The sequence below is a fragment of the Mesorhizobium sp. ES1-3 genome, from assembly GCF_020164795.1.
Lineage (GTDB): Bacteria > Pseudomonadota > Alphaproteobacteria > Rhizobiales > Rhizobiaceae > Mesorhizobium.
The window spans coordinates 109750-165049 of the sequence record NZ_JAIUGW010000011.1 but is presented as its reverse complement, the minus strand read 5'-3'; the positions used below and the strand labels follow the sequence as shown (position 1 = coordinate 165049).

Sequence of the window (55300 nt, the reverse complement as noted above, 5' to 3'; positions counted from 1 at the left end):
TCCCTGCGGCTGATCAGCACCCGCGCCGCCAGCACGATGATCAGGATGGCGCCGTTGGCCGCCACCTGCCAGTCGGGCGGAATGTGCATGAAGGTGAGCAGCGGCGAGGCGGCCAGCGCCAGCGTCAGCGCGCCAATGACAGCGCCGATCGGCGAGACCCGGCCGCCGACGAACTCGCCGCCACCGAGGATGACGCCGGCGATGGCCAGCAGCGTGTAACCATTGCCGATATTGGCATCCGCGGAGGTGGTGATGCCGATCAGCGCCATGCCCGACAGCACGCCGAAGAGGCCGGCAAGCGCAAACAGCACGATCTTGGTCTTGAGCAGCGACCAGCCGGCCCGCCGCAGCGCCGCCGGATTGCCGCCGGAGCCGCGCAGGATCACGCCGTACGAGGTGCGCATCAGGCCGAAATGCACGACCGCCGCGATCAGCAGCGCGGCGATGATCGGAAACGGAATGAAAGGCGGCTTAAACGACATGATCGCCAGCAGCCAGTCCGGCGCCTTGCCGCCGGGCTTTGGCAGGACGAGGATGGCCAGCCCCTGCCAGACGAAACTCATGCCGAGCGTCACCACGATGGAAGGCAGGTTGCGCAGATGGATCAGCGCGCCGAGCAGCGCATAGATGCCGATCGACCCGAGCAGTATCGCGACGCCGACGAGCGGCGCGTCCTTCAACCATGTCGCGGTGACGCAGCCGACAAAGCCGACAAAGGTGCCGATCGAGAGGTCGAGCTCGTTGCCGGCGATGACGAACATCTGCGCGATTGTCGCCAGCGCGATCGGAATCGCCAGGTTCAGCATCAGGCTGAAGCCGAAATAGCTGATGGCGCGCGGGTTGAGCCAGGCGATTGCCGCCAACACCAGCGCCAGCGAAAGCGCCGGCAGCAGGCCGCGCAACAGCCGGGCCCGCGCCGCCGCGTTGCGTGCCGCCGATCCCTTGAAGCCATTGTCGATCGGCGTCGCCGTCATCTCAGGCCGCATCGCCGAAGGAGGACTGGATGATCTTCTCTTCCGTCAGCTCGTCGCGCGTCAGGTTGGCGACGATGCGGCCGTTCTTGAAGACATAGATGTGGTCGCAATTGTCGAGCTCTTCGGTTTCGGTCGTGTACCAGAGGAAGGTGCGGCCGCGGCCCGCCTCCTCGCGCACGAGGTCGTAGACCTCCAGCTTGGTGCCGATGTCGACGCCACGCATCGGATCGTCCATCAGCACGATTTCGGCATCGGAACCCAGTGCGCGGGCAAACAGGGCCTTCTGCTGGTTGCCGCCCGACAGCGAGAAGATGTTGTTGTTCATGTCGGGCGTGCGGATGCCGATCTTCTTCTTCCAGGCATCGGCGAGCTCCGCCTCGCGGCGCGGCGAGATCAGCAACCCGTTACGCAGACGCGCCAGCGAACGGATGCCGATATTCTGTGCAATCGACCATTGCGGGAAAATACCGTCCGACTGGCGGTCCCCCGCCACCAGCGCCACCGGCGCCGTGACCTCGATGCCGGCCTTGGCGCGTGCGGCGGCGTCGAAGATCCGCAGCAGCAAGTCGGTCTGTCCGTGGCCGGCCAGCCCGGCAAGGCCGATGATCTCGCCCCCGCAGGCGACAAGGTCCTTGCCGTCGGTCTGCCCGGCGGGCCGCGCCCGGACGCGCAGCGGTCTGGCGCCTGGCTTGGCGGCAGCGGCCTGTGCGGCGGTCTTCTCGCGCGCCGCCGCCCCACCCATCACCGTCACCAGCCGGTCGCGATCGAAGGCACCAGCCGCGTCCGACGCCACCATCTTGCCGTCGCGCATCACCACGATCCGGTCAGCGTTCCGCAACACTTCACCCAGCACGTGTGAGATCAGGATGCAGCTTTTCCCGCCGGCGACGAAGCGGCGCACGAAGGCCAGCAGCTGGCCGGCCGTGTGCGCGTCGAGCGACGAGGTCGGCTCGTCGAGGATGACCAGGTCGAGCCGGTCCTGCGTCACGGTAAAGGCGCGCGCCACCTCGACCATCTGCCGCCGGCCGATCGACAGATCGCCGACAATGTCCCAGGCCGAGATGCCATGGTCCGGGAAGATCTCATCGAGCTTGGCGGCGATCAGCTCGGCGGCCTTGCGCCGCCAGCCGAAGCCGGAGAGCGACGCATGGTTGATGCGCGTGTTCTCGGCGACGCTGAGATTGGGACACAGCGACAGTTCCTGGAACACGCAGCGTATGCCGAGCTGCTGTGCCCGCGATACGGAATAATTGTCCTCGATGCCGCCATGCACGCCGATCGTCCCGCTGTCGGGCTTCGAGGTGCCGGCCACCATGTGCATCAGCGTCGACTTGCCGGCGCCGTTATGGCCAACGAGGCCGACGCATTCGCCGGGTCCGACATGGAAATCCACCCCGCCCAGCGCGCGAACGGCGCCGAAATGTTTTTCGGCACCGTTCAGTCTTACGATGTCAATATTGGCGGCGCCGAAATGTTTTTCGGCGCCGCCAACTCTGATGTCCGTGTTGCCTGCGGCCATGCTCAACGATATCCGCTCAGTGATGCCCGGGCAACGCGTGTGCGACGTTCACTTGATGTTGGCTTTGATCGCCGCGATGGCATCTTCCTGCGTGTATTCGTGGGTGGCGACACCACCCTCCTTGATCTTCGGCAGGGCCGCCTCGAAATCGTCCTGGGTGAAGGCGAGATACGGCACCAGCAGGTCGTGCGGGATGTCCTTGCGGCCATCGAGCACCTGCTGCGCCACCCAGAAGGCGAGCGTCGACACGCCGGGCGCGATCGAGGCCGACCAGGTCTGGTAGCCCTCCTTCTCCTTCTGTTCCTTCCACCACTTCAATTCGTCCTGCCGGTTGCCCATAATGATGGTCGGCCGCGGCTTGTTGGCGGCGGCGAAGGCTTGCGCGGCGCCATAGCCGTCGCCGCCCTGGTCGACGACGCCGACGACGTCGGGCAGCGACGGCAGGATGGTCGCGACCGCTTTCTGCGCTGTGGTCTGGTCCCAGTCGCCGGTGACCGAGCCGACGATCTTGAACTCGGGATGCGCGGCCACACCCTCGAGGATGCCGGCATGGATGGCGTCGTCGATCGAGGTTCCGGCCAGGCCCCGGATTTCAAGCAGATTGCCGCCCTTGGGCTGGAACTTGGCCATATGCTCGACTTCCTGCTTGCCCATGTCCTTGAAGTCGACGACCACGCGGTAGGCGCAAGGCTCGGTCACCGTGCCGTCGAAGGAAACGACGGTGATGCCGGCGTCGCAGGCCTGCTTGATGGCGCCGTTGAGCGCATCCGGCGAGGCGGCGTTGATGACGATGGCGTCATAGCCCTGCAGGATCAGGTTTTGTACCTGCGCTGCCTGCGTCGGCACCTCCTTGTCGGCGGTGGTGAAGACATCGGCCGCGGCGACGATCTTGTCGTCGACCGCCTTCTTGGTGACGATGGCGTAGCTGTCGAGCATCGCCTGCCGCCACGAATTGCCGGCGTAATTGTTCGAGAATGCGATTTTCTTGCCGCTGGTGTCGGCGAGTGCCGTGCCGGCTGCGAGCACTGCTGCAAGGGTGCCCAGAACGAACAGTTTCTTCATGTCATACTCCTCCCGAGTGTTGCTGGTCTGCTAGTGATGAGCGTCGCGATTGCGTACCTGTTTTTTATCTATTATCAGACAAAAGTGCAGCAGGGCCGGCGGGCTGTCAACTGCAATCCGCGAAGGCCCGGCGATCAACTTGCGGTGCGATGATTGAAAGGGCTTCGCTGAATGGGCTAGGCATGGGCTCATGAGGCTGAAAAGCATGGCGGCGACGCCGATCGTTCCCCCTGGAGCCCCGGGAATTCCGGCGCGCTGGACGTCGAGCGCCAAAAGCGGCGTCGGAACTTCCCTCTCGTCGGCCGGCCCTGTCTGGTTCACGATCAGCCACGGCATCCTGAACGAGGTGTATTTTCCGCGTGTCGACAGCGCCTGCACGCGCGACCTCGGCCTGATCGTCACCGGCAAGGATGGATATTTCTCCGAGGAAAAACGCGATGCCACGCACGGCATCGAGCCGTTCGAGGACGGCGTGCCCGCCTACAGGCTGGCCAATACGGCTGATGACGGCGCCTACCGGATCGAGAAGCGCATTCTGGCCGATCCGGCTCGCCCGACCTTGCTGCAGGAGATCACCTTCACCCCGCTCGAGGGCGTTCCGGCCGATTACCGCGTCTACGCGCTTCTGGCGCCGCATCTGGTCAATGCCGGCATGGGCAACACCGCCTGGGTCGGCGAATACCAGGGAAAGCCCGTCCTTTTTGCCTCGGGGCGCGGCACCTGCCTGGCGCTGGCCTCGTCGCTGCCCTGGCGGGATTGTTCGGCCGGCTATGTCGGCGTCTCCGATGGTTGGCAGCAATTGAACCATGCCGGCAAGCTCGATCCGGCATGCTGTCGCGCCGAGGACGGCAATGTCGCGCTGACCGGCGAGATCGGCTTCACCGCCACCAACACAAAAGCCGTGCTGGCGCTGTGTTTTGGGACGACGCCGGACGAAGCAGCCGAAAACGCCTTCGCCAGCCTGAAGCGGGGATTTGAACCGGCGGCGAAATCCTATGTCGAAAAATGGCGCGAATGGCAGGCCGGGCTGCTGCCACTGGACCGCGACCGGACGCCCGGAGTGCCGGGAGTGAACGGCTACCGCGTCTCCACCGCGGTGCTGGCCACCCACCGGTCATCGGTCATGCCGGGCGCGGCGGTGGCCAGCCTGTCGATCCCGTGGGGGTTCGACAAGGGCGACGATGATCTCGGGGGCTATCACCTGGTCTGGCCACGCGACCTGGTCGAAACGGCGGGCGGCTTTCTCGCCGCCGGCGATGCCGCTTCGGCCCTTTGGATCCTGGAATACCTCCGCTCCATTCAGCAGCCGGACGGCCATTGGCCGCAGAACGCCTGGCTCGACGGCACGGCCTATTGGCCCGGCATCCAGATGGACGAATGCGCCTTCCCCATGCTGCTGGCCGATGCCCTGCATCGCGCTGGCCACTTGCCGAGTGCCAGGCTCAAGACCTTCCTGCAGATGATCGAGAGTGCCGCTTCTTATGTCGTGCGCAATGGACCCGTCACCGGCGAGGACCGCTGGGAAGAAGACGCCGGTTACAGCCCGTTCACGCTGGCCGTCGAGATAGCCGCACTGCTGGCCGCGGCCGACCTGCTCGATGCCTGCGGCAAGCAGGCCGCGGCAAGCTATCTGCGCGAGACCGCCGACTGCTGGAACGACCAGGTCGAGCGCTGGACCTATGTCACCGGCACCGCCATCTGCAAGGCCGCCGGCGTCGCCGGCTACTACGTCCGCATCGCGCCGCCGGACAGCGCCGATGCCAGCTCGCCGAAGGACGGCTACGTGCCGATCAAGAATCGCCCACCCGGCGACACGGACCGACCGGCCGAGGAAATCGTCAGCCCCGACGCGCTGGCGCTGGTGCGCTTTGGCCTGAGGGCCGCCGACGATCCGCGCATCGTCGACACGATCAAGGTCATCGACGCGCATTTGCGCTGCGAGCTGCCGCAAGGGCCGCTCTGGTACCGCTATGACAGCGACGGCTATGGCGAGCATGAGGATGGCGCGCCTTTCGACGGCACCGGTCAGGGCCGGCCCTGGCCCCTGCTCGCCGGCGAACGCGCCCATTACGAGCTCGCGGCCGGGCGCAAGGACAAGGCGGCCAGCCTGCTCGACACGCTGGAACGCTCGGCCGGAACCGGCGGCCTGCTGCCGGAACAGGTCTGGGACGGCGCCGATATTCCGGGCCGCGAGCTGCTGCATGGCAAGCCGTCGGGCAGCGCCATGCCGCTGGTCTGGGCGCATTCCGAACATGTCAAGCTGCTGCGCTCCCTGCGCGACGGCGCCGTCTTCGACATGCCGCCGCAAGGCGTGAAGCGCTACATCGAGGACAAGACCGTGTCGCCCTTCAGGACATGGCGCTTCAACAACAAGATCCGCACGCTGCCCGAGGGCAAGACATTGCGCGTCGAGCTTCTGGCGGCAGCCACAGTCCACTGGAGCGCCGACAACTGGGCAACCACCCACGATAGCCAGACGGCGGAAAACGCTTTCGGCATTCACCTTGTCGATCTGCCTACGGCCAACCTCCCCAGCGGACGCACGCTGATCTTCACTTTTTTCTGGCCCGGAACCGGCGATTGGGAGAATGTCGACTTCTCCGTCATGTCAGGCGCTCAGGACAGCCAGTAGATCCTTCCTCGACAAACCCAGCAAATCTCTAGGAAACAGGACGAAACCATGCAGATCGGAATGATGGGACTGGGCCGGATGGGCGCCAACATGGTGCGACGCCTGATGCGCGACGGCCACGAATGCGTCGTCTACGACATCAACCCGGCCAGCGTCGCCGCGCTGGTGAGCGACGGCGCGCTGGGGGCGGCTTCGATGGCGGAATTCGTCGGCAAGCTCGCCAAGCCGCGCTGCGTGTGGCTGATGCTGCCGGCGGCGATCACCGGCAAGATCATCGACCAGGTCGCGGCGCTGATGGAGCCTGGCGACATCGTCATCGACGGCGGCAATTCCTACTATCACGCCGCCGTCGACGAGGCCGCGAAACTGGCTGGCAAGGGCATCCATCTTGTCGATGTCGGCACCAGCGGCGGTGTCTGGGGGCTGGAACGCGGCTACTGCCTGATGATCGGCGGCCCCGACGTGGCGGTGCAGCACCTCGATTCGGTCTTTGCCACGCTGGCGCCTGGTCTCGATACCGGCGCGCCAACCCCGGACAAGACCGCGGGCACGGCGCCCTATGGCTACCTGCATTGCGGACCGAGCGGCGCCGGCCATTTCGTCAAGATGGTGCACAACGGCATCGAATACGGCGTCATGGCCGCCTATGCCGAAGGCATGAACATCCTGAAGTCGGCCAATGCCGGCAAGCGGCAACGGACGGCGGACGCCGAGACAAGCCCGCTTGAAAACCCGCAATACTACCAGTTCGATGTCGACCTTCCGCAGGTGGCCGAGGTGTGGCGGCACGGCAGCGTCATTGGCTCCTGGCTGCTCGATCTCACCGCCGGCGCGCTGAAGAGCGATCCGGGCCTGGCGCAATTCGGCGGCCGGGTCTCGGATTCCGGCGAGGGTCGCTGGACACTCAAGGCGGCGATCGACACCGGCGTGCCGGCGCCGGTCCTGTCCTCGGCCCTGTTCGACCGCTTCTCCTCGCAAGGCGAATCCGAATTCTCCGACAAGCTGTTGTCCGCCATGCGCTATGCCTTCGGCGGCCACATCGAAAAACCGAAGGACGGCAAGTGACGGCGACAGGGGAGACGCACGCATGAGCCAGGAACGGTCCGACACGCTGGTGCTCTTCGGAGCGACCGGCGACCTCGCCCACAAGAAGATATTTCCAGCCCTTTACCAGATGGTCGCCAAGGGCACGCTCACCGAACCGGTGATCGGCGTCGCCTTCGACGCCTGGGATTTGAAGCAATTGCAGGACCGCGCCCGCGACGGCATCGTCGACGCGCTCGGCAAGATCGACGAGAAGGTGTTCGCCAAGCTGGCGTCGCTGCTGCGCTATGTCAGCGGCGACTACCGCGATCCGGCCACTTTCGAGAAGCTGAAGACGGCACTTGGCAGCGCCCAGCGGCCGCTGCACTACATGGCGGTGCCGCCGACCATGTTCGAGACTGTCGTGCAAGGGCTGGAGCAGTCGGGCACCGCGCATGGCGCGCGGCTGATGGTGGAAAAGCCCTTCGGCCACGATCTGCAATCGGCGCGCTGGCTGAACCGGGTGCTACACCTGGTGTTCGACGAACAGTCGATCTTCCGCATCGACCACTATCTCGGCAAGGAAGCGATCCAGAACCTGCTTTATTTCCGCTTCGCCAATTCCCTGCTCGAGCCGATCTGGAACCGCAATTACGTCGAGAGCGTGCAGATCACCATGGCCGAGGATTTCGGCATCGAAGGGCGGGGGCGGTTCTACGACGATGTCGGTTGCATCCGGGACGTCATCGAGAACCATCTGCTCAACATCCTGCTGCTCCTGGCCATGGAGCCACCGGTCGGCCGCTCCGCCGACGACCTGATCGACGAGAAGGTGCAGGTGCTGCGCGCCATCCGCACCTTGACCAAGAACGATGTCGTGCGCGGCCAGTTCACAGGCTATCTGGCCGAGCCCGGTGTGGCGCCGAACTCGCCGGTCGAGACCTTCGCGGCGGTGCGCTTCTTCGTCGACACCTGGCGCTGGCAGGACGTGCCGTTCTTCATCCGCGCCGGCAAGAACATGCCGGTGCATGTCACCGAGGTGGTGGTGCGGCTGAAGCGTCCGCCGCTGGACGTCTTCGACCCGATCAAACCCGCCGACCAGAATTACGTCCGTTTCCGCATCGACCCGCAGGTGATGATCGCCATCGGCGCCCAGCGCAAGGCGCCCGGCGACGACATGATCGGCGAGCAGGTGGAACTCGCCGCGCTCGACGATTCGAAGGGCGACATGCCGCCCTATGAGCGGCTGATCGGCGACGCCATGAACGGCAATGGCCAGCTCTTCACCCGCCAGGACGCGGCCGAACTGGCCTGGCGCATCGTCGGTCCGGTGCTCGGCGATACCACGCCGCCGCATCTTTACGAGCCGAAGACATGGGGGCCGATGGACGCCATGGCCGGCTTCGGACCGCCCAATGGCTGGATCGGCCCGGTAACATGAGCGGAGGGGACCAGATGGCCAAGGTGAATAAGCAGGCTGCGTCGAACACTGGGCAGGTCGTCCTTTCGATCGACATCGGCGGGTCGCACGTTAAGATCCTGACCAGCGACGGTGGCACCGAGCGCCGGACGGATTCCGGGCCTGACCTGACGCCACGGCAGATGATCGACAAGGTGAAAAAGCTCGCCGAGGGACTGTCCTATGACGTCATCTCGATGGGTTATCCGGGCCCGGTGCGTCACAACAAGCCGGTGCTCGACCCGATGAATCTCGGCAAGGGCTGGGTCGGCTTCGATTTCACCGCTGAGTTCGGCAAGCCGGTCAAGGTGGTCAACGACGCGCTGATGCAGGCCCTCGGCAGCTATGAGGGCGGGCGCATGCTGTTCCTCGGCCTCGGAACCGGCCTCGGTGCGGCGATGATCCTCGATAATGTCGGCCAGCCGATGGAACTCGCCCATCTCCCCTATAGAAAAGGCCAGAGTTTCGAGGACTATGTCGGCGAACGCGGCCTGGAAAAGCGCGGCAAGAAGAAGTGGCGCGGCTATGTCTTCGACGTCGTCAACCGGCTGCGCGCCGCCCTGCAGCCAGACTATGTCGTCATCGGCGGCGGCAATGTCGACAAGCTCGACGAATTGCCCGCCAACTGCAGGCGCGGTGACAACACACGCGCTTTCGAAGGCGGATTTCGTCTGTGGCGCGACAAGGCCCTGATCGTCTGATATTATTACAGTTTAGTATAGTTGTTCAAAATGGCGTGTGATGTCGCGCCGATAGATTGCATTGTGCAGGTTTGCCGACTAGGAAGTCAGCCCCACTACATCGCGTCGCGCGCGACGCACAAAGACGACGCACTTTAATTTTGCGCATCATCCTTTTTGAAAACGGCCCCATTTTCGAGGTCATGCGCCATGGATGGAGGAAATAGATTGACCGACGAAAACAGCCACGCCAGCAAGACCCTCGACCTTCTCGAACTGACAGCCCACATCGTATCGGCCTATGTCGAGAAGAATCGCCTGCCCGCGTCCGGCCTTCCCGAGCTGATCGCCAGCGTCAGCGCCTCGATCAGTGGGCTCGGCCAGCCGGTCGCCCCGGTGGCGGCACCGCTGGTCCCGGCCGTCAACCCGAAGAAGTCGGTGACCCCGGATTTCATCATCTGCCTCGAGGATGGCAAGAAGTTCAAATCGCTGAAGCGTCACCTCGGCGTGCATTTCGGCCTGACGCCGGATGCCTACCGCGCCAAATGGGGCCTGCCCTCGGACTATCCGATGGTTGCCCCCAACTACGCCGCTTCGCGCTCGGAACTGGCGAAGTCGATCGGGCTCGGCCGCAAGGCCGTCGCCCCCCCGCCTGCCAAGGGCAAAGGCCGAAAGGCCAAAGTCCCGGCCTGAGCAACTCAGTCCTGAGCCAATACTTAGAACGACTGGAACAGAAGCCTGCCGGCGAAACCGCCTTGGCAGGCTTCATGTTTTTGTGGCTTGGATGAACCGGACAAGCTTTGAGCAATTCCAGGAAAAGTGTGAAACGGTTATCCGTCCGGAATTGCGTCTAGACAAAGGGGGTGGAGCTGTTTGCCGTTTCCGTGAAACGGTGAACCGCTCCGGGGGGGAAGCCATGAACTACACCAGGATGGTGATCGAGAAAGAGGCCCCGGAGGAATACGGCTACGACCGTATCCGCTACAATCTCTCCGAAAGCTCGATTGCCGACCAGAAGCTCTCCGACATCGGCCTCTCGCTGCCGGACCTGACGCTCTTTTACGGCGAACATCGCGGCGACAAGGCGCTGCGCGACCTGATCGCGGCACAGGATGCCGGCATCTCGCCCGACGATGTGCTGGTCACCGCCGGTGCGGCCGGTGCGCTGTTCATCATCTCGACCTCGCTGCTGTCGGCCAGCGATCACCTCGTCGTCATCAGGCCCAACTACGCCACCAACATCGAAACGCCGCGGGCGATCGGCTGCGCCATCAGCTTCGTCGACCTCGCCTTCGAGGAAGGCTTTGCCGTCGATATCGAGCGCGTCAAGGCAGCGATGCGGCTGAATACGAAGTTGATCAGCGTCACTTGCCCGCACAATCCAACCGGCACCATGATGAGCCGTGCCGAACTCGACGCGCTGGTGGCGCTCGCCGAGGCCAGCGGCTGCCATCTGCTGGTCGACGAAACCTATCGCGACCTCTCCTATGGCAGGCGCCTGCCTTCGGCGGCCTCGCTGAGCAAAAAGGCCATCAGCGTCTCGTCGCTGTCCAAGGCCTTCGGCATTCCCGGCATCCGCATCGGCTGGCTGACTGCAAGGGATGCCGCCCTCCAGGAAAAATTCCTCGCCGCCAAGGAGCAGATCGGCATCTGCGGCAGCGTCATCGACGAAGGCATTGCGCGCGGCGTGCTGGAGCGCCGGGACGTGTTTCTGGCAAAGCTGCTGCCCGAGATGGCCAAGCGCCGTGATATCGTCCAGGCTTGGATCGACCGCGAGCCGCTGGTCGACTGGGTGCGGCCTGAGGGCGGTGTCGTCGGTTTCCCGCGCCTCGATGTCGAGCCCGGCTTCGACCTCGACCGGTTCTATGTCAGGCTGCTGGAGGACCACGGCACCTATGTCGGGCCTGGCCACTGGTTCGAGATGGAGAAGCGCTTCTTCCGCGTCGGCTTCGGCTGGCCGACGGAGGCCGAATTGAAAGGCGGGCTGGACGCGATTTCGGCCGCGCTGCGGCAGTAACTTCCGCGTGCTACCGAGAGCGCGGCTCGAAAGTCCCTTGATCCAGACCTGATTTTGAAGCATATGCGCGCCGAACTTTACCAAGTTCCATTGGTCGGACCAGCGCCCATTCGGGAAGTGCCCCGCCGGCATAGCAACGGGGCCTCGCTCCATGATACCTGAGCAAAATTTACCGGAGCAGCGCTATGCGGCTTTCCGGCACAAAGCCTTCCTCAGCTACTGGACGGCGCGCTTTCTCACCACCTTCGCGACCATGATCGTTTCCGTCGCCGTCGGCTGGCAGATCTATGACCTGACGCGCGATCCGTTCGACCTTGGCATTGTCGGCATCGTCCAGTTCCTGCCTTCGCTGTTGCTGGTGCTGGTCACTGGCGTCGTCGCCGACCGCTTCGGCCGCCGCCTGATCATGGCGCTGGCAACGGTGGTCGAGGCAGGCTGTGCGCTCGTTCTCCTCTACTTCACGCTGCGCGGCCTCGTCAGCCCGCTGCCGATCTTCGCCGTTCTGGCGCTGTTCGGCATGGCGCGCGCCTTTTACGGACCGGCCTCGTCGTCACTGTTCGCCAATCTGGTGCCGCCGGAAGATTTCGGCAACGCGATTGCGTGGAACTCGTCCGCCTGGCAGACGGCGACGATCATCGGTCCGGTCGCGGGCGGCCTGCTCTATGGCGTCTCGGCCGAAGCCGCATACGCTGTCGCCTCTGTGCTGATGCTGGTGGCCGGTCTGCTGATCTTCACCATTCCCAAACCCGCCCAGCAAAGCGCCACCGACAAGCCGACGATGGAAACACTGTTTGCCGGCTTCCGTTACATCTGGAGCGAGAAGATCGTGCTCGGCGCCATCTCGCTCGATCTCTTCGCCGTGCTCTTGTCCGGCGCCTCGGCGCTGCTGCCGGTCTATGCGCGCGACATCTTGCAACTCGGTCCATGGGGCCTCGGCCTGCTGCGCTCGGCACCGGGCATCGGCGCCGTCTGCGTCGCGGTCTGGCTCGCCGGGCACCCGATCCGCGACCATGCCGGCAAGATCATGCTGAGCTTCGTCGCGGCGTTCGGCGCCTTCACCGTGCTGTTCGGTCTGTCGACCCTCACCTGGCTGTCGATCGTTGCTCTGGTCTTCCTCGGCGCCACCGACATGTTCAGCGTCTATATCAGGGAAACGCTGATCCAGTTGTGGACGCCGGACGAAGTGCGCGGCCGCGTCAACGCCGTCAACCAGGTCTTCGTCGGCGCCTCCAACGAAGTCGGCGAATTCCGCGCCGGCACCATGGCGGCGCTGATCGGCACGGTTCCGGCGGTCGTCATCGGTGGCGTCGGCGCCGTCGCGGTTGCCGGCCTGTGGGCCTATCTGTTCCCGCAACTGCGCAGGGTTCGCCACCTCAATGGGCGAAACTGACGGTCTCACCGGTATCGGCGGAGCCGCGAATCTGTGCTAAGCCGCCCGCCCAACCAACCAAAGGACAACACCTGTGAGCGAACCGACTGTGGCCGAGGCGACCGAAAATATCTATGCGTCGCTCCGGTCGGACAATGCCGATATCGACGCACATATCGCGGCGCTCAAGGCAGCGCTGGCGCGGGAGGGGATAAAACAGGCGGTGTTCGATCCTGCCAAATTGGCACAGAACAACCGCTCGGGCCGCAAGTTGATGCAGGCCTACTTTCGGCAGCGCGGCGTGAGCGTGAGCTTTTCGGACTGAGCAATTCCAGGAAAAGTGAGTAGCGGTTTACCCGGGAAAAGTGCGTAGCGCTTTCCCTAGGGAATTGCGTGAAAACAAAGAGTTAGAGCGGGTCGGCGATTCTATCAAACGCTGAACCGCTCTAGTTTCCACGCTCCGAAAGCCGACAGTCGGAAATCGGCAGATCGGCAGGCTCTGACCTACCGCGCCACCGGCCCGCCAAAGATCATCCGCAAGAACTCGTCGAGCCAGCGCTTCAGATGCATGTCCCAGATCAGCCGGCCCCCGAGATGGTCGCGGCCGGGCTGGGCGCCGGGCAGCTCGAAGCGGTGGGCGCCGCGCACCACCCAGCGCTGCATCATCACCCGGGTGAGTTCGCCGTGGAACTGGATGCCCCACGCATTGTCGCCATAGCGGAAAGCCTGGTTGGGATAAGTCTCGTTCGTGGCCAGCAGCATCGCGTCGCTCGGCAGCGAAAAGCCCTCGCGATGGAACTGGTAGACCATTTCGGGCCAGTGCATCAGTTTCTTGCCGGCCTCGGTCGCCTTCAGCGGATACCACCCGATCTCGACCAGCCCTTCACCGTGGCCCTCGACCTTGCCGCCGAGATGATTGGCCAGCATCTGCGCGCCAAGGCAGATGCCGAGCAGCGGCCGGTTTTCCCTGAGCGGGATTTCCAGCCAGTTGGTCTCGCGGCGGACGAACTCATCCTCGTCATTGGCGCTCATCGGCCCGCCGAACACCACCGCGCCGGCATGACCATCCAGCGTTTCCGGCAAGGCGTCGCCGAGCGGCGGGCGGCGGATGTCGAGATCGAAGCCTTCTTCCAGCAGCATGTGGCCGACGCGTCCGGGGCTCGAATTCTCCTGATGCAGAATGATCAGGATCTTTGGCTTCGGGCTCGTTCTGGGCGGCATGGAAAGGCGAAAATCCTACTCGTCGCTCGATGTTCCGGTGGCGCCGGGTGCCTGCGCCGCGGCCTTGCGGCGCGCCTCGACCCGGTCGCGGCGTTCGACGCCGATCAGCTCGGCGACCCGCCACACCGTGTTGTCCTCGAGCTCATGCAGCTCGCCATCGGCATAGACGATCTCCCACATCAGGCCGATGAAGGCCTTGCGCCCCTCCGCGTCGAGATGGCGCTTGAGCACGCTGGTGAAGGCGTAGAGGTCGATCGCCTCGTTGTCGGCGCGCTCGCCGGCGGCGGCGAGCGCTTCGAGTTCGGCACCGTTGATCGAATAGCTCTGCGCCAGCACCGCCTTGAACCGCTCCCATTCGACGTCCTGGCGCACGCCATCGGCATTCATCACATGGTAGAGCAGCGCCGAAGCCGCGACGCGCGGATCGTCCGTGCTGGTGTGGCTGCCGGAGCCGGCCGGCAAATCCCTGAGAAACGACAGAACGCGCTCGAACATCAATTCATTCCCAAAACGGCCCGATGGCCAAGTCAAATCACCCGATGGCCAAAATCAAAACAGCCGGAACCGGCGTGGCGACTTTTCCGCCTCGTCGTCCGGATCGACGCCTGGATCGTCCGGCAGGCGCGCCAGTTCTTCCGCCGGCTCGACGGCCTCGGCATCGGCCGGCACCGCGGCAAAGGCGGCGGCCGTGACCGGGGTGACATGATCCTCGCGGCTCTCGGCACCCCTGCTCGTCGCCTCGTTGCCCGGGGCGGCATGATCGATCACGTCGACCGGCTTTTCCGGCCTGCCCGGCGCCTCGATGGCCACTACCGGGGCATCCAGCTCATCGCGGCTGTCGATCAGTTGGCCAAGCCGCTCCATCGGCGCGCGCCATTCGAAGGCGTCGAGCCGGCCGGTGACCGGCGAGACCGGCGCCCAGCGCTCGGAGACGACGCCGTCGGCGACCCAGGCTGGATCGCGCGGCGCCCGCACCGCCTTGGAGAGCAGCTGCCGCACCTTGCCCTGGTCGCCGGTCTCGGCCTCCTCGATGTCGGCCAGGAGCAGATAGGCGCCCTCGCGGCGGTCAATGCGGATCGCGGCTTCGGCCTCGCGGCGAGCGGTCGACAAATCCTGTGCGTCGAGCGCGGCACGCGCCACCGTCATCGACGATTCGGCGTGGTTCTTCTTCATCTCCTGCAGCTTCTTTGCCCGGTTGAGCCGATCAAGCACGGCGTCACCCGGCCTTGCATGGGTGTAGAGCTCGGCAATTTCGGGATGCGGCTCGGCCTTCCATGCTGCTTCGAGGATCTTCGAGCCCTTGCGCACGTCGTTCTGCTTGAACAGCGCCGCCGCGGCGGCAATTGCGGCGGGGGCGAAGTCCGGCTGCAGTCTGTTGGCCTCGACCGCCGCTGTCCTGGCGGCCGCGGGATCGCTGTCGGCGAGCGACTGCGCCTTGGCGGTCAACAGCACCGCGCGGCGGCGGTTGGCGGCGTCGCGCTCGATCTGCCGCGTCGACTTCTGCGCGTCTACCAGCTTCAGCGCGCCGTCCCAGTCGCCGCGCGCGGTCAGCTCCTCCAGCGTCGATTCGGCCGCCCAGGCCAGTTGCGGCGCCACTGCGGCGGCGCGGCCGGCATAGTGCCGGGCGGCATTGCGGTCGCCCAGCCGCTCGGCTTCCAGATAAAGCCCGCGCAGGCCAAGCAGCCGCATTTCGGGGTCGTCGAGCATGCTCTCGAACTTTTGGCGCGCGCCGTCATGATCGCCTTCTAGCAGCGATGCCTGCGCTTCGAGCAGATGGATCAGCGGCTCCTGGTCGGAACGGATCAGCTTGGCCGCTTCCTTGGTTTTCTTACGGGCGAGCGCCCCGTCGCCGGCGCCGGCGGCGATCATGCCGGTCGACAGCGCCTGATAGCCCCGGTCGCGGCGGCGCACGCGGAAATAGCGCGAGATGGTGTAAGGGCTGTTCCACAGCGACTTGATGAGCCACCAGACGATCATCACCGCCGCGACGACGGCGACGACAGCCACCGCCGCCACCATCAGGCTGACCTGGTACTGGTAGCCATTGAAGGTGACGACCATGTCGCCGGGCCGGTCGGCCAGCCAGGCAAAGCCCAGCCCGAGCGCGAAGACGACGATGAGGAAGGCGAGCAGGCGGATCATCGTGTTGTCCTCATGCCTTCATCGCGCCGGAGATCAACGCGTCGACCTGGGTTTCGACCTCGATGCGCGCCTTCAGTTTGCCGGCAAAGTCGGCGCCCGCGGCCTTCACGGCTTGCGGCAGCCTGTCATATTCGCTGAGTGCCTTGGCATAGTCGCCCTGGGTGACCGCAACCTCCATGCGCGCCACGGTTTCTGGTGCCCCGGTGCCTTCGACGGCACCGATCGGCCGGACCTTGACCAGCGATTCGGCGCTCGACATCAGGTTCTGCAGAAAGCCGGCATTATGGTCGTCCGGCGTGGCCGCTGCCACCATGGCGTTCGCGGCGGCATCCATCTGCGAGGCAATCTCGGTGCGGGTCGGCACGCCCTTTTCGGCATAGGGGCGCAATGTCGCGAGCTGCGGCGCATCAGGCGAAATCGCGGCCAGCGTATCGAGTTCGGCCGAAAACGGCGCGCCACGGTCGAGCGCGGACTTCAGCGCCGAAGCCGCGATGGCGAGCGCGATCTTCGGCTGCGATGCCTGCGCATCGACCTTGCCGGAAAGCTGCGACACCGACTGCTCCAGCGCGGAGAGACGGCCCTCCTGCGCCTTCGCTGCCTCGCCTGTCGACTTCACCAGCGCATCGAGAGCCGCCATTTTTTCGTTGAGTGGACCGAGATCGACGGGCGCCGCGCTGCCGGCCTTGCCGAGGGCCGCCACCGTGGTTTCGATCTGCTTGACCTTGTCTCCCAGTGCGGCGAGCCCGGCATTGTCGCCGGCGCCGCCCTGTTCGACCGTCGATTTCAGCGCCGCGACATCGCTCTTGACCTGGTCCAGCTCCGACGACAGGCCATCGACCTTGGCCGATGCACCATTGTTGTTGCCGGCTTGCCTCATGTCCGCGATTTCGCTCTTCAGCGAGGCGATCTCGCCATTGACGCCATCGAGCGAGGCGCCGGGAGCGGAGCCCGGCGCGCCGAGCAGACCGGCAAATTGCAGGCCACCGGCGCCGACCAGCGCGATGACGCCGCCGATGATGCCGGCGGCGATGCCGTTGAGGCCGCCCCGCTTCGGCTGTGCTGTCATCGGTTCGCTCCTCGCGTCGGTTTTTCCGGGAGCCGCCTTGGTCTCGGCGGTTTTGGCGGTTGCATCCTCAAAATTGTAGTCGGAAGCCGTGGCGCGGTTGGGGGGTGTATCCGAACCGGGATAAGGCATTTCCGGCTCAGCGGATTTGGCCTCGGGCGCATCTGTCCCGGCCTGCCCCGCGGCGGCATCGTCATGCTCCCAGGGTTCTAGGTCGGTCTGATCGGCATGCACCGGCTCTTCCGGAGCCTCCGGCTGCGAGGCGTTCGCTGCTTCCTCGGCCTTCGCCTCGTCGGTCTGGGCGGTATCCTTGGCGGCATCCTCGTCGACGACGCGTGAGACGGCGCCCGGATCGAGATCGATGGTCACCGGCTCGCGGCGGCTCTTCGAGTGTCGCATCTTCGGCGTCTTGACCATGCATGGGCTCCGCAAAATTCGCTTCGTCTCAACGCCCGGCGGCGCGTGATGGTTCAGAAGGGTCTAGCACATCACCAAGCGGTGAAAAGGGGCGGTGTGATGACGCGGGTCAGGGCCGTTCCCGCAAAAGTGCCAGCAGCGCCTCCTCGTCGGGTCGTGCGGCGACGCGGATTGCCTTGCCGGCGCTGCCGCCGAAGGCGGCGGCGATGCGCGCGGAAAGGACAAAAACCCGTGTCTTTTCAAAGGCCTTTTGCAGGACAGGCCGGCTGGTCAGGACCCGCATCGCGGCAGCCGCCTTGGCCGAATAGAGCAGCACCACGTCGACGGCTTGGCCTGATATCAGCGAAAGGATCGCTTCGTCCGAATGGCTTACCGCAAGCGTGTCGTAAGTCTCGACGGCATGGACCCCGACATGAGCAGCTTCCAGCTTCTGTTCGAAGGCGGGAAACCGCACGCGCCCACAGAGGTAAACGATCGTTTTACCGGAAAACGCGATCGCCATGCGGTCGGCCAGCGCCTCGGCATCGCCGGGCCCCTCGACGACCGAGAGAAAGCCGGCTTTACGCGCGGCCGCGGCGGTCCTGTTGCCGACAGCATGGCAAGGCAGGTTGGAAAGCGCCGCTATCAGATCTCTCGGGGCATGGCGCACGGCATTGGCGCTGGTGATGGCGACGGCCGCCACGTCGTCCGGAACCGCCTTGGCATCGACCGGCAGTACCATCGTCTCCGTCAATGGCAGGAGAAGAGGCTCGAAACCCATCTCTTCCAGCTTTCGCGCCGTGCGCGACGCACCGGGCTCCGGTCTGGTGACCAGGACGCGGAGCATTTTCAGAGCCAGCCGTCGAAGAACTTTTCGCCGGCCCTGGCGCGAACTGTCCGCGCGGCGTTCGCGCCTATTTCCGCCGCGTCCGCGGCCTCGCCTTCCAGCCGGACGTCATGCCATTCCGTGCCGTCGGGCGAGATGATCAGTCCGGCAAAGGACAGTTTGCCGCCCGATACGGTCGCATGGCCGGCGATCGGTGTGCGGCACGAACCGTCGAGCGCGGCGAGAAACGCGCGCTCGCAGGCCAAGGCCTGGCCCGTCGGCACATGATGGATCGCCGCAAGCATGTTCTCGATTTCACGGTCGCCGACCCGCGTCTCGATGCCGATCGCGCCTTGTCCCGGCGCCGGTGGAAAATCCTCCAGCGGCATCAGGTCGGTGATTACGCCTTCGAGCCCGAGCCGCTTCAGCCCTGCATGGGCGAGGATGGTACCCTCGGCGATGCCTTCATCCAGCTTGCGCAGCCTCGTCTGCACATTGCCGCGGAACATCACCACCTCGAAATCCGGCCGCATCCGGCGGATCAGCGCCTGGCGGCGGAGCGATGAGGATCCGACCTTGGCGCCATGCGGCAGATCGGCGATCCGCTTGACCGCCTTGCCTATGAAAGCGTCGCGCGCGTCCTCGCGCGGCAGGAAAGTGGAGAGCTCCAGTCCATCGGGAAGCACCGTCGGCATGTCCTTCGACGAATGCACGGCGATGTCGATACGCCCGTCGAGCAGCGCTTCCTCGATTTCCTTGGTGAACAGGCCCTTGCCGCCGGCCTCCGACAGTGGCCGGTCCTGGATACGGTCGCCACTGGTCGAGATGGGCACCACTTCGAAAGCCTGCTCGGGAAGGCCATGCGCCTTCATCAGCCGCACACGCGTCTCATGCGCCTGGGCGAGCGCCAGCGGACTGCCGCGCGTTCCGATTTTCCGTGTTTCGATTTTCAAAGTTTGCATGGCGCGCGGTCCGTGATAACCCCCGAGCGAAATCGAGGTCTTGCCGGCCTTTTCCTAATGGGGAATAGCCCCATAGACAATCTCTTGGGATAGCGACGAATTGATCCGCGTTCTGGGCATCGAGACGAGTTGCGACGAGACCGCCGCCAGCGTCGTGGCGCTGGAGGGCAATGCCGCGCCGAAAATCCTGTCCAATATCGTGCTCTCCCAGATCGAGGAGCATGCCGCCTTCGGCGGTGTCGTGCCCGAGATCGCCGCGCGCGCCCATGTCGAAGCGCTGGACGGCATCGTCGAGGCGGCGCTCGCCGATTCAGGCGTGGCTCTGGGCGATATCGACGCGATCGCCGCCACTGCCGGGCCAGGCCTCGTCGGCGGCCTGATCGTCGGCCTGATGACGGCCAAGGCGATCGCGGCCGCGGCGAACAAGCCGCTGATCGCCGTCAATCACCTCGAAGGCCACGCCTTGACCGCGCGGCTGACCGACAGCCTGGAATTCCCCTATCTCTTGCTGCTGGTTTCCGGCGGCCACACGCAGATTCTCGCCGTGCGCGGCGTCGGCGACTACCAGCGCTGGGCCACAACCATCGACGACGCGCTCGGCGAAGCCTTCGACAAGACGGCCAAGATGCTCGGCCTGCCCTATCCTGGCGGTCCCAACGTCGAGAAGGCGGCGCTGTCGGGCGATGCCTCGCGCTTTGCCTTCCCGCGGCCGATGAAAGGCTCGGCGCAGCCCGATTTCTCCTTCTCCGGCCTGAAGACCGCCGTGCGCCAGGCGGCGACCGCGATCGAGCCCTTGAGCGACCAGGATGTCGCCGACATCTGCGCCTCGTTCCAGGCGGCCGTCGCCGATGCGCTGGCCGACCGCGTTTCCCGCGCGCTGGCACGATTCAGCCAAACATTCCCTGGCACGAAGAACCCGGCGCTGGTCGTCGCCGGCGGCGTCGCCGCCAACCGCGCCATCAAGGCGACGCTGGAGCGACTCTGTACTGAGGCCGGTTTCACCTTCGTCGCGCCGCCGCTGAAATTGTGCACCGACAATGCCGCGATGATTGCCTGGGCCGGCATCGAGCGGCTGCGCGAAGGCATGGCGCAGGAGAACGGCTTCGATTTCGTGCCGCGCTCGCGCTGGCCGCTGGACAGCGTCTCGACGCCAATGGTCGGCTCGGGCCGGCGCGGAGCCAAGGCATGACCGGTCGAGCCGCGAAGAGCGAGGGCCTGGGCAAAAGCGGTTGGCATGTCACCGTGCTCGGCGGTGGCGCCTGGGGCACGGCCCTGGCGCTGGCCATGCTGCGCGCAGGCCACTCGGTACGGCTGTTCGCGCGCGACCCTGAAACCGTGGCCTCGATCGGTCGTGGCGAGAACCCGCGCTATCTCCCGGGCATCGCAATCGAGCCCGGCATCGAGGCGACGAGCGACATCGAGGCAGCGCTCACTGGGGCCGATTGCGTGCTGGCGGTGACGCCGGCGCAGGCGTTGCGAGCGACACTGGCGGCCGCGAAAGATTATATGCCGGCCGGCATTCCGCTCGTGCTTTGCGCCAAGGGCATCGAGCGCGACACCGGCGCCTTGCTGTCGGCAATCGCTACGGAAATCCTGCCGCAAAACCCGGTCGCCGCCCTGTCCGGGCCGAGCTTCGCCAGCGATGTCGCCCGCGGCCTGCCGACGGCGGTGGTGGTGGCCGCCGGCGACGAGGCGCTTGCGGCCAACCTTGCCGCCCGTTTTTCGGCTGAAAACCTGCGCTGCTATTCGAGCGACGACCTGATCGGCGTCGAAATCGGCGGCGCCTTGAAGAACGTCTTCGCCATCGCCGCCGGTGCCGTCACCGGGGCCGGGCTCGGCGCCAGCGCCCAGGCCGCCATGGTCACGCGCGGCTTCGTCGAGTTGCGCCGCATCGGTGCCGCCTTCGGCGCCAGGCCCGAGACCCTCATGGGGCTTTCCGGCCTTGGCGACCTGCTGCTCACCTGCTCGTCGACGCAGTCGCGCAATTTCGCCTATGGGCTGGCGCTTGGGCAAGGCAAGGCGCTTTCCGGGCTACCGCTGGCCGAGGGCGTGCCGACCGCGGCCATCGCCGCCCGCATCGCCGCCGAGCGCAACATCGATGCGCCGATCATCGCCGCCGTGGCCGCCATACTGGACGGCACCATCACCATCGGCCAGGCCGTGACGGCCCTGATGACGCGGCCGCTGAAGACCGAAACCAACGATTGACGACCATCAGGAGAAAGCCACAATGCTGTTCGCGTTGATTTGCAAGGACAAGCCTGGAAGCCTGCAGGTGCGCGTCGATACGCGGCCCGCGCATGTCGCCTTTCTCGAGGCGCTGAATGGCGAGAAGAAGCTGGCCTTCGCCGGCCCGTTCCTCGATGCCGACGGCAAGCCGAACGGCACGCTCGCCGTGATCGAGGCGCCCGATATGGCCGGAGCACAGGCGCTGTCTGCCGCCGACCCCTACGCCAAGGCTGGGCTGTTCGAGAGCGTCGAAATCCGGCAGTGGAACTGGGTCTTCAACAAGCCGGCGGCCGGCTAATCGGCAGGAGAAAGAAAATGAACTACTGGCTGTTCAAATCCGAACCCTCGGTCTTCTCCTTCGAGGCGTTGAAGGCCAAGGGCAAGGCAGGCACGCAATGGGACGGCGTGCGCAACTACGCCGCCCGCAACAACATGAAGGCAATGCAGATCGGCGATCTCGGCTTCTTCTACCATTCCAACGAGGGGCTGAACGTGGTCGGCATCGCCGAGGTCTGCGCGCTCGCCCATCCCGACACCACGTCGGATGATCCGCGCTGGGAGTGCGTCGATATCCGCGCCGTCAGGGACATGCCGAACCCGCCGACGCTGGAAGAAGTCAAGGCCAACCCAAAACTGGCCGAGATGGCGCTGGTGCGGCTCGGACGGCTTTCCGTGCAGCCGGTGACCCCGGCCGAATGGGAGGAAGTCTGCCGCATGGGCGGCCTGACGCCTGCTCCGTGACGGCACTCACCCCCGACAGCGCCAGGCAGTTCATCCTCGACAACACGGCGCTGATGGCGCCGCCGCATGTACCTGAGATTCTTCTCCACCTCGCCGACGAAGCGCATGATCTTTGGCAGCGGACCGAGGACGAACTGGTCGAGATCGGCCTGCCGCCACCTTTCTGGGCTTTCGCCTGGGCCGGCGGCCAGGGCCTCGCCCGTCATGTCATCGACAATCCCGAAACGGTGCGGGGCAAGCGCGTGCTCGACTTCGCCTCGGGCTCCGGCCTCGTCGCCATCGCCGCCGCCAAGGCCGGTGCCGCGGACGTGACGGCGGCCGACATCGACCCGTTCTGCGCCACCGCGATCCGGCTCAACAGCGAGGCCAATGGCGTCGGGATCGAATTCCTCGGCGCGGACTGTATCGGCACCGATGCGGGTTGGGACGTGGTCCTGGCTGGCGACGTCTTTTACGACAAACCCTTCGCCGACCGGCTTATGCCATGGTTTTCGGCGCTCAAACGGAGTGGCGCCGACATCCTGATCGGCGATCCCGGCCGGTCCTATCTGCCGCGATCCGGGCTGGAGCCGCTTGGCATCTACCAGGTGCCGGTGACGAGGGCGCTCGAGGATGCCGAAGTCAAGCGTACGACCGTATGGCGGCTGCTTGACGCCATCGCCGAACAGGCGTTTCCATAAACCGCATCTGGAGGGGGAAGCTCATGGATTTTTCGGCAGTGAACTGGATCGCGGTGGTCGCCGCCGCCGTCGTCGCATGGCTGTTCGGTGCCGTCTGGTACATGGCGTTTAGCAAGCCCTGGCTGAAGGCCGTCAAGCTCGATCCGGCGACGATGAAGAAATCGCCGCTGCCCTTCGTCATCTCCTTCATCGCCGAGCTGCTGATGGCCACCATCATGGCCCTGGTCGTCGGCGCGATGACCGGAGGCGAGCCAACCTGGCTGGCCGGGCTGATCTTCGGTTTCGTGCTCTGGCTGGGTTTCGTCGCCACGACCCTGTCGGTCAACCATCGCTACGAGAATTTCGGCTGGGACCTGACCCTCATCGACGGCGGCCATTGGCTGGGCGTGCTGCTGATCATCGGCGCGGTGATCGGCTGGTTCGGCGCCGCGGCGAGCTGAGATAGCGATTTGACGATGACGGATGAATCCGCCTTTCCGCGCGACCTGGTGTTCAGCCGGGTCTGTCATGTCAAAAAAGGCTATGACGACCGGCGCCGGCATATCGTGCGCGAGTTCGAGCGGCGCGGCGTGCCGGTCACCTTCTACATCGATTGGGACCAGCCGGATATCACCCCGGAGATTCGTGCTGAACTGGTCGCTCCCGATTTTGTCCACCCGGCGCAGGTCTCGCTGGCGCTGAAGCATGTCGGGATCTGGCGCGATTTCCTCGAAACCGACCTGCCCTATTGCCTGGTGTTCGAGGATGACGTGTTCCTCGCGCGCGACTTCGTCGCCAAATTTCGGCAAGGGCTGGCCGAACTCGGCAGCCCGATGCGCAAGGCCGTCATCTATCTCGGCAATGGCAGCAACTACTACACGCCGAGCTGGAAATTGCGCAGGGGTCAGAGGCTCTACCCGGCACTCCATGCCAGGTGCGCGGATTCCTACCTCATCACCCGTCCGGTCGCCGAAGCCCGTTGTGCCTGGATCGATCAGCACAAGATATACACCGTGATCGATCACCAGATCGAGCAAATGGACGAAAAACTGGGCATTGAGATGCTGTGGTTCGAGCGACCAATTGTCGAGCAAGGCAGCGAAAACGGCGCTTTCCAGACTTCCGTCGCCGGCAAAAAGCAGCCGCTTCTGTACAAGAAGCTGAAATGGAACGTGAAGAAATACCGACGCATGATCTTCGGCCACAACGCCCGGTCCTGAGTGCAGAGCAATTCCAGGAAAAGTGCGTCGCGGTTTTCCCGGGAAAAGCGCGTAGCGCTTTCCCTAGGGAATTGCATGAAACAAGAGATCAGACCTTGTCCGTCGTCCGCGTCCTGGCAACTTCCTCCAGGATCCATTCGCGGAAGGCGACGATACGGGGATCGTCGCCCGTGGCCTGGGGATAGACCAGGAAATAGGCGAATTCCGGCGCAACCCTGATGCTGAACTCGAAGGGCCGCACCAGCCGGCCCTCGGACAGGTCGTTTGCCACCATGGCGAGATCGGCGAGCGCGACGGCATTGCCGTCCAGCGCTGCCTGGACAGCATCCGTGGACGTGCCGAAGACGACGGTGCGGCTGTCGTCGAAATCGTTGATGCCGGCCGCCGCCATCCACATGCGCCAGTTTGGCCATGTCACGCCCTGGCGGGCCCATTCGATATGGGCAAGCGTGTGGTTGAACAGGTCGCGCGGCTCGCGCAGGGGCGGCCCCGATGCCAGGAGGCCCGGGCTGCACACCGGAATGATGATGTTGTCGAACAGGCGATGCGCGCAGAGCCCTGGATATTTGCCGGCGCCGAAGCGGATGCCGACATCGACGTCGTCGAGATCGAAATCGCGCAAGCCGTAGGCGATGTCGAACCTGAGTTCGATGCCCGGCCGCTGTTGGCGGAAATTCTCGACGCGCCGCATCAGCCATTTCGCCGCGAACTGCGCGTCCAGCGTCACCTTCAGGAATTCCGTCCCGCGCGCCATCTTGCGCGCCCGCATCACGGCCCGGCCAAGCATTTCGAGCGTGTCGGTCGCCGCCTCGTACAGCACCGTGCCCGCCTCCGTCAGCCGGATGGTGCGGCTGGTGCGGGTGAAAAGCACGATGCCGAGCTGATCCTCGATTTCCTTGATCTGGTGGCTGACGGCGGCAGGTGTCAGGCCCAGCTCGTCGGCGGCTCGGGTGAAATTGAGGTGCCGGGCCGCCGCCTCCAGCGTCCTGAGCGCCCGCGTTCCCGGCAAGAGCGCTGCCATCAGCGCACGGCCCGATCGAAGTGATCCATGGAGCCCTCAATCCTCAAATAAAACTTGATGATGAGAAAAAAACTACTCGTTTCCCATTTGTTTTTCAATCCGGCATGATTTGCAGCATCAAAACACCATCAAACCGGATTTGATGTCCGGAGAATACGGATCACATCATGTCTCACATCGTTCTCCACCCTGCATATATCGCCCGGCCGAGCTGGCTGTCGGCTGTTCGTGACTGGCTGCGGCAGGCCAGGGTCGCGGTCAATCTTGGCCACCAGAACGTCGAGGACCTGTCCGATCGCCAGTTGCGCGATATCGGCGCCCACCGCAAGGATATCGCCCGCGCCATGGACCGCGAGACCGGCCGGCTGGGCCTTCTCGACATCGGCTGGCAGAGGAACAGGAAGGGATAGGGGAGTAGGGAATAGGGGAGTAGGATTGGTGATGCAGCCTGAACGTGTCTGCTACTGAAGCCTTCCCCTATTCCCCTATCTCACCACCCTCACCACCGTCCGGTCCGACAGCAGCGGCAAAAGCCGCGCCATCGTGCGCGCGGTGACCGCCACGCAACCTTCCGTCGGCGTGAAGCCGGGACGCGCCAGGTGGAAGAAGATGGCGCTGCCGCGCCCGCGACGGCGCGGCGCGATATTCCAGTCGAGCACCAGGCAGGCGTCATAGAGCCTGTCGTCGCGCCGCATGCGTTCATGGCTGGCGCCATAGGGTATCTTGACCGGCCTGTTGTAGTTGCGGTCGTCAGATACCTCGCACCAGCCGAGATCAGGCCCGATCAGCGCCATCCCCAGCCGCGTCCTGCGGCCGGCGGCAAACTGATCCCCGCGAAAATAGCCCGCCAGGATGCGCATCGAAGCGAGCGGCGTGGCGCCGTCACCCTCGCGCTTGCCGGAAGAGATGCCCCCGCGTCCCAGCGCGCACGCAAACACCGTTTTGCCGGCCTGCAACAAGCCCTGGCTTGGGTGGCCGGGCCTCGTCCGCACGGTCAGCACGCGCAGCTGTTTTGCCAAAATTGCGCCGGCTGCATTGCGATCGCGTTTTTTCTTGTATGATCGTGCCACGGAACAAATCACTGTGATCGGCTATTGTGCCGGCAAGCTTCCGCATAAATACGCAGCGGTCAACTGAATTCACTTTTCAAAACAACGGATTGATCCATGACTTCACGCACCATCCTGATCGTCGACGACGATGACGACCTGCGCGGCACACTGGTCGAGCAACTGTCCCTCTACGAGGAATTCGACGTGCTGCAGGAATCGACTGCGGCAAAAGGCGTCACGGCGGCGCGCGGCGGGCTCATCGATCTACTCATCATGGATGTCGGCTTGCCCGACATGGATGGCCGGGAAGCCGTGAAGATCCTGCGCAAGGGCGGCTACAAGGCGCCCATCATCATGCTGACCGGCCACGACACCGATTCGGACACGATTCTGGGTCTCGAGGCCGGCGCCAACGACTATGTGACCAAGCCGTTCCGTTTCGCGGTGCTGCTTGCCCGCATCCGGGCGCAGCTGCGCCAGCACGAGCAGAGCGAGGACGCGACCTTCTCGGTAGGCCCCTACACCTTCAAGCCCAGCCAGAAACTGCTCATCGACCCGCGCGGCGGCAAGGTGCGGCTGACGGAAAAGGAGGCCTCGATCATCAAGTATCTCTATCGCGCCGACCAGAAGGTGGTGACGCGTGACGTGCTGCTGGAGGAAGTGTGGGGATACAATTCCGGCGTCACCACGCACACGCTGGAAACCCATGTCTACCGTCTGCGCCAGAAGATCGAGCGCGATCCTTCCAATGCCGAAATTCTTGTGACAGAAAGCGGCGGCTACAAGCTGGTTCCTTAAACATTTCACTATCCAATGAGCGGTCTGGACGGGGCCGCTTTCGGGTACGATCCTGTTGGAGGGGGATTCAGGGCCGTACCGCAGAGGAGGGATTGGACTGACCGTTCGGGGACACAGCTAGATGGCGCTGGATGACGACATCCGCATCCTGTCCGCCGTGAGGCTTTTCGAAGGCTTCACGCAGGAACAGCTGCGCCTGCTCGCCTTCGGCGCCGAGACCACTCTCGTGCAGGCGGACCACAAGCTTTATCGCGAGGACGACGTGGCCGACTCGGCCTATGTCGTGGTCAGCGGGCGTATCGTGCTCTATCGCGAGCAGAATGGCGAGCGCGTCCCGATCGGCAAAGTCGGCCCCGGCACGATGCTCAGCGAACTGGCGCTGATCGCCGACACCAACCGGCTGACCAGCGCCTCGGCCGAAATCGACTCGGAAGTGATAAGGCTGAGCCGCAAGATGTTCCGGCGCATCCTGGAGGAGTATCCGGAACTGGCGGTGAAACTGCACCAGCGCATCTCCGAGGAATTCCACGAAATGATCCGCCGCATCGAGGAACTGGCCCCGCGGTTTTCGGGGTGAACCCTTTGCCGCGATAGAACTCGAAGCTTGGCGGGACAGCGCCCCCCTCTGTCCTGCCGGACATCTCCCCCACAAGGGGGGAGATCAGCGGCCTTGGCGCTCCGCTCGATCTTGCAACATCAGTGATTGGCGAAAGCTTCGAAACATGCAATCTCCCCCTCGGGGGGATGTCCGGCAGGACAGAGGGGGGCGCGAAGGATCGCGACAGAACGCCTTTTTATCGACGAATCTGTTAATCCAGATCGAACCTGGCAATCACCGGCACATGGTCCGACGGCCGGTCCCAACCGCGCGCCGCCTTCAGGATTTCGTAGCCGGCAAAATCAGGCACCAGGTTTGGCGACGACCAGACATGGTCGAGCCGCCGGCCGCGATTGGACGCCTCCCAATCCTGCGCCCGATAGCTCCACCAAGTGTAGAGCTTCTGTTCCGATGGCACGTTGAGCCGCATCAGGTCGACCCAGCCGCCGGCGAGCCGCATCGCCTCGAAGTTTTCGGTCTCGACCGGCGTGTGGCTGACCACGTTGAGCAGTTGCTTGTGCGACCAGACGTCATGCTCCAGCGGCGCGATGTTGAGGTCGCCGACCAGCACCGAGGCCGACACCTCGCCATGCTCCGCCCGGATGGCGTTCATCTCGGCGACGAAATCGAGCTTGTGCCTGAATTTCCTGTTGATCTCGGGATCCGGCTCGTCGCCGCCTGCGGGCACGTAGAAATTGTGCACCAGGATTGTCTTGCCGCCGGCCCGCACCGTCACCGACAGATGCCGGCTGTCCTCGATATCGCAGAAGCGTCGCCTTTCGACCACCTCGATCGGCCGCCGCGCCACCGTCGCCACGCCATGATAGCCCTTCTGGCCATGGAAGGCGATGTAGGGATAGCCGGCCTTGCGAAAGGCTTTTTCAGGAAAGAGCTCGTCCGGGACCTTGGTTTCCTGCAGGCAGAGCACATCGGGCGCGTACTCATCGAGCAGGCGTTCGATGATCGGCATGCGCAAACGCACGGAGTTGATATTCCAGGTGGCGATGGAAAAGGGCATGCGTCAAGGTCCGGCGACAGATCGCCGAACTACTGCCAGCCACACGCCGGAAAAACAAGCGAAGTGACGAAGACTACCGTGTCTTGGTGTTCAGTTCGCGGTTGGCCGTATAGTCGATGGCGAAGGTGTCGGGCGCGAAACTGACCCCTTCCTTGGTGTTGAAGATCATCACCGTCGTGTCCTTGCCCTGCGCGTCGGTAATCGTCCACTGCCGCAGATCATAGGTTTTCGGGTCGAACATCATGGTGATTCGCGCATTGCCGAAAACCGACTTGTCGGAGAGCTGGATGGTGGTGAGGTCGTCTTCTTCCTTGACACTCTTGACGCGGTCGCCGGAGAGGTCGATCCGGTCGTCGAGCAGCAGCTTCAGCGGCGTCTTCGACAGCGGATAGAGGTCCGACGTGTTCAGCTTCTTGTTGAGGATGACAACCGACCTGCCGTCGGAAATCACCCGGAAATCCGAAGCCCCGTCATAGTTGAAGCGGATCTTGCCCGGCCGTTCCAGGAAGAATTTGCCGCCGGTCTGCTCGCCCTTGGGACCGAACTGGACGAATTCGCCGCTCATCGATTTGACCGCTGAGAAATGGTCGGCGATCTTTTGCGCCGCCGCAGGCACGGCCGCCTGCGCCGAGGCCAGCAGCTCGAATCCGGGCGCCACGTTGAGCGCGGCGGCACCCGCGAACACCAGGCCGAGGCCAAGCAACTGGCGGCGGGTCGGGGCAAGATCGCTGAGTGCTGAAAGATCGTTTTTCATGTCGGTGACTCTCGTCTGATTCCTGATCTGGTCGCTGTCGTGAACCCCCAGTTGGGCTGAAGTTTGGCGAGGCGATGGCTGCTCAGCCGGTTGAACGCGCCAGAAGGTTCAAAGTTGCCGCAACTCCCCATCCGTCAGAATTTGTCGTCTTCGGTCGGCACCAGGATTTCGCGTTTTCCGGCATGGTTGGCCGGGCCGACAATGCCTTCCTTTTCCATCTTCTCGATGATCGAGGCGGCCCTGTTATAGCCGATGCCCAGACGCCGCTGGATGTAGCTGGTCGAGGCCTTGCCATCGCGCAGCACCACTGAGACCGCCTGATCGTAGGGATCGTCGGAATCCTCGAAATTGCCACCGCCTCCGCCACCGGAACCGCCCTTGCCGGACGGCTCGTCGTCGTCCTCGCCGTCATCCTCGGTAATGGCGTCGAGATATTCCGGCACGCCCTGCAGCTTCAGGTGCCCGACGATCTTCTCGACCTCGTCGTCGGAGACGAACGGCCCGTGCACGCGCTGGATGCGGCCGCCGCCGGCCATGTAGAGCATGTCGCCCATGCCGAGCAGCTGCTCGGCGCCCTGCTCGCCCAAAATGGTGCGGCTGTCGATCTTGGACGTCACCTGGAAGGAGATGCGGGTCGGGAAATTGGCCTTGATGGTGCCCGTGATGACGTCGACCGAAGGACGTTGCGTCGCCATGATGACATGGATGCCGGCGGCACGCGCCATCTGCGCCAGGCGCTGGACGGCGCCTTCGATGTCCTTGCCGGCGACCATCATCAGGTCTGCCATTTCGTCGATGATGACGACGATATAGGGCATCGGCTCGAGATCGAGATTCTCGGTCTCGTAGATCGCCTCGCCGGTCTGGCGGTCGAAGCCGGTCTGCACGGTGCGCGAGATCTTTTCGCCCTTCTTCTCGGCCTGTTGCACGCGCGCGTTGAAACCGTCGATGTTGCGCACGCCGACCTTGGACATCTTGCGGTAGCGGTCCTCCATCTCGCGCACGGTCCATTTCAGCGCCACCACCGCCTTCTTCGGGTCGGTCACGACCGGCGTCAAAAGATGCGGAATGCCGTCATAGACGGAAAGTTCGAGCATTTTCGGGTCGATCATGATCAGCCGGCATTCCTGCGGCGTCAGCCGGTAGAGCAGCGACAGGATCATGGTGTTGATGGCGACCGACTTGCCCGAACCGGTGGTGCCGGCGACCAGCACGTGCGGCATCTTGGCGATGTCGACGATGACGGCCTCGCCATTGATGGTCTTGCCCAGCGCCAGCGCCAGCTTGGCCTTGGTCGTCTCGAAATCGCGGCTGGCCATGATCTCTCTGAGATAAACCGTCTCGCGCTTGGCATTGGGCAGTTCGATGCCGATGGCGTTGCGGCCGGGTACGACGGCGACGCGGCAGGCAATCGCGCTCATCGAGCGCGCGATGTCGTCGGACAGGCCGATGACGCGCGACGACTTGATGCCCGGCGCGGGTTCGAGCTCGTAAAGGGTGACGACCGGACCCGGGCGAACGGCAATGATCTCGCCCTTGACCCCGAAATCCTCCAGCACGCCTTCGAGCAGGCGCGCGTTCTGTTCCAGCGCATCCTTCGAGAGACTTGGGTCGCGCGCGACGTTCTTCGGTTCGGACAGGAAATGCAGTGACGGCATTTCGAACGTGTCCGAGCCGATCAGCGAGGTCTGCGCCTCGCGCTGGACGCGGGCGCCCGGCACGGGTCGCGCCGCCGGCGCCTCGACCCGGGTGGCGGCATCGGAACGGAACTGCTGGACCTTGGCCGCGGGGGCACGCCGCTGCGCGACCGGCACGTCGTCGAAATCCATGTCGTCGTCGTCGCGGCCGAAGACATCGTCGTCGGCCGGATCGACGGAAACGCCGCGGTCGTTGACCATGGCGGCGAAGAATTCCGGTTCGACACGGGCGCGGCCGTCCTGGCTCATGCGGGATTCGGCGAACTCGGCCGACTCGACCCGTTCGGCGGCACGCCGCCAGGCGCTGGCGCGCGGCTCCATCTCCGGTTCGAACTCGTCGCGCTCCTGCCTGCGGCGCACCGCGCGGCGATGCATCCAGGCGCGGAACGAAAGCCACCAATGTGTAATTGCGCCGAGCGCCAGCATGCCCTCGTCGCCCTCGTCCTCGTCATTGTCGAACAGGAGCTCGTTCTCGCGCGGGTCCGCGGCGGCCGGTTCTTCCATCACGGCGAAGCCGTTCTTGCGTCCGATCAGAGCCGCGCCATAGGCGAACAGCCAGAGCGCGGGTGCCGCCAGCAATATGGCGAGCACGCTGGCAATCAGCCCGGTCGGATAGCCGCCGATGAGGACGCCGGGAATCTTGAGCACCATGTCGCCGAAGACGCCGCCGAGTCCGGTGGGCAGCGGCCAGGTCTTGGGCGGAACGATGCAGCCCGCGATCGCGGCTGCGAGCAGCGCGAAACCGAACCAGAACAGCCCGCGCTTGGGCAGCCTGTCGACGCCCCGCGCCGAAAACAGGAGATAGCCCCAGATGACGGCCGGAACCAGCGCGGCGACCGCGGCAAGGCCGAAGAACTGCATGGCGAGGTCGGAGAAGACCGCGCCGGCATAACCCATGGCGTTGGTGACGATGTTGGCGGTGGCGTGCGAGAAGCTTGGGTCGGCGACGTTCCAGGTCGCGAGGCTTGCGACGGCGAAGGCGGTGAACGCTAACAGGCCGGCGCCGACCAGACGGCCGACTTGGCGCCGCGCGAATGCCTGGATGCCGTGCCCCGTATCGGTCAGCGCGAGCGGTGCTGAAGCCCCTGAACGCATGCTCTTCCCCGTAAGTGATTGCCTGGCCCGAGCGCATGACGCACTCCGGCAGATTCGGATGCCAGACTAGGCGTGGGAAGGTTAAGGGCGCATTAACTATAAGGCTGCCGGCGACCGTCCTTTTGACGTCGAGACCTGCCAGTGCTCGCACCACATAAAAATGGCGGGCGCCCAGGCCCGCCATCCATTCGTTGGGTCAGGCAGCGTGTTACTTGGCGGCGCCGCCGAGCATCTTCACATTGGCGCAGAACTCGGCGTGCGGCTTGCTCATCGCCGCGTCCTGGCATTCCTTCATCATCGCGTCCTGCTTCTCCTTCGGCATGGCCATAAAGGCAGCCTTGAATTCCGCCATCGGCTTCATGGTTTTCATGCTGGAATCGGTGAAGAACGGCGCCATGTTGTCCGGCTCGTCCAATGCGCCGGCAAATGCAAAGCCGCTGACCATGGAAAGCGCGAGTGCCCCGAGGCAGATATTCTTGAGGTTCATGTGAAAATTCCTTCCCTGTGTTCAAAAACGCGAGCGTCAGACCGACGGTCGCCTCCACAGTTCGGAGACAGGGCGGTCGATGTTTCCTCGAGAATTTTTTTCACGCGAACGTGATTGCGCGAAGTTGATCTTCACCAGAACGAATTTCCAAAAAAAGAGGCCCGGAGCGATCCGGGCCTCAAGGCGTGAGGCCCTTTGGAGGACGTCACGACGGGATGCTTTTCAAAGCAATTCCAGGAAAAGTGCTTTGGCGGCTTTTCGTCCGGAATTGCGCAAGAACAAAGAAATCAAGCAATTCCAGGAAAGTGCCTTGGCGGTTTTCTGTCCGGAATTGCGTGGGAGATATGGGACCGGCGGGAGGAGGGTTCCGCCGGTCCCTTGGCAAGGATGCCTTACGGCACCACTTCGCCATGCTGAGAGATGTCGAGGCCTTCGACCTCTTCCTGGGTCGACGGACGCAGGCCGACCAGCGCCTTGACGACATAGAGGATGACGAAGGTGGCAACCGCCGTCCAAACAATGGTGACGGCGACACCGTAGATCTGCTTGCCGAGCGAAGCGCCCGACGAGAGGCTGTTGATCGCCGGGTCGGCAAGCACGCCGGTCAGCAGGGCGCCGACCACACCGCCGACGCCATGCACGCCGAAGGCATCGAGCGAGTCGTCATAGCCGAACATGTGCTTCACCTTGACCGCCGAGAGGTAACAGACGACGCCGGCGACGATGCCGACGATGAAGGCTCCGGTCGGGTTGACGAAACCGGAAGCCGGTGTCACCGCGACGAGGCCGGCGACGGCGCCCGAGATGATGCCGAGTACGGAAGGCTTCTTGGCGATGATCCATTCGGCGAACATCCAGGCCAGTGCCGCGGCGGCTGTGGCAACCTGGGTGTTGAGCATGGCGGCACCGGCAAGGCCGTCGGCCGCCAGTTCCGAACCGGCGTTGAAGCCGAACCAGCCGACCCACAGCAGCGATGCGCCGATGACCGAATAGACAAGGTTGTGTGGCGCCATGTTGGTGGTGCCGTAGCCTTCGCGCTTGCCAAGCACCAGCGCGCAGACGAGGCCCGCGACACCGGCATTGATGTGGACGACCGTGCCGCCGGCGAAGTCGAGAACGCCGGCCGTACCGAGGAAGCCGCCACCCCAGACCCAATGCGCGATCGGCACGTAGACGATCAGCAGCCACAGCGCCATGAAGATCAGCAGTGCCGAGAACTTGAAGCGTTCGGCGAAGGCGCCTGCAATCAGCGCCGGTGTAATGATGGCGAAGGTCATCTGGAACATCGAGAAGACGAATTCAGGGATGTTTGCCACACCCGGCAACCACAGGCTGGCGGTGGTGATGCCGTGGTGGAAGAATTTCGAGGCGCCGCCGAGATAGGCATTCATGCCACCGCCGTCGGAAAAGGCCAGCGAATAGCCGAACATGAACCACAGCACCGTCACCAGGCAGGTGATGGCGAAGCTCTGCATGATGGTGGCGAGCACGTTCTTCTTGCGCACCATGCCGCCGTAGAACAGCGCCAGGCCCGGGATGGTCATCATCAGCACCAGCGCCGTCGAGGTCAGCATCCAGGCGGTGTTGCCGGTGTCGAGCACCGGGGCCGGAGTGGCAGCCGGCGCGGCAGCCGCGGCAGCGGGTGCGGCTTCCTGCGCGAAGGCGGCGACGCTGCCCAATGCTGCGAGAGCGAGCGAGCCCAGAAGGGCCGCCCTTCCCGTCGTCTTCAAGGTGGAAGGAATATTCATTGAACTCTCCATTGGAATACGTGTTCGCCGCTCAGAGCGCGTCGGTGTCTGTTTCGCCGGTACGGATGCGCACCGCCTGGTCGATGCCGAAGACGAAGATCTTGCCGTCGCCGATCTGGCCGGTCTTGGCTGCGGCGGTGATGGCTTCGACGGCCTTGTCGACCATGTCCGCCGCGACCGCGACTTCGATCTTGATCTTCGGCAGGAAGGAGACCGCGTATTCCGCCCCGCGATAGATTTCCGTATGTCCCTTCTGACGCCCGTAGCCTTTGACTTCGGTGACGGTCAGGCCCTGGATGCCGACGGCGGTGAGCGCCTCGCGCACCTCGTCCAGCTTGAACGGCTTGATGATTGCCATCACGATTTTCATAAGGTTTCACCCTTTGCTGTTGCGGTCCCCCGCGTTTGCACACCTTCACCGATCCCAAAGAGCCCGGAGAGTGCCCCCAAGGATTCAAGCTCCGTGCCAAGTGTCGAAGCAGGGTGTTAACCTATTGTAAACAAAGGGAATGAAGCGACCAGCGCCGACAGGTGCCTGCGTCTGCGCCGCACCATGTGCTCAAAAAATAGGCATTTTTGCGAAATTGCCTACTTTGCCGGCTTTGAGCATGACCACAAAATATGGAACCGGCTTTCGGAAAGAATCTTGCTCAAACAAGACTCGCGATGCTCAACGCTTGAGCCGGATGAGGCCTTCCTGTGCCATCGAGGCGATCAGCGTGCCGTCACGGGCATAGAGCGTGCCACGGCTGAAACCGCGCGATCCCGAACTCGAGGGACTGTCCTGCGCATAGAGCAGCCAGCCGTCGAGCGGATGCGGCCGGTGGAACCACATCGAATGGTCGAGGCTGGCGGCCTGGATGTCTGGATCGAACAGGCCGCGCCCATGCGCGAAGGTCGAGGTGTCGAGCAGCGTCATGTCGGAGAGATAGGCGAGCAGCACCGACTGCAGCGCGCGATCGTCGGGAACGGGGCCGGCAAGGCGGATCCAGACATTCTGCCGGGGCGGCAGCTTGTCGCGGCTCTCATAGTGCTGGAGATTGACGGGCCGCAGTTCCAGCGGCCGTTCGCGGGCCCAGAAGCGGCGCACCGCCTCCGGCACCCGGTCGGCCGTTTCGAGCAGCTCGCGCTGCGTCTTCAGCCCTTCCGGCGGCGGCACGTCGTCGGGGAGCGCGAACTGGTGCTCGAGCCCCTTCTCGTCGACCTGGAACGAAGCCTCCAGCGAAAAGATCGCCTGTCCGTGCTGGATCGCCAGCACGCGCCGCGTGGTGAAGGAGCCGCCGTCTCGGATGCGGTCGACCTCGTAGATGATCGGCACCTTGATGTCGCCCGGGCGCATGAAATAGCCGTGCAGCGAATGCACGAAACGGTCCGGCTCCACCGTTCGCTGCGCAGCCACCAGCGCCTGGGCGATGGTCTGGCCGCCGAACACGCGCTGCCACTCCACCTGGGGGCTGCGACCACGATACAGATTGTGTTCCAGCCTCTCGAGGTCGAGAATGCGCAGAAGCTCGTCGATCGCCGCCGTCATGTTTTGTGACCCCGCCGCAAAATTGCTATGGCGGTTTCCGACAGGAAGAACGAGCCGTCAAGGGCGCAGGCCCCGGTGGGCGCGCAAGGAGCCAAGACAATGGAACGCAAGGCGGACGCCAAGACCAGAGCCGGGCTCGATGTCCTCGTCGCCGGCGCCGGCTATGTCGGGCTGGCCGCCGCGGTCTCGCTGAAGCAGGCCCGCCCGGGCCTCACCGTGGCGCTGGTCGACGCGGCGCCCGCCGGTTCCTGGCAAAGGGATGGCCGCGCCTCGGCCATCGCCGCGGCCGCCTGCCGCATGCTCGACCAGCTCGGCGTCTGGGCCGAGATCGCGCCGCGGGCGCAGGCGATCACCGAGATGATCATCACCGATTCACGCAGCGCCGATCCGGTGCGCCCGGTCTTCCTGACCTTCGGCGGCGAAGTGGCGCCGGGCGAACCCTTCGCGCATATGGTCGCCAACAGGGCGTTGAACGGCGCCCTGCGGTCCAAGGCCGAAAAGCTCGGCATCGACATCATCGAAGGGGTGGCGGTGCAAGGTTTTGAGACCAATGGCGCCGGCATCACGGTGCATCTTGCCGACGGCGCCACGTTGACGGCGCGGCTGCTGGTTGCCGCCGACGGTGTCAATTCGAAACTGCGCGACATGGCCGGCATCAAGACGGTCAAATGGGAATACGGCCAGTCCGGCATCGTCTGCACCGTGACGCATGAACGCCCGCACAATGGCCGCGCCGAAGAACATTTCCTTCCCCCCGGCCCCTTCGCCACGCTGCCGCTGAAACCCGACGAGGACGGCACAAACCGCTCGTCGATCGTCTGGGTCGAACGGGCGGAAGATGCGAAAACGCTCGTGGAAGGCGACGATCTCGTCTTCGAACATGAACTCGAACAGCGTTTTGGCCTGAAGCTCGGCGAGATTCGCGTTGCCGACAAGCCGCGCGCCTGGCCGCTCGGCCTGACCATCGCGCGCGCCTTCGTCGCACCGCGCATCGCGCTTGCCGGCGATGCCGCCCATGGCATCCATCCGATCGCCGGCCAGGGCCTCAATCTCGGCTTCAAGGATGTGGCCGCACTTGCCGAGGTGATCGTCGAGGCCGACCGGCTCGGCCAGGACATCGGCGCGCTCGACGTGCTGGAGCGCTACCAGCAATGGCGCCGTTTCGACACGGTGCAGATGGGCATCACGACCGATGTGCTGAACCGGCTGTTTTCCAACGACATCACCCCGCTGCGCACCGTCCGCGACATCGGCCTCGGCCTCGTCGAACGCATGCCACGGCTGAAGGAGTTCTTCATCCGCCAGGCGTCGGGGCTTTCGGCCGGCACGCCGCGACTGCTGAAGGGCGAGGCGATCTGATCGCCCTTCGCGGATTAGTTGACCTCGAAGCCGAGCTTCTGGCGCAGTCGTAGCATGCGCTGATCCGCAATCTTCAGGCGCTGCTCTCCGCTCTGGGCCACCCGGTTCAGCATCTGCAGCAGATCGTCCCGTTCGTTCGGGTCGAGACGTTCGCGCAAGAAGGGCGCCAACTTGTCGATGACGATGGTGGTGTCATCTATCTGCGAGGCAGCCCACTTGGCATAGACAACCGCCTCGTCGGTCTTCTTCTGGCCGTCCGCGATCTGCGAAATCACCTCCCGAATGACGGCCTCACGCCGCGGCAGAACCGGGCCACCTTCCGAAACCATCGCGGTGATCAGCGTCGCGGCGGCCACCACCGGATCGTCGATCGCGGTCAGCGGCGACAGTGCGGCCTGCTTGCGCAGCTTCTTGCGCCTGATGTTGCCTTGCACGCGCCCGACGACGTCGGCGACCTCGCGCGCGGCGTCGTTCATGGCCTTCATCCGATACCACCACAACGCCGCCGCTCCGAGCACGCCAAGAACAGCAATCAGGAAAGGCATGTCCAGATCCCCCAAAGTCCTGGGCGACGATAGGAGAACTCGTGGCTCGCTTCAACACGCAAGAGTTGAGGCCGGGAAAAGGGGACGCTCACTCGACCGCCCTCGGTTTCCAAGAGACCGCAACGCATGACAGGGAATTATGACCCCGGCACTTTGTAGATCGCGCGCACCTCGATGGAACCGATTTCGGCCAGCGGAATCTCGCCGGCGATGTCCAGCGCCTCGTCGAGATCCTTCGCTTCGATCATGACGAAACCGAGCAACTGCTCCTTGGTTTCGGCGAACGGGCCGTCGGTGACAAGTCTCTTGCCCTTGCGCCGACGCACGCTCTTGGCTGTCTTTACCGATTGCAGCGCCTGCGCGATGATCAGCTTGCCTTGCTGATCCAATGACCTGTCATAGGCCAGCGAATCCGCGTCGAGCTTGGCGGCACCCTCGGAGGTCAGCGCGTAAAGATCTTTTTCCTCACCATAGACCAGGCAGACATATTTCATTTCAAGCTCCCTTCCTGTGACAAACCATAGGATGCGGCGACAACCGTGTCAGCCTTGCCCGCGACCGCCGCCGCATGGTCGAGAAGGCATGCCGCGACCGCGATGATGGCAACCGCCGCCAGCAATCTGCCGAAGCCGGACGCCGGCGGGTCCAGCCAGAAGTCTTCCTGTCGCTCCAGCCTACGGCCCGGCCTCTTCCACAGCACGAAAAACAGATTGTCCATGTGAACCTCCATCCGACCACAAAACCCGTGGCCGCCCGCAGGACGGCCGGACCGGATGGAAGCCGACATTTTTGCACGCTTGTTTTTTCCCGGAAGAAAGAGGCCGTCATCGTGCGGTGGTCCAAACAGCGCAGTGGTCTTCGCGCCCGCCCGCGCTATAGTTGGCCTGAGGCTGGCTCACCCAGGACAAGTTCACGACAACCCAGGAGGACTCCATGGACCGCACCGCAAACGCCGTCTGGAAAGGCAATTTGAAAGAGGGCAAGGGCACGCTCGACACGCAGAGCGGAACCCTGAAGGGTACGCCCTATTCGTTCAAGGCGCGCTTCGAGGACGAAAGCGGCAAATCCGGAACCAATCCGGAAGAACTGATCGCCGCCGCCCATGCCGGCTGCTACGCCATGCAGCTCTCGCATTTCCTGGCCGAGAACGGCACGCCGGCGGAAAAACTCGACGCCAAGGCCGTTGTGACGCTGGTTCCCGGCACCGGCATCACCGGCAGCGCGATCACGCTGGTCGGCAAGGTGCCCGGCATCGATGCGGCGAAATTCAAGGAATTGGCCGAAAAGGCCAAGGCCGAATGCCCGGTCTCCCAGGCGCTCGGCGCCATCAAGGTTTCGCTCGACGCCAGGCTTGGCTGATGAGCTTGGCCTGAAATGCCAGACACTGACCCCAGAGCCGACGTTTGGCATTGGCGAAAGCGGTCGTGGCATCCAATCTCTCCCCTAGTGGGGAAGATGTCCGGCAGGACAGAGGGGGGCGCTGGCCCGCCGACGTCCCAGATTGGCGGCCTCAACCGCCCAGCGCATCAAGCCGGGCGCGTAGGGCCGCAACTTCCTGTTCCAGCGCGTCCAACCGCGCTTCCAGGTCGGAGGCAGGCATAGCCGGCGCACTCCGTTGCGCCGATAGAGCTGCAACGTCCACAGGTCCAGAAAGCAGATGCACATAGCGGTCTTCGCGCTGGCCTGGCCCGCGCGGGATTTCCTGGACCAGCGGCGGCCGGCGACCGATCAGCATGTCGAGTTCTGCGCGCAGGTCTTCGATCGACGCAAACCGCGCCATGCGCTCAGCGCGCGCCAGCAGCTCATGCGCCGTCTGCGGTCCGCGCAACAGGAGCAGGCCGAGCAACGCGGTCTGCGGCGTGGTCAGCGAGAAGCGCTGCGCCATCTGATGCTCGTAGCGCTCCACCCGCGAGCCGAACATCTGCCGCACGAGGCCCTTCTGCTCGAGCAGCTTCAGGGCCCGGTGCACCTCCGTTTGCTCCAGCGCCATGACAGGCTCGCGCGCCGTCTTCTGGTTGGCCGCGGCAAGTGCCGCGTTGAGCGTCAGCGGATAGACGTCCGGCGTCAGCTCCTTCTTCTCGATCAGGCAACCGAGCACCCGCGCTTCGACGGGAGAGAGGATGGGAAGGTCATCGCTCATTGAAGTTCAGCCTCCCGGCGGTAAAAATCGATTGCAAGTGCCTGTGTGCGCGCCTGGCGGGCTTCGTCCCTGACCATGGCGGCAAGGTTCATGTGATGGTGACCATAGCGCGCTTCGAGATAGCGTGCGATTGCGATTGGGATGGGACCGGACCCCATCTCCCGCGTCTGGCTTTTTCGCTCGATCAGGCGACGGATTTCCTCGCTCACAGGAGCCGGCATGTCCGTCTCGCCGAGGCATTCGCCAAGATTCATCGGCGGCAGGCTGGCGAAGCGGCGCTGTTCCATCCAGTCGAGAGCCACCAGCGGGCGGACCAGATAGAACAGCTTCTTCAGCTTCACTTCGCCGGAAAAACTGCCGATCTTGGCGACGTGCGAGCGCGCCAGGCCGAGATAGTGGTGCGATACCTTTCCCGGATCGACGATCTCGGCCAGCAGGTCGAGAAGGCGCGCGCGAAATCCCGCGACTTCTTCATAGACGATAGCCGACTTCGTCCATTCGACGATGACCGCATTGCCGCCGAGCGCCAGAAGCAAGGCCTTGCGCAGATCCCAGCCACCGGCATCGATCTCGCCTTCAATCGGGAATTCGATCACGTCGCGCGGCTGCTGCAGGACCAGATGATCCGAGATCGGCCTGATATAGACAAAACGGCAATCATAGTCGCTGTCGGGCGAAGGAAACCCCCAGGCGCGACTGCCACTTTCGATGGCGAACAGGATTCTTACACCTTGCGCTCGCACCAGATCGAGTCGTGCCCGAATTGCTGCGACGGCGTCCAGGGAGAAATCAGCGGGTAACGTCGGCTTCAGACCGTTCTCCACCATCATCTTCTTGATCTCGGCAGCCGTGTCGCCGAAGGCGCACAGAAGAGAAAAACGATCCCCGTCAGACGCGCCGCTCCACCATCATCTTCTTGATCTCGGCGATCGCCTTCGCGGGGTTCAGCCCCTTGGGACAGGTCTGCGCGCAGTTCATGATGGTGTGGCAGCGATAGAGCCGGAACGGGTCTTCCAGATTGTCGAGGCGTTCTCCCTTGGCCTCGTCGCGGCTGTCGATCAGCCAGCGATAGGCCTGCAGCAGCGTCGCCGGGCCGAGATAGCGGTCGCCGTTCCACCAGTAGCTCGGGCACGAGGTCGAGCAGCAGGCGCACAGGATGCATTCGTAGAGCCCGTCGAGCTTCTCGCGGTCCTCGTGGCTCTGCAGCCATTCCTTGGCCGGCGTTGGCGACACCGTCTTCAGCCATGGCTCGATCGAGGCATGCTGGGCGTAGAAATTGGTGAGGTCGGGCACTAGGTCCTTGATCACGGGCATATGCGGCAGCGGATAGACCTTGATCGCCCCTGAAACGTCGTCGCAGCCCTTGGTGCAGGCGAGCGTGTTCGAGCCGTCGATGTTCATGGCGCAGGAGCCGCAAATGCCTTCGCGGCAGGAGCGGCGCAAGGTCAGCGTCGGGTCGATCTTGTTCTTGATCCAGAGCAGCGCGTCGAGCACCATCGGCCCACAATCGTCCATGTCGACGAAATAGGTGTCCATGCGCGGGTTCTCGTCATCGTCCGGCGACCAGCGATAGATGCGATATTCGCGCAGATTGGTGGCACCCTCCGGCTTCGGCCAGGTCTTGCCCTGCTGGATCTTCGAGTTCTTGGGGAGGGTGAGTTCGACCATTACCTCAGGTCCTTTCGGATGACGAGCTTCAGCCCGGACCAGATTTCATTCACGGCGGCGACCTTGACGTCGACAAGGTCGAGCTTGAGCGCCTCAGCGCGGACAATGCCCTCGGTGACGTCGGTGGGCACTTTCGACGCCTTCTTCGGCCAGGAGACCCAGACCATGCCGTCGCGCTTGATCGCCGTCTCGAGTGCGCCAAGGCGATCCTCGATCTCGGCGCGCTGCCGGGTGAAGGCGTGAACGGCGTCGTATTTCAGGGTTGCGCCCGAAATGCCGGACCATTCGGCCAACCGGTCGACCTCGACAAAATCAACGGCTTCGGTGAGGCTCTCGAGTTCCCTTGGCAGCGCGATGAAGGCGGCGATCATACCGTCCTTCAGGCCGAGCTTGGCCGGGAGGGGCGTATCGGAATATCCCGCCGCCGTCGCCATCGTCAGTACACCCTGGCCTTCGGCGCGATCTTTGCGAGACTGATGCCGCCGTCCTTTTCGGGCACCAGTGGCTCGGTGTGCACCGGCCGGTAGGTCAGCGTCACCGCGCCGTCCTCGCCGAGATGGGCGAGCGTGTGCTTGCGCCAGTTGGCGTCGTCGCGGGCGGAAAAATCTTCCCGCGCATGCGCGCCACGGCTCTCCTTGCGTGCCTCGGCGCCATGGACGGTGGTGATGGCGTTGGCCATCAGGTTCTCCAGCTCCAGCGTCTCGACCAGGTCCGAGTTCCAGATCATCGAGCGGTCGAACACCTTTATGTCCTTGAGCTCGGTCCAGATTTCCGAAATGCGCTTGCAGCCGTTTTCGAGCGATTCCTGCGTACGGAACACCGCCGCGTCCTCCTGCATCGCCTTCTGCATCTTTTCGCGCAGAACCGCCGTCGGCGTCGAACCGTTGGCGTGGCGCAGCCGGTCGAAGCGATCCATGATCTTGTCGACCGAAGCCTGGTTGGGCGACGGGATCGCCGCCTTGCGATCGATGACCTGGCCGGCGCGGATCGCCGCGGCGCGGCCGAACACCACCAGATCGATCAGCGAGTTCGAACCCAGCCGATTGGCGCCGTGCACGGAAGCGCAGCCCGCCTCGCCGACCGCCATCAGGCCGGGCGAGACCCGGTCGGGATTATCGGCTGTCGGGTTGAGCACCTCGCCCCAGTAATTGGTCGGCACGCCGCCCATATTGTAGTGCACCGTCGGCAGCACCGGAATCGGCTCCTTGGTCAGATCGACGCCGGCGAAGATTTTTGCCGACTCCGAAATGCCCGGAAGCCTTTCGTGCAAGACCGCCGGATCGAGATGATCGAGGTGCAGGAAGATGTGGTCCTTGTTCTTGCCGACGCCGCGGCCCTCGCGGATCTCCAGGGTCATGCAGCGCGAGACCACGTCGCGCGACGCGAGGTCCTTGGCCGACGGTGCGTAGCGCTCCATGAAGCGTTCGCCCTCGGAGTTGACGAGATAGCCACCCTCGCCGCGCGCGCCCTCGGTGATCAGACAGCCGGCACCGTAAATGCCGGTCGGATGGAACTGCACGAACTCCATGTCCTGGAGCGGAAGCCCGGCCCGTGCGGCCATGCCGCCGCCGTCGCCGGTGCAGGTGTGCGCCGAGGTGGCGGAGAAATAGGCGCGACCATAACCGCCGGTCGCCAGCACCACCATCTTGGCCGAGAAGCGGTGTATGGTGCCGTCATCGAGATTCCACGCCACGACGCCGGTACAGGTGCCGTCCGGCTCCATGATCAGGTCGAGCGCGAAATACTCGATGAAGAACTGCGCGTTGTTCTTCAGCGACTGGCCGTAGAGCGTGTGCAGGATGGCGTGGCCGGTGCGGTCGGCCGCGGCGCAGGTGCGCTGCACGGGGGGGCCGTCGCCATAGTTCATCATGTGGCCGCCGAACGGCCGCTGGTAGATCTTGCCCTCTTCGGTGCGCGAGAACGGCACGCCGTAATGTTCGAGTTCGTAAACCGCCGCCGGCGCCTCGCGCACCATGTATTCCATGGCATCGACATCGCCCAGCCAGTCCGATCCCTTGACGGTGTCGTACATGTGCCACTGCCAGGAATCCGGACCCATATTGGAGAGCGAGGCGGCGATGCCGCCTTGCGCGGCGACCGTATGCGAGCGCGTCGGGAACACTTTGGTGATGCAGGCGGTGCGCAGCCCCTGTTCGGCCATGCCGAGAGTGGCGCGCAGGCCAGCGCCCCCGGCGCCGACGATGACCACGTCGAATTTGTGGTCGACAAAGGTGTAGCCTGCCGCATTGGCTGATTTCGTGTCCTGGGCCAAGACTTCAGCCTCCGAATGCCAGTTTCAGCAGGGCGAAGAGCGAAGCGACGCCGACCGCTATGGTGAAGAATGTGTTGAGGGCGATCAGCGCAAGCTTCATGCCTTCGCCATGCACATAGTCCTCGATGATCACCTGCATGCCGATCCGCATATGATAGAGCGGCGAGATGAGCACCAGGGCCATGACCAGTGCCACGAACGGGTTGGCGAGCGCCGCCCGCACCTGCGCATAGCCGGCGCCGTTGAGCGCGATCAGGAAGCCGGTGAAAAACAGGATCAGCGGGATGTTGGCGATCGCCGTCAACCGCTGGCGCCAGAAATGCCCGGTGCCTTCGCGGGCTGAGCCCAGGCCGCGCACCTTGGCCAGCGGGGTACGCATGTCGGTGTTTTTCGCACTCATCACAAAGCTCCCCGCGCCATGTAGCCGGCGATCCAGATCAAGAGCGTGAGCAGGACCGAGCCGGCAAGCGTCGCCCAGGCGATCCTCGAGGCCGTGTGTTTTTCAAGGCCGGCGCCGGTATCCCAGATCAGATGGCGGACACCACCCAGCATGTGATGCATCAGCGCCCAGGTGTAGCCGAACAGGATGAGTCGGCCGAGCCACGTGCCGAAAGCCCAGTTCACCCAGTCGAAAGCCGGCTGCGAGGATGCCGCCGCCATCAGCCAGACGAGGACCAGCAGCGTGCCGAAATAGAGCGCGCCCCCGGTGATGCGATGGATGATCGACATCGTCATGGTGATCGGCGGCCGGTAGACCGTCAGGTGCGGCGAAAGCGGCCGTTCGCGTCTGGCATGGGTGGCTGGTGATTTGCTCATGGCTGCCCCAGTTCGGCGTCTCCCGCCTCAGGTGGAAATGCGGCATTGCCGCTTCCGGTTGCGACTTCGGACAGCCGGTTTCTAATGCTCTTTTTGCACCGCGTCAAAGCCAGAAAACCGTTTCGAAAACGTAATTTAGTCTGACTAAAGGGCCGGATGCGGGTTCAATCGATTAGGGGCTGAACACCCGAAGCCGGCTCGATATCGCTGCGGTGCAGCATGTCTGGCCCAGGGTGTGGCCGAGTCGAGATTTGCGTCACCGCGTGCAGGTCTGCGGCGTCGACCCCCTCTTCATCACCAGCGCTTCGCGTCCGTCGATCACGATTGCGTCATGCGTGACCGCCTGGTAGCGGCTGCTCTGGTTGGCCGGCGACGCCGCGAACTCCTCGGTGGCGCCTTCCTGCCCGACCACCCGCAGCGACGCGCCGAGATTTTGGATGGTGATCATGCCGCCATTGCCACATCTATAGGTGGCCATGCCCGTGGTGAGGCGTGGCGCGGTGAGATCCGTGGTGATCTTGGTCGCCGGTGGCGCGGGCTGTTGCTGGGCGGGAGCGGCAGGCGCCACCACGGGCGTAACCGTGCTCGCGGCCTTGGGCGCGCCGTCTTCCGGTACACAGGCACCAGCCGCGAGAAGCAGCGGAATAACGAACGACACCCGAACCGTTCGGCCAAACATCATGTGCTGCGCCCCCCATGCCGCAGGCACGCTAGCCACGCGGCACGCCAAGATCAAGTTCACCCCGACCGGCCATGTCGACCGGTTGGGGACATTGGCGGCGAACCACAAAATTAACCATGTTCATTAAGAAACGGCCATCGAGCCGCCTCTCCCCTTAACAAAGGTTAAGAAAGGGTTAATTTCCGATTCGGATCGGATCGGGCGCGATCTCTCTCGCGCCGACGAAGGGAGAGCGACATGCGTTCCAACTCAGTGCGGGCCAGATCAGTGCGGGCCAAACTAGTCCGGGCAAGCCTCGCGGTCACGCTGGCAGCACTTGCCGTTGCGGTGGCCGCGCCGGCCGAGGCCGGCTTGCGCCATCACGACCGCGTTTACGCCGATTCGTTCGGCAATCTCGTCATCGACAGCGCCGCCGGCTACAAACGCATCATCGTCGGCGAAGGCAAGCTGGCCAGGCAACTGTCCGAGTACACCAGCGCCGGCCAGCCCAAGGTGATCTACCAGAACGAATCCGACGACATATCGGGCGACGGCGACTGCTATCGCCCGCCTGTGTTCGTCAAGGGCCGCTCCTATATGTACGGCCTTTCCGACGGCGAGATGCCGGAGCTCAGCCCCTGCCGTTGATTCGGGCCTGGCTGATTTTTACCAGGGCCAGCCCATCGGCTGGCCCGGTGGAGATACGTACGCAGTCGCGCCCGGCATTCTTTGCCAGGTAGAGCGCTTCATCCGCACGCCGCATCAGGTCGGGGAAACCCTCGCCCATCTGAAGCTCGGCAATGCCGAAGCTCGACGTGCAGCGGCTATCGGCCGGCAACCCGTTGATGGGCAACGCGCCGAATGCGTGGCGGGTACCTTCCGCGAACAGCCGGGCGGCTGCAAGATTGGCGCCTGTCAGGATAATGGCGAACTCCTCGCCACCGATGCGGCCAACCATGTGATCGCCTTCCGCCGCCTCTCGCAGCAGGCCGGCGAAGGCCTCGATCACCCGGTCGCCCGACGCATGGCCGAAGCTGTCGTTCACCGTCTTGAAATGATCGAGATCGGCAATGACCATTGCCACCGGCACGCCCAGGCGCGTGGCGTCCTGCACGGCCAGCTCCGCGTGACGTGTGAAGCCGCCACGGTTGAGGAGGCCCGACAGCGTGTCCACCTCCGACTTCGAGATTACTTCAGCAAGCACGTCGCGGACCAGGATGGCCAGAATGAGCAGCGCCAGCGCCAGCCCGAAGACAGTGCCGAGCGACTGCGACACCAATGCGTAGCTGCTTTGCAGATAGGCCTGCGGATTGGCGCCCCAACCGCCGAGCGCATGCGCGATAAATGGTTTGGAGGCAAACTGCAGGCCGCTGGCCGCAAGCACCGCCATCAGGATCAGATCGAGCCGGCCACGGCTTTGCCTCGACGACCAGACGATGCCAAGGCCGACGAACTGCATCGCGGCGTAGGGAAGCTGGTAGGCCATCATGCGGGTGAGCGACTGGCGCGGGAGATCCTGCACGAAATAGACCGTGATGGTGGCGGCGGCCAGGAAGAACAGCATCGGCGTCCATGGCGGCGCAACGCCATATTTTTGGGCAAGCCCGCCATTGAAGGCAATGGTGGCGCCAAGGAAAACGGCGAAGGCGGCAACCACCGCAAGCCGCGCGTCGCTGAAGGCGGGAATGCTGAATTCGATGGCAAAGTAAGCCATGCCCAGGAGATAGCCTGATGCCAGCCAGCGGGCCGGCGCGCGGCCGGCATCGTGGAACGAGACCGCCATGAAGCATGCCGCCAGCAGGCCGGCGACCGACAGGTTGATCAACAGGATGAAGTTGGCGCCACTCATGGATACTCAAACCCCGCCGGCAGCTAAACATCGACGGGCGAAAAAGACGTTAACGCCAGGCGCGAACGCGGCGATCAGCTGGCCCTGAGCGGCTCCGGCACGAACACCGTCTCCGGCCGCTCGTAGGAGAGGCGCACGCTGTCGCGGCCATTTTTCTTGGCCTTGTAAAGCGCCTCGTCGGCCCGGCGCATCAAGGGTTCCAGCGTCTCGTCACCACTGCGGGCCGCCACGCCGAAGCTGGCGGTGACCTTCGTGCCGGCGGGAAGCCCGTCGACGCCGCCCGCCGAATAGAGTGTGCGCACAGCTTCGGCGAACAGCCTGGCGGCGGCAAGATCGGTCAGTGGCAGGAGCACGGCAAACTCCTCGCCGCCGATGCGGCCCGCGGCACCCCGTGCTCCCGTGGCCGAGCGCAGCTTGGCGGCGAAGTCCGCGATCACCCGGTCACCGGCCGCGTGCCCGTGCATATCGTTGAGGGCCTTGAAATGGTCGAGGTCGGCCAGCACCAGCGCCACCGGGAATTTGGCCATGGCGCAATGCTGCAGCAGCATGGCGGCGCGCTCCTCGAATCCTCGGCGGTTGAGCAGCCCCGAAAGCGGATCGGTATGGGTTTCCGTCTTCAGCGCCTTCATCACGTCGAGCGCGGCGGCGGTGAAGAGGCAAAGGGCGATCAGCAGCGACAGCAGCGCGTGCGACAACAGCGCGGTCGTCCAGTAGGACGAGTCGTAGAAGCCGTCATAGCTGGCGAAGGGTCCGTGCGCGATGACCACCACCAGGGTGCGCACGAAGAAATTGACGCTGGACAGCAGCGACAGCAGGAACAGGATCTTTTCTGTCGGGCCATTGTTGCGCACCGGCCGCAGTTCGGCGGCGACGAGCAGGCTGACGCCACCGAAGCCGAAATTCATCGCCAGGATGCGCCAGGTGAGATCCGGCGTGACGAACAGAAACCACGCGAATGCCGCAAGGCCGCCGCCCGCCAGAACGGCGATCCCCACTGCGGGCACCTTCCTGCCATAGCGGGCGATGATGGCGCCGGACAGGCAGCAGCCGGCGATGGTGAAGCAGATGTTCGACACCAGCTTGGTCAGCGCCAGGCCGATGGGCAAGGTGAAATACTGGAACAGGAATCCGGGCGCCGAAAGGCAGTAGCTGAGCGCCAGCACCGCCAGATAAGGACGATGGCGCTGATGGAACCACAGCACGAGGAACGCCGCGCCGAGCGCCAGCGCGATCGTCGGATTGAGCAACGCTATCAACAGGCCAGTGTCCAAAGGACCGTGACTTCCCCTCGTTTGACGTTGGGGAAGACCATAGAGGGCAAGCCCAAACAAGCGGTTAAGCGAAGGCGCATATGCGGCGCCGTGAATGAAGAAAGGCCCCGGACAACGATGCTGTCCGGGGCCCGTGATGCGCTCGGGATCGAGGCGGCCTATTTCCAGTCGCGGATGTCGACGAAGTGGCCGGCGATCGCCGCCGCCGCCGCCATTGCCGGCGACACCAGATGGGTGCGGCCCTTGAAGCCCTGCCGGCCCTCGAAATTGCGGTTCGAGGTCGAGGCGCAGCGTTCATGCGGCTTCAGCCGGTCGTCGTTCATGGCAAGGCACATCGAGCAGCCCGGCTCGCGCCAGTCGAAACCGGCGGCAAGGAAGATCTTGTCCAGACCCTCGGCTTCCGCCTGCTCCTTGACCAGCCCGGAACCCGGCACGATCATCGCATCGACATGCGGGCTGACCGTCTTGCCTTCGACCACCTTGGCGACGGCACGCAGATCCTCGATGCGGCCATTGGTGCAGGAGCCGATGAAGACACGGTCGAGCGTGATGTCGGTGATCTTCGTCCCCGGCGTCAGGCCCATATAGTCGAGCGCGCGCAGCTTGGAGCTGCGCTTGTTCTCGTCGGTGATGTCTTCCGGGTTCGGCACGATGCCTTGCACGGAGACGACGTCCTCGGGCGAGGAGCCCCAGGAGACGATCGGCGGCAGCTTGGCCGCGTCGAGCACGATCACCTTGTCGAAATGCGCGCCTTCGTCGGTCCGCAGCGTCTTCCAGTATTCGAGCGCCGCGTCCCAGGCAGCGCCCTTGGGCGCGCGCGGCTTGTCCTTGACATAGGCGAAAGTGGTCTCGTCCGCCGCGATCAGGCCGGCGCGCGCACCGCCCTCGATCGACATGTTGCAGATCGTCATGCGGCCTTCCATCGACAGCGCACGGATCGCCTCGCCGGCATATTCGATGACATAGCCGGTGCCGCCGGCGGTGCCGATCTCGCCGATGATGGCGAGGATGATATCCTTGGCGGTGACGCCTTCGGGCAGCACGCCATCGACGCGCACCAGCATGTTCTTGGCCTTGCGCTGGATCAGCGTTTGCGTCGCCAGCACATGCTCGACCTCGGACGTGCCGATGCCGTGCGCCAGCGCGCCGAAAGCGCCATGGGTGGAAGTGTGACTGTCACCGCAGACGATGGTCATGCCGGGCAGCGTAAAGCCCTGCTCGGGTCCGATGATGTGGACGATGCCCTGGCGGATATCGTTCTCGGAATAATACTCGACGCCGAAATCCCTGGCGTTCTTGGCCAGCGCCTCGACCTGGATGCGGCTTTCCTCGTTCTTGATGCCGAACTTGCGCTCGGGCGAGGTCGAGACATTGTGATCGACCACGGCCAGCGTCTTTTCCGGGTGACGGACTTTCCGGCCGCTCATGCGCAGGCCTTCGAAGGCCTGCGGGCTGGTCACCTCATGGACGAGGTGGCGGTCGATATAGAGCAGGCAGGTGCCATCGTCCTGGCGGTCGACGACATGGTCGTCGAAAATCTTGTCATAGAGGGTGCGCGGTGCGCTCATGTGCGTAAATCCGTCGATATGAGAATGGGAAAGAGCTGATGCCGCAAGCCCGCGGCCGGCCGTCAGGGATCAGCGAAGTCGGCTGGTCAGGGCGCCGGACACACGCGCGGAAAAGCGCGACGGCAGGCGTTTTCTGTCCTGCAGCACGAATCCCTTGTAAGCCGGATCGCCAAAAAGCTCTTCCATGGCCGGGTAGATAGCAATGTTTTGGCTTTTCGGCAATTGCGGCGTGACGGCTCAAAGTCGAGGCGTTGACGCTGCCCCTCACCTGCCTGCCGGCATCCTCTCCCCGTATAGTGACGGGGAGAGGGGACGCAGTCATCGATGGTTTCGCCAATCATCAACGTTGCAGGAATAGAGCCGGCGTTGCGGCCAGCCTCCTTCTCCCCGTCACTATACGGGGAGAAGTGCCCGGCAGGGCGATGAGGGGCGGCGCGAACCCCGGGCAATTGTCTCAGATCACCTCGAACACAAAAGTCCTCACCAGCGCTTCCGGCTCGGCGATCGCATAGCAGCGAAACCACGGGCTTGCCTCCACCGCCCGCCATTTTCCCACCATTTCCAATTCATCGAATACCGCCTGGAACCCACCACTCTCAAAAACCTGGTCGCGCACGGTGAAGATGGCGTGGCCGCCCTTTTTCGTGATGCGCACCAATTCGTGCAGGCTAGACGCCGGCGCGTGGCTGATGGTGAATACACCGGTGGAGAAGAAGGCGCGGAAATGGCCGTCCGGCCATGGCAGCGGCCCGCCCAACATCGCCTGCTTCAGCTCGCTGTAGGCATTGCGGCTGCCGGCGATCTCGAGCATGTCGTCCGACAGGTCCAGCCCGGCAATATCGGCGTAGCCCAGCGCCTTCAGCGAAGGTCCGGACAGGCCGGTGCCGCAGCCGGCGTCGAGCAGCGGTCCTTCGCCTACAGGCACGTGGCGCGTCAGCCAGGCGGCGATCAGGAACGGCAGCAAATAGCCGAGCGAGGCGGTCTCGCTGTCATAGGTCGCGGCCCATGCGGCATAGGCCTGTGCCAGCGTTTCGGGCGTATCGGCCGTGTAGACCGAATCCAGCGCCGCATTGGCCTTGTCGATGTTCATGGGCATGCTCCTCCTCCGGTACGCCGCCCGAGCCTAACGCTGTCCTGGCTGAAAAACTATTCCTCGTGCTGGCGGCGCAAACGCTGCTCCAGCGCCCTGAGCGACAGCGACAGGCCGACGGTGAGGATGAGATAAATATAGGCCGTTATCGAATAGGTCTCGAAGAAGCGGAATGAGCCGGCCGCATACACCTTGCCCATCTGCGTGATGTCGGCGACGCCGAGCACCGAGACCAGCGAGGAATCCTTGACCAGGGCGACGAAATCATTGCCGAGCGGCGGCAGGATGGTGCGGATCGCCTGCGGAAACACGACCAGCCGGAAGCGCTGCGCGCGGCTCAGCCCCAAAGCCTTCGCCGCCTCGATCTGGCCTTTCTCGACCGACTGGATGCCGGCCCGGAAAACCTCCGAGATGAAGGCCGAATAGCCGATGGTCAGCGCCATGATGGCGCGCCACAGCAACGACACGTCGCGCACCAACAGCTCGCCGAGAATGCCGGCGCTTTGCAGCGGTGCGGTCAGCGCGTTCCAGCCCGCGACGAAGGCCGGCGCGCCGGCAAACGCTATCCAGAACAACAGCACCAGGATCGGCACGCCACGGATGATCTCGACATAGAAGCGAGCGATCTGCCGCAGCCAGGTCGAGCCCGACAGGCCCATGAGTGCAATGCCGAGGCCGATGATCGACGCCAGGGCGAAGGCGACCACGGTGACGAAGACGGTGATGCCGATGCCCTTGGCGACAGTGGCGAAAACCTGGGCGTAGAGGTCGCTGGTGGCGATGAAGAGGGCGGCCGCCAGCGCAAGGACGCCGGCAACGGCGAGCCACCAGGGGAATTCGGGTTTGGAGATGGAGGGCGGTGCCATCAGGCGGCGTAAAGAGTGTCGAAGGATGGCGCCCAGGCGCCCCCCTCTGCCCTGCCGGACATCTCCCCCGCAAGGGGGGAGATTGGATGTCGTCTTGGCTTTCGCCAATTCTCAACGTTGCAGAACTTGCGGCGAGCTTGAAGCTGCTGATCTCCCCCCTTGCGGGGGAGATGCCCGGCAGGGCAGAGGGGGCTGCCTAGGCGCAGACTCAGCACGACTCCCTGCCCCTCAGACGACGCCTTCAACAAGATTGGCTCACTGCCCCATCTTGTAATCAAGAAACCATTTCTTGTTCAGCGCATCCAGCGTCCCATCCGCCTTGAGCGCGGCGATCGCGGCATTGACCGGTTTCACCAGATCGGACCCCTTGGGGAAGATGAAGCCGAAATCCTCGGTGCCGAGCGGGCCGCCGATCAGCTTCAGCTTGCCCTCCGAAGCGTCGACATAGCCCTTGCCCGCGGTGCCGTCGGTCAGCACGACATCGACGTCGCCGGATTTCAGCGCCTGAACCGTGGCGCCGAACGTCTCGAACAGTTTGATCCGCGGGTTCTGTTCATTGCCGTCGAGCACGCTGTAGACGGCGGTGTAGAACGGCGTGGTACCGGCCTGTGCGCCGATCAGTCCGTCCTTGAAGGCGCCGAAGGTCTTGGCGTCGGTGAAGCGGCTTTCGTCGCCGCGCACCAGCATGAACTGTTCCGAGCGCATGTAGGGGTCGGAGAAGTCGACCTTCTCCTTGCGGTCGTCCTTGATGGTGATGCCGGTCATGCCGATATTGTACTGGTTGTCGGAAACCGCCTGGATCATCGCATCCCAGGAGGTGTTCTGGTACTCGACCTTGAAATTCAGCCGCTTGGCGATCTCGTTCATCGCGTCATATTCCCAGCCGATCTGTTTGCCGGTCTTGGCATCGATGAACTGCAGCGGCGGGTAGGCGTTTTCGGTCACCACCACGACCTTCTTGCCGCCGAGATCGGGCAGCGCCTGCGCGAAGGCGGCAACGGGCGCCAGGACCAGAGCCAACAGGCCGGCCAGCAGCAATTTCGATTTGGTCATGACACACTCCCCGAAAATTGAAAGCGCCCGGATATCGACCGGGCTTACAGGAAAATCCGGCGCCGACTTTAGCTTTCCGCAAGCGCCATGCAAGACGGTCCGCTGCGTCGGGACAGCCGAAAACGGATTTGCATGCCTTCAATCGGAAGATTCCGCAACGATGGGTGCTACGACTGCGTTGACTGCCAGGATTTTCTCGTGTCCGGGACCGACGCTTCCGTATCCGTCGACCGGTCATCGGCCACAGCGCTGCGCAGGCCCGCGACAAGATGGGTGAGCGTGCCGTGCAAGGACTTCGCTTCGCCTGGTCCGAGCGGCACGCTGCAGGCAAGCGCGGCGGCCACATCCTTCATGCGGGCGCGCAGCGCCTGGCCCTTGGCCGTCGGCTCGACCAGCACCCGGCGCTCGTCGGCGGCATCGCGCCGGCGGGTGACGAGGCCGCCCGCCTCCATCCGCTTGAGCAGCGGCGTCAGCGTCGCCGAATCCAGGCCGAGCGCTTCGCCAAGGTCGCCCACCGTGCTCGGCGCGCGTTCCCACAGCGCCAGCATCGCCAGATATTGCGGATAGGTCAGGCCGAGCGGATCGAGCAACGGCCGGTAGAGCTTGGTCATCAGACCGCTCGCCGAATAGAGCGCGAAGCAGAGCTGCTGATCGAGCCGTGGCACCGGGATCGCCCCGGCGGCCCCCGCCGGGACGTCTGTGGCTTTCGTTTCGACCTTTGTCGTCATGCCGCCTTTACCGAAAGCGCCACCTCGACATTGCCCCTGATGGCGTTCGAATAGGGACAAACCTGATGCGCCGCCGATACAAGCGCTTCCGCCGCCGCCTGATCAAGGCCTTTCGTGTCCACTGCCAACGCGACGCCGAGCCTGAAGCCCTCGCCGTCGGGGAGCAGGCTGACCGTCGAACTTATCGCGGCATCCTCGAGCGGCAGTTTCTGCTTGCGCGCGACGAAGCGGACGGCGCTTTCGAAGCAGGCGGCATAGCCGATGGCGAAGAGCTGCTCGGGATTGGTGGCGCCGCCCGGTCCGCCGAGCTCCTTGGGCATCGCCAAATCGAGCTTGAGCAGGCCGTCGCTGGTCTCGCCATGGCCGGCGCGACCGCCGGTTACGTGGGCCTGTGTGGTGTAGAGTGCCATATCGTAGTCTCCAATCATATTGTGAACGATTATTTAGTACACGATATAATTGGGCGTCAACCAGCATTCCGGAGCTGAAAGCGTTCACAGTCTGGTGAATCGAAAAAAGGCGGCCGAAGCCGCCTTTTCAAAAAAGCCTTCGTCGAAATCTTATTCGGCGGGAGTCGCTTCGGCGGCCTTGGCTGCCTCGGCCTCGGCGGCCGCCTTCTTCTCGGCGGCTTCCTTGGCTGCCGTCTCGGCGGCCAGCGCCTGGGCGGCGGCGACCTTCTCGGCCTCGATGCGGGCCTTCTCGGCGTTCAGCGCGTCGCGCTCCTCATCGTTGAGCTTGCGGGCGCGCACGCCGGTGTTTTCCGAAATACGGGCCGACTTGCCGCGACGATCGCGCAGGTAATAGAGCTTGGCGCGACGCACCTTGCCGCGGCGCACGATCTCGACGCCTTCGACCATCGGCGAAAAAACCGGGAACACGCGCTCGACGCCTTCGCCGTAGGAGATCTTGCGGACGGTGAAATTTTCCTGGAAGCCGGAGCCGGAACGGGCGATGACGACGCCCTCATAAGCCTGGACGCGGGTGCGGGTGCCTTCGGTCACGCGGACCTGGACGCGCACGGTGTCGCCGGGCTGGAATTCGGGAAGCTTGCGCTTGGCTTCGATTTTGGCGGCCTGTTCGGCCTCGAGCTGACGGATGAGATCCATCTGAAAATCCACTTCTTGTTCTTCCGACAGTCAGAGCGCCCTACGCTTACCTTGCAGTTCCATTGACCGCTCGGCTATGTCCTTTGTCTCCTAGACATTTGTCTCCTAGACATCGGGCAGGGGCGACTACACCGTCATTGTTGACGGGTCCGGAAGATTGTTCTTGCCGGTACGGGCGGGCACATACAGCTATTTCGGCGCTTTGTCACGCCTTGCCCATGCATTTTTTGCCGGCACGGCTCCCGGCATGGCACCATCATAATCCTGCCGTGCCGGGTTGCGCCGGTCCGGCAAGCTTCCTAAGCCAGAAATAGC

The 55300-nt window shown here is 64.2% G+C and carries 59 protein-coding genes (1 of these 59 cut by a window edge); 21 read left to right on the top strand and 38 right to left on the bottom strand.

Translation table 11 applies throughout. The annotated features are described in order from the left end of the window. The 3 genes in view from LB536_RS17305 to LB536_RS17295 are tightly spaced (at most 48 nt apart) and all read right to left on the bottom strand, a layout consistent with a single transcriptional unit that may run on beyond the window. Window positions 1–974 carry the 5' portion of an ABC transporter permease gene (locus tag LB536_RS17305; protein WP_224594777.1) on the bottom strand. 7 nt of this gene lie to the left of the window's left edge, so 974 of the gene's 981 nt are visible here — the first part of the coding sequence; the start codon lies at window positions 972–974; its stop codon lies beyond the left edge, outside the window. A 1-nt stretch (window position 975) separates the two neighbouring features. Continuing rightward, the gene (locus tag LB536_RS17300; RefSeq protein ID WP_224594775.1) at window positions 976–2493 is read right to left on the bottom strand and encodes a sugar ABC transporter ATP-binding protein; all 1518 of its coding nucleotides are present in this window, start codon (window positions 2491–2493) and stop codon (window positions 976–978) included. Window positions 2494–2541: 48 nt separating this feature from the next. Next, window positions 2542–3555 carry an ABC transporter substrate-binding protein gene (locus LB536_RS17295; protein WP_224594773.1) on the bottom strand — a complete coding sequence of 338 codons (1014 nt, stop codon included), beginning with the start codon at window positions 3553–3555 and terminating at the stop codon, window positions 2542–2544. A 205-nt stretch (window positions 3556–3760) separates the two neighbouring features. On the opposite strand from LB536_RS17295, the gene LB536_RS17290 reads away from it, so the two are divergent. The 8 genes from LB536_RS17290 to LB536_RS17255 all read left to right on the top strand — a co-directional run bounded on the left by LB536_RS17290 (window position 3761) and on the right by LB536_RS17255 (window position 13060). Then, window positions 3761–6187 (top strand): glucan 1,4-alpha-glucosidase, encoded by a 2427-nt coding sequence (locus LB536_RS17290; protein WP_224594880.1) that lies wholly within the window; start codon window positions 3761–3763, stop codon window positions 6185–6187. 48 nt (window positions 6188–6235) lie between these two features. Next, the gene (gene gnd / locus LB536_RS17285; RefSeq protein ID WP_140761524.1) at window positions 6236–7252 is read left to right on the top strand and encodes a phosphogluconate dehydrogenase (NAD(+)-dependent, decarboxylating); all 1017 of its coding nucleotides are present in this window, start codon (window positions 6236–6238) and stop codon (window positions 7250–7252) included. Between the two features lie 22 nt (window positions 7253–7274). Further along, window positions 7275–8651, top strand: a complete 1377-nt coding sequence (gene zwf / locus LB536_RS17280) for a glucose-6-phosphate dehydrogenase (protein ID WP_224594770.1) — start codon at window positions 7275–7277, stop codon at window positions 8649–8651. 14 nt (window positions 8652–8665) lie between these two features. After that, window positions 8666–9370: an ROK family protein gene (locus tag LB536_RS17275; RefSeq protein WP_140811160.1), complete on the top strand. Its 705-nt coding sequence runs from the start codon at window positions 8666–8668 to the stop codon at window positions 9368–9370. 189 nt (window positions 9371–9559) lie between these two features. After that, the gene (locus LB536_RS17270) at window positions 9560–10042 is read left to right on the top strand and encodes a MucR family transcriptional regulator (protein WP_224594767.1); all 483 of its coding nucleotides are present in this window, start codon (window positions 9560–9562) and stop codon (window positions 10040–10042) included. 223 nt (window positions 10043–10265) lie between these two features. Continuing rightward, on the top strand, window positions 10266–11366 hold the full coding sequence (locus tag LB536_RS17265; protein WP_224594764.1) for an aminotransferase class I/II-fold pyridoxal phosphate-dependent enzyme: 1101 nt from the start codon (window positions 10266–10268) through the stop codon (window positions 11364–11366). Between the two features lie 151 nt (window positions 11367–11517). After that, entirely contained in the window at window positions 11518–12756 is a 1239-nt protein-coding gene (locus tag LB536_RS17260) for an MFS transporter (protein ID WP_224594761.1), read from the top strand. A gap of 73 nt (window positions 12757–12829) precedes the next feature. Then, window positions 12830–13060 carry a hypothetical protein gene (locus LB536_RS17255; RefSeq protein WP_224594759.1) on the top strand — a complete coding sequence of 77 codons (231 nt, stop codon included), beginning with the start codon at window positions 12830–12832 and terminating at the stop codon, window positions 13058–13060. A 179-nt stretch (window positions 13061–13239) separates the two neighbouring features. Here LB536_RS17255 and LB536_RS17250 read toward each other — a convergent pair whose 3' ends face one another. From LB536_RS17250 to hemC, 6 genes are all read right to left on the bottom strand, one after another. Then, the gene (locus tag LB536_RS17250) at window positions 13240–13956 is read right to left on the bottom strand and encodes a glutamine amidotransferase (protein WP_224594756.1); all 717 of its coding nucleotides are present in this window, start codon (window positions 13954–13956) and stop codon (window positions 13240–13242) included. Window positions 13957–13971: 15 nt separating this feature from the next. After that, window positions 13972–14451: a TerB family tellurite resistance protein gene (locus LB536_RS17245; RefSeq protein ID WP_224594753.1), complete on the bottom strand. Its 480-nt coding sequence runs from the start codon at window positions 14449–14451 to the stop codon at window positions 13972–13974. A 54-nt stretch (window positions 14452–14505) separates the two neighbouring features. After that, window positions 14506–16098, bottom strand: coding sequence for a heme biosynthesis protein HemY (locus tag LB536_RS17240; RefSeq protein ID WP_224594743.1), 1593 nt, complete (start codon window positions 16096–16098; stop codon window positions 14506–14508). Between the two features lie 10 nt (window positions 16099–16108). Then, window positions 16109–17578 carry a COG4223 family protein gene (locus LB536_RS17235; protein WP_224594739.1) on the bottom strand — a complete coding sequence of 490 codons (1470 nt, stop codon included), beginning with the start codon at window positions 17576–17578 and terminating at the stop codon, window positions 16109–16111. Between the two features lie 109 nt (window positions 17579–17687). Beyond that, complete coding sequence (locus tag LB536_RS17230; protein WP_224594737.1) at window positions 17688–18404, bottom strand: uroporphyrinogen-III synthase; 717 nt, start codon at window positions 18402–18404, stop codon at window positions 17688–17690. Between the two features lie 2 nt (window positions 18405–18406). Further along, window positions 18407–19345, bottom strand: coding sequence for a hydroxymethylbilane synthase (gene hemC, locus LB536_RS17225; protein WP_140811172.1), 939 nt, complete (start codon window positions 19343–19345; stop codon window positions 18407–18409). Window positions 19346–19448: 103 nt separating this feature from the next. On the opposite strand from hemC, the gene tsaD reads away from it, so the two are divergent. From tsaD to LB536_RS17190, 7 genes are read left to right on the top strand one after another with little or no spacing between them, the layout of a single operon-like run. Beyond that, the gene (tsaD, locus tag LB536_RS17220) at window positions 19449–20534 is read left to right on the top strand and encodes a tRNA (adenosine(37)-N6)-threonylcarbamoyltransferase complex transferase subunit TsaD (RefSeq protein WP_224594878.1); all 1086 of its coding nucleotides are present in this window, start codon (window positions 19449–19451) and stop codon (window positions 20532–20534) included. After that, window positions 20531–21553 (top strand): NAD(P)H-dependent glycerol-3-phosphate dehydrogenase, encoded by a 1023-nt coding sequence (locus LB536_RS17215; RefSeq protein ID WP_224594732.1) that lies wholly within the window; start codon window positions 20531–20533, stop codon window positions 21551–21553. Before tsaD ends, LB536_RS17215 begins: the two co-directional genes overlap by 4 nt. A gap of 22 nt (window positions 21554–21575) precedes the next feature. Further along, window positions 21576–21872: a YciI-like protein gene (locus LB536_RS17210; RefSeq protein ID WP_140763327.1), complete on the top strand. Its 297-nt coding sequence runs from the start codon at window positions 21576–21578 to the stop codon at window positions 21870–21872. A 17-nt stretch (window positions 21873–21889) separates the two neighbouring features. Continuing rightward, a complete protein-coding gene (locus LB536_RS17205; protein ID WP_224594730.1) occupies window positions 21890–22315 on the top strand; it encodes an EVE domain-containing protein in 426 nt (141 codons plus the stop codon). After that, complete coding sequence (locus LB536_RS17200) at window positions 22270–22995, top strand: class I SAM-dependent methyltransferase (RefSeq protein ID WP_411966553.1); 726 nt, start codon at window positions 22270–22272, stop codon at window positions 22993–22995. Before LB536_RS17205 ends, LB536_RS17200 begins: the two co-directional genes overlap by 46 nt. 23 nt (window positions 22996–23018) lie before the next feature. Further along, a complete protein-coding gene (locus LB536_RS17195) occupies window positions 23019–23435 on the top strand; it encodes a DUF1761 domain-containing protein (RefSeq protein ID WP_224594725.1) in 417 nt (138 codons plus the stop codon). Between the two features lie 15 nt (window positions 23436–23450). Further along, window positions 23451–24194: a glycosyltransferase family 25 protein gene (locus LB536_RS17190; protein ID WP_224594722.1), complete on the top strand. Its 744-nt coding sequence runs from the start codon at window positions 23451–23453 to the stop codon at window positions 24192–24194. An 88-nt stretch (window positions 24195–24282) separates the two neighbouring features. Here LB536_RS17190 and gcvA read toward each other — a convergent pair whose 3' ends face one another. After that, window positions 24283–25215, bottom strand: a complete 933-nt coding sequence (gene gcvA, locus LB536_RS17185) for a transcriptional regulator GcvA (RefSeq protein ID WP_224594719.1) — start codon at window positions 25213–25215, stop codon at window positions 24283–24285. Window positions 25216–25382: 167 nt separating this feature from the next. On the opposite strand from gcvA, the gene LB536_RS17180 reads away from it, so the two are divergent. Beyond that, the gene (locus LB536_RS17180) at window positions 25383–25625 is read left to right on the top strand and encodes a hypothetical protein (protein ID WP_140811181.1); all 243 of its coding nucleotides are present in this window, start codon (window positions 25383–25385) and stop codon (window positions 25623–25625) included. Between the two features lie 75 nt (window positions 25626–25700). On the opposite strand, the gene LB536_RS17175 is transcribed toward LB536_RS17180, so the two are convergent. Then, window positions 25701–26237: a L,D-transpeptidase gene (locus tag LB536_RS17175; RefSeq protein WP_181182927.1), complete on the bottom strand. Its 537-nt coding sequence runs from the start codon at window positions 26235–26237 to the stop codon at window positions 25701–25703. A 144-nt stretch (window positions 26238–26381) separates the two neighbouring features. Between LB536_RS17175 and LB536_RS17170 the strand changes: the two genes are divergently transcribed. Beyond that, on the top strand, window positions 26382–27065 hold the full coding sequence (locus LB536_RS17170) for a response regulator transcription factor (protein ID WP_027145512.1): 684 nt from the start codon (window positions 26382–26384) through the stop codon (window positions 27063–27065). 121 nt (window positions 27066–27186) lie between these two features. Beyond that, entirely contained in the window at window positions 27187–27642 is a 456-nt protein-coding gene (locus tag LB536_RS17165; RefSeq protein WP_140763306.1) for a Crp/Fnr family transcriptional regulator, read from the top strand. 232 nt (window positions 27643–27874) lie between these two features. Here the strand turns inward: LB536_RS17165 and LB536_RS17160 are convergent, their stop codons facing one another. The 7 genes from LB536_RS17160 to tesB all read right to left on the bottom strand — a co-directional run bounded on the left by LB536_RS17160 (window position 27875) and on the right by tesB (window position 35993). Continuing rightward, window positions 27875–28681 (bottom strand): exodeoxyribonuclease III, encoded by an 807-nt coding sequence (locus tag LB536_RS17160; protein ID WP_224594716.1) that lies wholly within the window; start codon window positions 28679–28681, stop codon window positions 27875–27877. Between the two features lie 73 nt (window positions 28682–28754). After that, a complete protein-coding gene (locus LB536_RS17155) occupies window positions 28755–29435 on the bottom strand; it encodes an outer membrane lipoprotein carrier protein LolA (RefSeq protein ID WP_224594713.1) in 681 nt (226 codons plus the stop codon). 134 nt (window positions 29436–29569) lie between these two features. Then, window positions 29570–32227: a DNA translocase FtsK gene (locus tag LB536_RS17150; RefSeq protein WP_224594711.1), complete on the bottom strand. Its 2658-nt coding sequence runs from the start codon at window positions 32225–32227 to the stop codon at window positions 29570–29572. Window positions 32228–32435: 208 nt separating this feature from the next. After that, window positions 32436–32714 (bottom strand): hypothetical protein, encoded by a 279-nt coding sequence (locus LB536_RS17145; protein ID WP_224594709.1) that lies wholly within the window; start codon window positions 32712–32714, stop codon window positions 32436–32438. 392 nt (window positions 32715–33106) lie between these two features. Then, the gene (locus LB536_RS17140) at window positions 33107–34462 is read right to left on the bottom strand and encodes an ammonium transporter (protein WP_140763292.1); all 1356 of its coding nucleotides are present in this window, start codon (window positions 34460–34462) and stop codon (window positions 33107–33109) included. 31 nt (window positions 34463–34493) lie between these two features. Then, a complete protein-coding gene (locus LB536_RS17135) occupies window positions 34494–34832 on the bottom strand; it encodes a P-II family nitrogen regulator (protein ID WP_127280023.1) in 339 nt (112 codons plus the stop codon). A 300-nt stretch (window positions 34833–35132) separates the two neighbouring features. Further along, complete coding sequence (tesB, locus tag LB536_RS17130) at window positions 35133–35993, bottom strand: acyl-CoA thioesterase II (RefSeq protein ID WP_140811189.1); 861 nt, start codon at window positions 35991–35993, stop codon at window positions 35133–35135. A 99-nt stretch (window positions 35994–36092) separates the two neighbouring features. Between tesB and LB536_RS17125 the strand changes: the two genes are divergently transcribed. Then, window positions 36093–37352, top strand: coding sequence for a ubiquinone biosynthesis hydroxylase (locus LB536_RS17125; RefSeq protein WP_224594705.1), 1260 nt, complete (start codon window positions 36093–36095; stop codon window positions 37350–37352). 14 nt (window positions 37353–37366) lie between these two features. Here the strand turns inward: LB536_RS17125 and LB536_RS17120 are convergent, their stop codons facing one another. From LB536_RS17120 to LB536_RS17110, 3 genes are all read right to left on the bottom strand, one after another. Beyond that, entirely contained in the window at window positions 37367–37897 is a 531-nt protein-coding gene (locus LB536_RS17120; RefSeq protein ID WP_224594703.1) for a hypothetical protein, read from the bottom strand. Between the two features lie 137 nt (window positions 37898–38034). Continuing rightward, a complete protein-coding gene (locus LB536_RS17115) occupies window positions 38035–38391 on the bottom strand; it encodes a YciI family protein (protein ID WP_224594701.1) in 357 nt (118 codons plus the stop codon). After that, window positions 38388–38615, bottom strand: coding sequence for a hypothetical protein (locus LB536_RS17110; protein WP_140763277.1), 228 nt, complete (start codon window positions 38613–38615; stop codon window positions 38388–38390). Before LB536_RS17110 ends, LB536_RS17115 begins: the two co-directional genes overlap by 4 nt. A 215-nt stretch (window positions 38616–38830) precedes the next feature. On the opposite strand from LB536_RS17110, the gene LB536_RS17105 reads away from it, so the two are divergent. Continuing rightward, complete coding sequence (locus LB536_RS17105; RefSeq protein WP_224594699.1) at window positions 38831–39256, top strand: OsmC family protein; 426 nt, start codon at window positions 38831–38833, stop codon at window positions 39254–39256. 151 nt (window positions 39257–39407) lie between these two features. Here the strand turns inward: LB536_RS17105 and LB536_RS17100 are convergent, their stop codons facing one another. The 8 genes from LB536_RS17100 to LB536_RS17065 form a co-directional block, all read right to left on the bottom strand. Then, the gene (locus LB536_RS17100; RefSeq protein ID WP_224594697.1) at window positions 39408–40037 is read right to left on the bottom strand and encodes a YceH family protein; all 630 of its coding nucleotides are present in this window, start codon (window positions 40035–40037) and stop codon (window positions 39408–39410) included. Next, a complete protein-coding gene (locus tag LB536_RS17095; RefSeq protein WP_224594696.1) occupies window positions 40034–40867 on the bottom strand; it encodes a DNA polymerase beta superfamily protein in 834 nt (277 codons plus the stop codon). Before LB536_RS17095 ends, LB536_RS17100 begins: the two co-directional genes overlap by 4 nt. Before the next feature lie 58 nt (window positions 40868–40925). Next, complete coding sequence (locus tag LB536_RS17090; RefSeq protein WP_027145528.1) at window positions 40926–41705, bottom strand: succinate dehydrogenase iron-sulfur subunit; 780 nt, start codon at window positions 41703–41705, stop codon at window positions 40926–40928. Further along, a complete protein-coding gene (locus LB536_RS17085) occupies window positions 41705–42139 on the bottom strand; it encodes a DUF3052 domain-containing protein (protein WP_224594693.1) in 435 nt (144 codons plus the stop codon). The genes LB536_RS17090 and LB536_RS17085 overlap by 1 nt, the downstream gene beginning before the upstream one ends. 2 nt (window positions 42140–42141) lie before the next feature. Next, on the bottom strand, window positions 42142–43977 hold the full coding sequence (sdhA, locus tag LB536_RS17080) for a succinate dehydrogenase flavoprotein subunit (protein WP_224594690.1): 1836 nt from the start codon (window positions 43975–43977) through the stop codon (window positions 42142–42144). 4 nt (window positions 43978–43981) lie between these two features. Next, window positions 43982–44377 carry a succinate dehydrogenase, hydrophobic membrane anchor protein gene (sdhD, locus tag LB536_RS17075; protein WP_027145531.1) on the bottom strand — a complete coding sequence of 132 codons (396 nt, stop codon included), beginning with the start codon at window positions 44375–44377 and terminating at the stop codon, window positions 43982–43984. Then, window positions 44377–44793, bottom strand: coding sequence for a succinate dehydrogenase, cytochrome b556 subunit (sdhC, locus tag LB536_RS17070; protein WP_140811205.1), 417 nt, complete (start codon window positions 44791–44793; stop codon window positions 44377–44379). The genes sdhD and sdhC overlap by 1 nt, the downstream gene beginning before the upstream one ends. Window positions 44794–45049: 256 nt before the next feature. Then, entirely contained in the window at window positions 45050–45475 is a 426-nt protein-coding gene (locus tag LB536_RS17065) for a hypothetical protein (protein WP_224594682.1), read from the bottom strand. A gap of 237 nt (window positions 45476–45712) precedes the next feature. On the opposite strand from LB536_RS17065, the gene LB536_RS17060 reads away from it, so the two are divergent. After that, window positions 45713–46102, top strand: coding sequence for a hypothetical protein (locus tag LB536_RS17060; protein ID WP_224594679.1), 390 nt, complete (start codon window positions 45713–45715; stop codon window positions 46100–46102). Here the strand turns inward: LB536_RS17060 and LB536_RS17055 are convergent. From LB536_RS17055 to rplS, 9 genes are all read right to left on the bottom strand, one after another. Next, window positions 46086–47303: a sensor domain-containing diguanylate cyclase gene (locus tag LB536_RS17055; protein WP_224594675.1), complete on the bottom strand. Its 1218-nt coding sequence runs from the start codon at window positions 47301–47303 to the stop codon at window positions 46086–46088. The genes LB536_RS17060 and LB536_RS17055 overlap by 17 nt on opposite strands. 74 nt (window positions 47304–47377) lie before the next feature. Further along, the gene (locus tag LB536_RS17050) at window positions 47378–48574 is read right to left on the bottom strand and encodes a sensor domain-containing diguanylate cyclase (protein ID WP_224594673.1); all 1197 of its coding nucleotides are present in this window, start codon (window positions 48572–48574) and stop codon (window positions 47378–47380) included. 158 nt (window positions 48575–48732) lie between these two features. Next, window positions 48733–50142 carry a 3-isopropylmalate dehydratase large subunit gene (leuC, locus tag LB536_RS17045; RefSeq protein ID WP_140763244.1) on the bottom strand — a complete coding sequence of 470 codons (1410 nt, stop codon included), beginning with the start codon at window positions 50140–50142 and terminating at the stop codon, window positions 48733–48735. A 454-nt stretch (window positions 50143–50596) separates the two neighbouring features. Next, window positions 50597–51232: a class I SAM-dependent DNA methyltransferase gene (locus tag LB536_RS17040; protein WP_224594671.1), complete on the bottom strand. Its 636-nt coding sequence runs from the start codon at window positions 51230–51232 to the stop codon at window positions 50597–50599. A gap of 56 nt (window positions 51233–51288) precedes the next feature. Beyond that, the gene (locus LB536_RS17035) at window positions 51289–52098 is read right to left on the bottom strand and encodes an amino acid ABC transporter permease (RefSeq protein WP_224594669.1); all 810 of its coding nucleotides are present in this window, start codon (window positions 52096–52098) and stop codon (window positions 51289–51291) included. A gap of 255 nt (window positions 52099–52353) precedes the next feature. Beyond that, window positions 52354–53151 (bottom strand): transporter substrate-binding domain-containing protein, encoded by a 798-nt coding sequence (locus tag LB536_RS17030; RefSeq protein WP_140763232.1) that lies wholly within the window; start codon window positions 53149–53151, stop codon window positions 52354–52356. Between the two features lie 167 nt (window positions 53152–53318). Further along, the gene (locus LB536_RS17025; RefSeq protein ID WP_224594668.1) at window positions 53319–53879 is read right to left on the bottom strand and encodes a MarR family winged helix-turn-helix transcriptional regulator; all 561 of its coding nucleotides are present in this window, start codon (window positions 53877–53879) and stop codon (window positions 53319–53321) included. Continuing rightward, a complete protein-coding gene (locus LB536_RS17020; RefSeq protein ID WP_224594666.1) occupies window positions 53876–54289 on the bottom strand; it encodes an organic hydroperoxide resistance protein in 414 nt (137 codons plus the stop codon). Before LB536_RS17020 ends, LB536_RS17025 begins: the two co-directional genes overlap by 4 nt. Before the next feature lie 150 nt (window positions 54290–54439). Then, window positions 54440–54985: a 50S ribosomal protein L19 gene (gene rplS, locus LB536_RS17015; RefSeq protein WP_140763225.1), complete on the bottom strand. Its 546-nt coding sequence runs from the start codon at window positions 54983–54985 to the stop codon at window positions 54440–54442. Between the last annotated feature and the right edge of the window lie 315 nt (window positions 54986–55300).

Coding starts and splice junctions, on each gene's coding strand:
- LB536_RS17110 (WP_140763277.1), bottom strand. CDS start 38,615: ATGGACAATCTGTTTTTCGTGCTGTGGAAGAGGCCGGGCCGTAGGCTG.
- LB536_RS17060 (WP_224594679.1), top strand. CDS start 45,713: ATGCGTTCCAACTCAGTGCGGGCCAGATCAGTGCGGGCCAAACTAGTC.
- LB536_RS17230 (WP_224594737.1), bottom strand. CDS start 18,404: ATGCTCCGCGTCCTGGTCACCAGACCGGAGCCCGGTGCGTCGCGCACG.
- LB536_RS17195 (WP_224594725.1), top strand. CDS start 23,019: ATGGATTTTTCGGCAGTGAACTGGATCGCGGTGGTCGCCGCCGCCGTC.
- LB536_RS17035 (WP_224594669.1), bottom strand. CDS start 52,098: ATGGCACCGCCCTCCATCTCCAAACCCGAATTCCCCTGGTGGCTCGCC.
- tesB (WP_140811189.1), bottom strand. CDS start 35,993: ATGACGGCGGCGATCGACGAGCTTCTGCGCATTCTCGACCTCGAGAGG.
- LB536_RS17135 (WP_127280023.1), bottom strand. CDS start 34,832: ATGAAAATCGTGATGGCAATCATCAAGCCGTTCAAGCTGGACGAGGTG.
- LB536_RS17215 (WP_224594732.1), top strand. CDS start 20,531: ATGACCGGTCGAGCCGCGAAGAGCGAGGGCCTGGGCAAAAGCGGTTGG.
- LB536_RS17095 (WP_224594696.1), bottom strand. CDS start 40,867: ATGATGGTGGAGAACGGTCTGAAGCCGACGTTACCCGCTGATTTCTCC.
- gcvA (WP_224594719.1), bottom strand. CDS start 25,215: ATGGCAGCGCTCTTGCCGGGAACGCGGGCGCTCAGGACGCTGGAGGCG.
- LB536_RS17245 (WP_224594753.1), bottom strand. CDS start 14,451: ATGTTCGAGCGCGTTCTGTCGTTTCTCAGGGATTTGCCGGCCGGCTCC.
- gnd (WP_140761524.1), top strand. CDS start 6,236: ATGCAGATCGGAATGATGGGACTGGGCCGGATGGGCGCCAACATGGTG.
- LB536_RS17140 (WP_140763292.1), bottom strand. CDS start 34,462: ATGAATATTCCTTCCACCTTGAAGACGACGGGAAGGGCGGCCCTTCTG.
- LB536_RS17170 (WP_027145512.1), top strand. CDS start 26,382: ATGACTTCACGCACCATCCTGATCGTCGACGACGATGACGACCTGCGC.
- LB536_RS17290 (WP_224594880.1), top strand. CDS start 3,761: ATGGCGGCGACGCCGATCGTTCCCCCTGGAGCCCCGGGAATTCCGGCG.
- LB536_RS17190 (WP_224594722.1), top strand. CDS start 23,451: ATGACGGATGAATCCGCCTTTCCGCGCGACCTGGTGTTCAGCCGGGTC.
- LB536_RS17105 (WP_224594699.1), top strand. CDS start 38,831: ATGGACCGCACCGCAAACGCCGTCTGGAAAGGCAATTTGAAAGAGGGC.
- zwf (WP_224594770.1), top strand. CDS start 7,275: ATGAGCCAGGAACGGTCCGACACGCTGGTGCTCTTCGGAGCGACCGGC.
- LB536_RS17240 (WP_224594743.1), bottom strand. CDS start 16,098: ATGATCCGCCTGCTCGCCTTCCTCATCGTCGTCTTCGCGCTCGGGCTG.
- LB536_RS17155 (WP_224594713.1), bottom strand. CDS start 29,435: ATGAAAAACGATCTTTCAGCACTCAGCGATCTTGCCCCGACCCGCCGC.
- LB536_RS17265 (WP_224594764.1), top strand. CDS start 10,266: ATGAACTACACCAGGATGGTGATCGAGAAAGAGGCCCCGGAGGAATAC.
- rplS (WP_140763225.1), bottom strand. CDS start 54,985: ATGGATCTCATCCGTCAGCTCGAGGCCGAACAGGCCGCCAAAATCGAA.
- LB536_RS17120 (WP_224594703.1), bottom strand. CDS start 37,897: ATGCCTTTCCTGATTGCTGTTCTTGGCGTGCTCGGAGCGGCGGCGTTG.
- sdhD (WP_027145531.1), bottom strand. CDS start 44,377: ATGAGTGCGAAAAACACCGACATGCGTACCCCGCTGGCCAAGGTGCGC.
- LB536_RS17210 (WP_140763327.1), top strand. CDS start 21,576: ATGCTGTTCGCGTTGATTTGCAAGGACAAGCCTGGAAGCCTGCAGGTG.
- LB536_RS17100 (WP_224594697.1), bottom strand. CDS start 40,037: ATGAGCGATGACCTTCCCATCCTCTCTCCCGTCGAAGCGCGGGTGCTC.
- LB536_RS17085 (WP_224594693.1), bottom strand. CDS start 42,139: ATGGCGACGGCGGCGGGATATTCCGATACGCCCCTCCCGGCCAAGCTC.
- LB536_RS17020 (WP_224594666.1), bottom strand. CDS start 54,289: ATGGCACTCTACACCACACAGGCCCACGTAACCGGCGGTCGCGCCGGC.
- LB536_RS17160 (WP_224594716.1), bottom strand. CDS start 28,681: ATGCCCTTTTCCATCGCCACCTGGAATATCAACTCCGTGCGTTTGCGC.
- LB536_RS17055 (WP_224594675.1), bottom strand. CDS start 47,303: ATGAGTGGCGCCAACTTCATCCTGTTGATCAACCTGTCGGTCGCCGGC.
- LB536_RS17030 (WP_140763232.1), bottom strand. CDS start 53,151: ATGACCAAATCGAAATTGCTGCTGGCCGGCCTGTTGGCTCTGGTCCTG.
- LB536_RS17200 (WP_411966553.1), top strand. CDS start 22,270: ATGGGAGGAAGTCTGCCGCATGGGCGGCCTGACGCCTGCTCCGTGACG.
- LB536_RS17145 (WP_224594709.1), bottom strand. CDS start 32,714: ATGAACCTCAAGAATATCTGCCTCGGGGCACTCGCGCTTTCCATGGTC.
- LB536_RS17300 (WP_224594775.1), bottom strand. CDS start 2,493: ATGGCCGCAGGCAACACGGACATCAGAGTTGGCGGCGCCGAAAAACAT.
- LB536_RS17025 (WP_224594668.1), bottom strand. CDS start 53,879: ATGACGACAAAGGTCGAAACGAAAGCCACAGACGTCCCGGCGGGGGCC.
- LB536_RS17065 (WP_224594682.1), bottom strand. CDS start 45,475: ATGATGTTTGGCCGAACGGTTCGGGTGTCGTTCGTTATTCCGCTGCTT.
- leuC (WP_140763244.1), bottom strand. CDS start 50,142: ATGAGCGCACCGCGCACCCTCTATGACAAGATTTTCGACGACCATGTC.
- LB536_RS17115 (WP_224594701.1), bottom strand. CDS start 38,391: ATGAAATATGTCTGCCTGGTCTATGGTGAGGAAAAAGATCTTTACGCG.
- LB536_RS17270 (WP_224594767.1), top strand. CDS start 9,560: ATGGATGGAGGAAATAGATTGACCGACGAAAACAGCCACGCCAGCAAG.
- LB536_RS17275 (WP_140811160.1), top strand. CDS start 8,666: ATGGCCAAGGTGAATAAGCAGGCTGCGTCGAACACTGGGCAGGTCGTC.
- sdhC (WP_140811205.1), bottom strand. CDS start 44,793: ATGAGCAAATCACCAGCCACCCATGCCAGACGCGAACGGCCGCTTTCG.
- LB536_RS17090 (WP_027145528.1), bottom strand. CDS start 41,705: ATGGTCGAACTCACCCTCCCCAAGAACTCGAAGATCCAGCAGGGCAAG.
- LB536_RS17180 (WP_140811181.1), top strand. CDS start 25,383: ATGTCTCACATCGTTCTCCACCCTGCATATATCGCCCGGCCGAGCTGG.
- LB536_RS17250 (WP_224594756.1), bottom strand. CDS start 13,956: ATGCCGCCCAGAACGAGCCCGAAGCCAAAGATCCTGATCATTCTGCAT.
- LB536_RS17125 (WP_224594705.1), top strand. CDS start 36,093: ATGGAACGCAAGGCGGACGCCAAGACCAGAGCCGGGCTCGATGTCCTC.
- LB536_RS17040 (WP_224594671.1), bottom strand. CDS start 51,232: ATGAACATCGACAAGGCCAATGCGGCGCTGGATTCGGTCTACACGGCC.
- LB536_RS17260 (WP_224594761.1), top strand. CDS start 11,518: ATGATACCTGAGCAAAATTTACCGGAGCAGCGCTATGCGGCTTTCCGG.
- LB536_RS17165 (WP_140763306.1), top strand. CDS start 27,187: ATGGCGCTGGATGACGACATCCGCATCCTGTCCGCCGTGAGGCTTTTC.
- LB536_RS17150 (WP_224594711.1), bottom strand. CDS start 32,227: ATGCGTTCAGGGGCTTCAGCACCGCTCGCGCTGACCGATACGGGGCAC.
- hemC (WP_140811172.1), bottom strand. CDS start 19,345: ATGCAAACTTTGAAAATCGAAACACGGAAAATCGGAACGCGCGGCAGT.
- LB536_RS17235 (WP_224594739.1), bottom strand. CDS start 17,578: ATGGTCAAGACGCCGAAGATGCGACACTCGAAGAGCCGCCGCGAGCCG.
- LB536_RS17205 (WP_224594730.1), top strand. CDS start 21,890: ATGAACTACTGGCTGTTCAAATCCGAACCCTCGGTCTTCTCCTTCGAG.
- LB536_RS17295 (WP_224594773.1), bottom strand. CDS start 3,555: ATGAAGAAACTGTTCGTTCTGGGCACCCTTGCAGCAGTGCTCGCAGCC.